Consider the following 56013-nt stretch of genomic DNA (forward strand, 5'->3'; position numbering starts at 1 on the left):
CTGAGGTCCTGACGAAAATTCCCTACTACGTAGAGCAGGCCGGTTACTGCATTGCCCTACACGAGAAGGCCAGCTGTCCAGCCTGCACCGACACAGGATGCCCGAGGCTGGACGAGGCTGCTGATGTCTTGGCCGTCTTCCGCGAGCAACGTCGCACGCGGTATGGGATCAAGCAGAACCCTTGAGCCACGGACATCACGATCTGAGCCGAAGCCGCTCCGGGAACCTGCCTGCGAGTCGGCGTTGTGCCAGCCGGGAAGTCTGCTCAGGTAGCGGCTCCCCGGGGGCGGTCGCGGTCCTTGGAGGGCTGGACCCGCTTCGGCTCACCGGGCATCTTCGGGTGGTCCGGTGGATAGGGCATGTCGCCCTGCCCGGCGGCGGCGTCCCGTTCCGCCCACTCCAGCAGGGGCGTGATGTCCCACGCGGAGTCGTCGATGCCGGCGTGCGGGTCACCCCGCTCGGCCAGCCGAGCCGGGACGGTGCGCAGGTCGAAGTCGTCCGGGTCGACGTCGGGCAGCTCGTCCCACGTCAGCGGGGTGGAGACGGTGGCTCGCGCGTTGGCCCGCAGCGAGTACGCGCACGCGATCGTCCGGTCCCGTGCCATCTGGTTGTAGTCGACGAAGACGCGGGTGCCCCGCTCCTCCTTCCACCAGGCGGTGGTGACCAGCTCCGGCCGGCGCCGCTCCAGCTCCCGGGCCAGCGCGATCGTCGCCCGGCGCACCTCGACGAACGTCCAGCGGGGCTGGATGCGCAGGTAGACGTGAACGCCACGGCCGCCGGAGGTCTTCGGCCAGCCGGCGACGCCCAACTCGTCGAGGATGCCCCGCAGCTCGCCCGCGGCGGTGGCGGCGTCGGCGAAATCCGTGCCGGGCTGCGGGTCGAGGTCGACGCGCAGCTCGTCGGGGCGGTCCGGGTCGGCGGCGCGGACCGGCCACGGATGGAAGACCACCGTGCCCATCTGCGCCGCCCACGCCACGTGGGCCAGGTCGGCCGGGCACAGCTCCGCCGCCGTCCGGCCGCTAGGGAAGCTGATCTCCGCGGTCTGGACCCACGGGGGTACGCCCCGGGTCGGCACCCGCTTCTGGAAGAACATCTCCCCCTCGATGCCCTCGGGGAAGCGTTGCAGGGTCGTGGGCCGCTCGCGAAGGGCGCGCATGATGCCGTCGCCGACCGCCAGGTAGTAGTGGAAGACGTCGGCCTTGGTGAACCCGCGCTGCGGGAACATCACCCGATCCGGACTGCTCAGCCGGACGCGATGCCCGGCGACCTCGATCTCCTCGACTGCGGCCTTCGTGCCACCCATTGCGCGACCATATGCGATGACTCCGACATCCGACGTACCGTTGGCGGGTGAGTCTCGACGACACCGAACTGCCCCGCACCGAGGACGAGTGGCGGGTCCGGCTCAGCCCCGAGGAGTTCCGGGTGCTGCGACAGCACGGCACCGAAGCCCCGTGGACCGGCGAGTACGTGGACACCAAGACGCCCGGCGTCTACCACTGCCGGGCCTGCGGGCTGGAACTCTTCTCCAGCGACACCAAGTTCGACTCGCACTGCGGCTGGCCGAGCTTCGACGACGCCATCCCGGGCCGGGTCAAGGAGATCGAGGACCGCAGCCTGGGCATGGTCCGCACGGAGATCCGCTGCGCCCGGTGCGACAGCCACCTCGGGCACGTGTTCCACGGTGAGGGGTTCACCCCGAAGGACACCCGGCACTGCGTGAACTCGGTCTCCATCCGCCTCGAACCGCGCGAGAGCTGAACGGCCGCCTCCGGGCACCCGCCGTCAGCCGCCCGCCGGCCCCGCCAGCAGCGCGATCTGCGCCGTACGCGACCGGGCGACCCGCTCGGCCAGCTCGCGGACCGGCACGCTGCCGCCGGCCGTGAGATGCGCGTGGGCGAGGTCCGCCGCGGCGCGCTGATGGGCGCTGAGCACCGCGCGGAGTTCACGGTCCACCTCGGCCGGGGACGCGGCGCGCAGGCGGGCGAGGTCGTCGGCGCCGGCGTGCCCGGCGTGGTCGTGCCCGCCTCCGCTCGTGGGCCGGCCAGCGTCCCGGAGCCAGGTACGCATCGTCCGCAGCTCGTCGGACTCGGTCGCCTCGATCGCGTCGAGCAGGGTCCGGAGCTGGGCGTCGGTCAGCCGGCCCTCGACCAGGCGGACGATCTCCAGCGTCCGCTCGGTGTGCGCCACCATCGCGGTGAGGAAGGGGGCGTCGACCCCGGCGAGGCTCGCCGGCGTGCTCGCGGGCGTGCTCCCGGGAGGCGTGGCGGGCGCGGCGGTGCCGGAGCCGCCGGTGCAGCCACCGGCCAGCAGCACGGCGAGCAGGGCGACGAGGTGTGGTCGGCGGGTGCGGCGCGCTCTGGGTACGGGCCGCACCCGTACGGTCAGACCTGGGTCCACAGCGCCGGGGTGTGGGGCGGTTCCCAGCCGGGCAGCGCGGTGTGCGCCTGGCGGCACCGGTACGTGGCTCCGCCGTACGTGACCTGGTCACCGACCTGGTAGGCGCGACCCGCCGTCCACGTGCCGCCCGGGGCGGGGGTGGTCGGCGCGGGGGTCGGGCTCGGCGGCGGGGTGGTCGGCGGTGGCGTGGTCGGCGTGGGTCCGCCCCCGCCACCGATCTGGAGGTCCACGCAGGAGTAGAAGGCGTTGGCGGTGTCGGCGATGTTCCACACCGCGAGGACCTTCTGCCGGCCGGAGTACGCGCCGAGGTTGACCGTGTGCGACACGGTGGCCGGGGGCTGCTGGCCACCTCCGCTGAACACCGCGACGCGGGTGTTCCCGATGAAGTACTCCCAGTTGCTGGTGGCGTGCCGGGCGGTGTTGGTCCAGGTGAACGTGACCGTGCTGCCGACGCTCGTGGCCGGCCAGCCGCGACTGTCGTCGTTGAGGACGGCGAAGTGGGCGATCCCGGCGTGGCAGCTGCGCAGCCCCTTGGGACCTTCGACGCTCTGCGGCTCCCACTTGATCTGGCCACAGTCGGGCACCCGGTTCTGCGCACAGAGTGCCTGCCGGCTCGGCGGGCCGGACACGTATCCGTGCGCCTGGGCCGGCACCGCTACGGCCAGTGAGGACAGGACGGCTCCCGTCGCGACCAACGGGAGGGTGACTCTTCGACGCATGGCGGCATCTCCTTTGCGGACGAAGCTGCTGAGATGCCACCCAAGGTAAGTTAAACCTTGTTAACAGTAAAGACTCCTGTCGATAAAAACATCGATGGAGGTGAACCTGGGGACGCCGCGCCGGAGGGGGTCAGAGCAGCAGCAGGCTGCCGTGCTCGTCGATCCGGTCGGCGGAGTCGTCGTCGAGCCAGACGCCACCGGTGGCGAGGTACCGGAAGCGGTACTCGCCCGGCCCGAGCCGGACCGTGATCGTGCGCGTGCCGTCCCGGCGGGCGACCAGCTCGTGCCGGCCCGGCTCCCACCCGTTGAAGCAGCCCACCACGCTGACCGCCCCGGGCGGGGTGTCACGGGGCAGGCAGAAGGTGACGCGGGTCTGGTTGCCGAAGAGCCTGTTGCGCTTGATCACGGTCTTTCCTCCGGGGGTCGGGTGTTCCATCGGTACCAACGGCCGACACGCCGGGGACGACTCGCCGTGGAACCGGACCAGGTTCGCCGGTTCCGGTTGCCGGAGCGTGTCACATGTTCGACGCTTGCGTTACGTGTCCACAATCGGGGGTTTTGTCATGGCGACCTGTGAGGTCTGCGGGAACGACTACTGGATGGCGTTCGAGGTGCGTACGAGCAGCGGGGCCACGCACACGTTCGACTGCTTCGAGTGCGCCATCCACAAGATGGCGCCGATCTGCGAGCACTGCCAGATCAAGATCGTGGGACACGGGGTGGAGGTGTCCGGGCGCTTCTTCTGCTGCGCCCACTGCGCCCGTGCCGAGGAGGGCGAGCAGGGCGCACAGATCCGCGACGCGGTGGGTGCCCGCCCGGCCTGATCGGCTCTCGTCCCCGCCGCGACCCACGCCACGCCTGCGGATCGGACGATGCGCATCCGGCCGGCCGGCGGACCAGCGGGTGCGTATCAGCCGCTGACCGGCGGAACCACCGTCCGTCACCCCGCCACCGCCGTAAGCGAGTGGTAAGGGTGCCGTGGGACGGGCTGCGGCTAGCATCCCGACATGCCCGACACCAGCACCCGGTCCGTCGCGGTCGCACTGGCTGCCGCACTGGCGCTCGCCGCCTGCACCGGCACCGACGGGAAGACCGGCGCGGCCGGCAGCGCCCCGACCACCGCACCCGGCGGCGCCCCGGCCACCGCCGGCAGCACGCCCAACAGTTCGGGCACCGCACCGGCGGGCGCCACCGGGAGCCCGGCCACCGTGCCGCAGACCCTCGGCTTCACCGCCCGGACCATCGACGGCCGCTCCTTCGCCGGCGCGACCCTCGCCGGCAAACCGGCCGTGCTGTGGTTCTGGGCCGCCTGGTGCACCCGCTGTCGAGGTGTCGCCGACTCGGTCGCCGGCGTGCAGCGGGACAACGCCACCCGGGTCAACCTGATCGGGGTGGCCGGGCTGGGCAGCGGCGAGGAGGCCATGCGCCGCTTCGCCCGGGACACCGGGATCGAGGGCTTCCCGCACCTCGCCGACGACGACGGGGCGGTGTGGCGGCGCTTCGGCGTCACCAGTCAGGAGCACTACGTGCTGCTGGACTCGGCCGGGAAGGTCGTGCACAACGGGCCGCTGTCCCAGGCGGACCTGCGCCGCCGCGTCGCCGAGCTGAGTTAGCGAGCCTGATGGACGCCCCCTACGGTCTCGCGCTCGGCGCCGGCCTGCTCGCCGCCGTCAACCCGTGCGGCTTCGCGATGCTGCCCGCGTACCTGTCGATGCTGGTGCTGGGCGACGGCCCGGCGGACGCCCGCGGGCCGCTCGCGCCGGTGGGCCGGGCGCTGGCCCTGACCGGCGCGATGACCGTCGGCTTCGTCGCGGTCTTCGGCGCGTTCGGGCTGCTCGCCGGCCCCGCCGCCGACGCCGTCGCGAGCCGCCTGCCCTGGGCGTCGGTCGCGATCGGGCTGGCCCTGGTCGCCGCGGGCGGCTGGCTGCTCGCGGGCCGGGCGCTCCCCGCGATCGCGCCACGGCTGGCCGGCGGCCCCAAGGTCCGGCGGAGCTTCGGCTCGATGGTCCTCTTCGGGGCGGCGTACGCGGTCGCCTCGCTCGGCTGCACCGTCGGGCCGTTCCTGGCCGTCGTGGTCGCCGGGTTCCGCGCCGGCAGCCCGCTCGCCGGGGTCGGGCTCTTCGTCGCGTACGCGATCGGCATGGGCCTGGTGGTCGGTGCCGCCGCGCTCGCGGTCGCGCTGGCCCGCGAGTCCCTGGTGCGCCGCGCCCGGCGGGCCGCGCCGCTGCTCGGCCGCCTCGCCGGCCTGCTGCTGGTGCTCACCGGCGGCTACGTGGCCTGGTACGGCTGGTACGAGATCCGGCTCTTCACCGGGCGGGGCGCCGAGGACCCCGTGATCGACGCGGCCGGCCGGGTGCAGACCGCGCTCAGCGGCTGGCTGGGCGGGCTCGGCCCGTGGGTGGTCGGGGCCGCGGCCGTCGCGCTGCTCGCGGTGGCCGCCGGTGCCACCGCGGTACGCCGCCGGCGCGCCGCCGAGCGCCCGGCTCCCGCCGCGGCCGAACCGGTCGACGCCGCCTGAGTGCCGGCCAGCGGCGCACACACCCGGCCGACCGGGAGTCCGTGGGGCCCCGCCGCCTACCATCGCGGGGTGCCACACACCGAACTCCGCTCCGCCTCCTTCGCCGACCTGTCCGCCCGCACCTTCCACGACCTGCTCCGGCTGCGGATCGACGTGTTCGTGGTGGAGCAGGCGTGCCCGTACCCGGAGCTTGACGGCCGCGACGTCGAGCCGGGCACCCGGCACGTCTGGCTGGAGGAGGACGGGGTGCCGCTGGCGTACCTGCGGATCCTGGCCGATCCGGACGGCGTGGCGCGGATCGGCCGGGTCGTGGTGGCCGAGCGGGCGCGCGGCGGCGGGTACGCGGGCCGGCTGATGACGGCGGCCTTGACCGAGGTCGGCGACCGCCCCTGCGCGCTGGAGGCGCAGTCGCACCTGGTCGCCTTCTACGCGCGGCACGGCTTCACAGTCAGCGGCCCTGAGTACGTCGAGGACGGCATCCCGCACACGCCCATGCGCCGGGACGTATTGACGTAATCCGATTGATATGGAAGTCTGCCGGCGGAGCCAACCGCGCGGGTGACGCGGGTGCGGGAGGGGCAACTCCCGAGCCGTCCGGGCGTCGTCGTCGATCCGACCACTCCCCCGGGGGCCCCATGTCCTCTCTTCTCCGATCATCCCGCATCCTGTGGCTGCTCGCCGTCGCGGCGACCGCCACCCTCCTCCTGACCACCGCGCTGGCCAACCCCGTCTCGGCCCACGGTTCCGTGGTGGACCCGGCGTCGCGCAACTACGGCTGCTGGCAACGCTGGGGCAGCGACTTCCAGAATCCCCGGATGGCCACCGAGGACCCGATGTGCTGGCAGGCCTGGCAGGCCAACCCGAACGCCATGTGGAACTGGAACGGCCTGTTCCGGGAAGGCGTCGCCGGCAACCACCAGGGCGCCATCCCGGACGGCCAGCTGTGCAGCGGCGGCCGGACCGAGGGCGGCCGGTACAACGCACTCGACGCGGTCGGCGCGTGGAAGACGTCGCCGGTCTCCAGCAACTTCCGCGTCCGCCTGTACGACCAGGCGAGCCACGGCGCCGACTACATCCGGGTGTACGTGACGAGGCAGGGCTTCAACGCGCTCACCCAACCGCTGGGCTGGGGCAACCTGGAGCTGGTCGGCCAGATCGGCAACACCCCGGCCGCGCAGTGGACGCCGGAGAGCGGCGGCGGCGTGTCGATCCAGGTCCCGGCGAACGCGCCGGGGCGGACCGGCCGGCACATCGTCTACACGATCTGGCAGGCGAGCCACCTCGACCAGTCGTACTACCTGTGCAGCGACGTCGACTTCGGCGGCGGCCCGACCAGCCCGCCCCCGACGACGCCCCCGCCGACCACGCCGCCGCCGACCACGCCGCCGCCGGCTGGCGCGTGCACCGCGACGTACCGGGTGACCAGCCAGTGGTCCGGGGGCTTCCAGGGCGACGTGACGGTGACCGCCGGCGGCTCGGCCGTCCGGGGCTGGAGCGTGAGCTGGACCTTCGCCAACGGCCAGCAGGTCAGCCAGGCCTGGAACGCCACGGTGACCAGGACCGGTAACACGGTCGTCGCCCGCAACGTCGACCACAACGGAAACCTCGGTGCCGGTGCGAGCACCACGTTCGGCTTCATCGGCTCGTGGAGCGGCAGCAACCCGGTACCCGTCGTGGCCTGCACGGCCACCTGAGTCCCGGCCGGGGCCGCGCCCATCTCCCTCCGGGCGTGGCCCCGACCGGCCGCCGTTACGGCAGGCAGGTCACGATGTCGGCGATGGCGCGGCGGCGACCGGTGTAGAAGGGGATCTCCTCGCGGACGTGCAGGCGGGCGCGGGAGCCGCGCAGGTCGCGCATCAAATCCACGATGCGGTGCAGCTCGTCGGCCTCGAAGGCGAGCATCCACTCGTAGTCGCCGAGCGCGAACGACGCCACCGTGTTGGCCCGCACGTCCGGGTAGCCGCGTGCCATCCTGCCGTGCTCGGCCAGCAGTTCGCGCCGCTCGGCGTCCGGCAGCAGGTACCACTCGTACGAGCGGACGAACGGGTACACGCACACGTACCCGCGGGCCTCCTCGTCGGCCAGGAACGCCGGGATGTGGCTCTTGTTGAACTCGGCCGGCCGGTGCAGCGCCATCTGCGACCACACCGGGGTCATCGCGCGGCCCAGCGTGGTCCGGCGGAACCGCTGGTACGCGTCCTGGAGCGCGTCGCTCGACGACGAGTGCCACCAGATCATCAGGTCGGCGTCGGCGCGCAGGCCGGAGACGTCGTACGTGCCCCGGATCGTCACGTCCTTGCCGGCCAGTTCCTCGAAGAGCGCCTCGACCTCGCCGGTGACGTTCTCGCGCAGCGACGGCAGAGGGCTGGTGGCCCGGTACACCGACCACATGGTGTAGCGGATCGTGGCGTTCAGCTCCTTCAGCCGGGCCGCGTTCGTCTGCTCGGTCATGTCCCGGAACCTCCCAGTGCTGTGATGATCTCGTCGGCCGCCGTCGCGCCGGAGCGGACGCAGACCGGGATGCCGACACCGTCGTACGCGGCGCCGGCCAGGGCCAGGGTCGGGTGGCCCGCGCGCAGCGCGGCCCGCGCGGACGCCACCCGGTCGAGGTGGCCCGGCGCGTACTGCGGCAGCGACCCGCCCCACCGCTGCACGTGCGCGGCGACCGGCGCGGGCAGCGGGGTGCCGAGCACCGCCGACAGTTCCCGGTGCACGGTGGCCGCCAGATCCTCGTCGGGGCGCTGGAGCTGCGCCTCGTCCCCGTACCGGCCGACCGACGCGCGAACCAGGGCGAGCCCGTCCGGCCGGCGCAGGTGCCCCCACTTCGTGGTGAAGAACGTCGAGGCCTTGATCAGCAACCCCTCGGTCGCCGGCACCAGGAAACCGGACAGCGCCGGCAGCGCCGGTTCCGGCAGCGCGAGGGTGACCAGCGCGACGCTGGCGTAGTCCAGCCCGCCGACCGCCGCCGCAACCTCCGGTGCGACACCGGCGAGCAGCCGTGCGGCCGGGCGGGCCGGCACGGCCAGCACCACCGCGTCGACGTCCACGTGTTCAACATCGCGGGTCGGGCCGACGGTCAGCCGCCAGCCGGCGCCGGTCGGGATCAACTCACGGACCGCCGCGTCCCGGCGGATCGTCGCCCCGCTGGCCGTCGCGGCGGCCTCGACCAGGGTGCCCAGTCCGCCGGCCAGGGTTCCGAAGACCGGCGCGCCCGGCGCGCGGGGGGCGGCGGCCTGCGCGGCGCGTACCGCGCCGACCAGGGTGTGCTCCACCCGGGCCGCCCGGGCGAGCGCGGGCATGGTGGTGTTCAGCGACAGGTTGTCGGCCCGGCCCGCGTAGACGCCGCCGAGCATCGGGTCGACCAGCCGGTCGACCACCTCGTCGCCGAGCCGGGCGCGGACCAGCGCCCCCACCGCGACGTCGTCGTCCGGCCCGAGGAGCGGGCGGCCGGCGTCCCGGTCGGCGTCCGTTGCCGGCCGCGCGACCGTCGCCACCGCCGCCAGGTCCCCGGGTACGCCGACCAGCGTGCCGCCCGGGATCGGGCGCAGCCCGCCGTCGACGGCGAGCGCGGCCTGCCCGACGGTCGGGTGGACGACGCGGTCGGCCAGCCCGAGCCGGCGGACCAGGGCCACGGCGGCGGACTCCCCGCCGGCCGGGTCCCGCATGAGGAACGACTCCGCCCCGAACTCCACCGCCTGGCCGGCCAGCTCGCCGGTGCGCAGCTTCCCGCCGAGCGCGCCGCTCTGCTCGTACACCGTGATCTCGGTGCCGGCGGGGGCGCGGTCGCGCAACCGGACGGCGGCGGCCAGGCCGGCTATCCCGCCGCCGACCACCGCGACCCGCCACGGCGCCGCCATGCCGGTCAGTCCTGGTCGGCCGGGCGGGCGGACAGCTCGTGGACCAGGGCGACCACCCGGGTCAGCACGTCGGGGTCGGTCTCCGGCAGCACCCCGTGGCCGAGGTTGAACACGTGACCGGGGGCGGCCCGGCCCTGCTCCAGCACGCGCCGGACCTCCGCCTCCACGACCGGCCAGGGGGCGAGCAGCACGCACGGGTCGAGGTTGCCCTGCACGGCCCGCTCGGGGCCGATCCGGCGGGTCGCCTCGTCCAGGGGCGTACGCCAGTCGACGCCGACCACGTCGGCGCCGGCCTCGCCCATGGCGGTCAGCAGCTCGCCGGTGCCCACCCCGAAGTGGATGCGGGGCACGCCCGCGTCGGCCAGGCCGGCGAGGACCGCCTGCGAGTGCGGCAGCACGAAGCGCCGGTAGTCGGCCTCGGACAGCGCTCCCGCCCAGGAGTCGAAGAGCTGCACCGCGGAGACGCCGGCCTCGACCTGGACCCGCAGGAACGCCAGCGTGATCTCGGCGAGCCGGCCGGCCAGGGCGTGCCACAGGTCCGGGTCGCCGTACATGAGGGCCTTGGTCTTCGCGTGGGTACGCGAGGGCCCGCCCTCGACCAGGTAGCTGGCGAGGGTGAACGGCGCGCCGGCGAAGCCGATCAGCGGCGTGCCGCCCAGCTCCTTCACCAGCATCCGCACCGCCTCGTCCACGTAGGAGACGTCGTCGCGGGTGATCGGGCGGATCCGCGCCACGTCGTCGGCGGAGCTGACCGGCTCGGCCACCACCGGCCCGGTTCCGGCGACGATGTCCAGGTCCACGCCGGCGGCGGCGACCGGCACCACGATGTCGCTGAACAGGATCGCCGCGTCGACGCCGTGCCGGCGGACCGGCTGGAGGGTGATCTCGGTGACCAGGTCGGGACGCCGGCAGGACTCCAGCATCGCCACGTTGGCCCGGATCTCGCGGTACTCCGGCAGCGACCGGCCCGCCTGCCGCATGAACCAGACCGGGGTGTGCGGGCCGGGTAGGCGCCGGCACGCCCGGACGAAGGCGGAGTCGGCCGGCCCGCCGGAGCGGGGGTCCTCGTCTCGGGCGGCGGTGCCCGCGGTGTCGGTGCTCATCGCGGCAATCGTGCCACGGCGCCCGCTGCGCCCCGCCGCCACCGCCACCAATTGTGAGCCGCGTCCGCCCGGTGCGAGGAAGGGCCCTTGTCAACGGTTGCGGTAGCGGAAGGGGCCGCTGTCAACACCAGGCCCCGCGGTGGGCGGCGGCCCGGCGTCGACACTGCCGGGGCGCGGCTCGGCCCCGGCGCGCCGCCGGATGGGCGGGCCGGTGGCGGCATACGCTTTCGAGCATGGCCCCCCCGATCGCGCTTCCCGAGACCTTCGCCCGCGCGGTCGCCGGGCTCCGGTCCGCGGCGCCCCGGGCGGAGATCCTGCTCGAGGAGGTGGGGGCACCGCAGCGGCTCGCGCCGTACGCGTTCGCGCTCTCCGCCACCGTGCTGCGTGACGGTGACGAGGTGGCCACCGGCCGGCTGATCCTGCTCCACGACCCGGCGGGGCACGAGGCGTGGCAGGGCACGCTGCGCCTGGTCACGTACGTGACCGCGGAGATGGAGGTCGACCTGGCCGCCGACCCGCTGCTGCCCGGCGTCGGCTGGACGTGGCTGACCGACGCCCTCGACGTGCAGGGCGCCCGGCACCGCGCGATCGGCGGGACGGTGACCCAGACCCTGTCGACCCGGTTCGGCGATCTGGCCGGGCCGCCCGCGGCGGGCGACATCGAGATCCGCGCCTCCTGGACCCCCCTCGACAACAACCTGGCCCCCCACCTGTACGCCTGGTGCACCCTCCTCGCCTCGACGGCCGGCCTCCCCCCACCCGGCGTCACCGCCCTCCCCACCCCCCACCACACCCCCCCGTCCTGACCCCCGTCCCGCCCCCCGCCCCCCGCCCCCGCGATCTTGCACTTTCTGCCCCGACCAATCGCCGCAGAAGGGGCGAAGCGGGGGCCGAAAGTGCATGATCGGCGGGGTGCGGGCGGGACGGGGACACGCTGCGGGGGCGGGTGCGCGCGGTAGGCGGCCGCTGGGCAATAGGGTTGTCAGGTGACCGACGAACCACCCCTGCGCCGTCGGGCCGCCGAAAGTCGTACGGGAGACACGCCGCACCACCCGCCGTCGGCCCTGCCGGAGCCGGACGGCGCGGGGGCCCACCCGACCGTCGGCGGGCCCGTGCCGCCGACCGACGCCGCCGCCTGCCCCGAGGACGTCCCTGCCGGCGGGCCGGTGCCGCTGACCGCCCCGCGCGAGGGCACGCCCCAGCCGGTGACCACGCCGGAGGAACTCGACGAGGTTCTGGCCCGCTTCGCCGTGGGGACCGGCCCGGTGGCCCTGGACGCCGAACGCGCCTCCGGGTACCGCTACAGCCAGCGGGCCTACCTCGTGCAGCTCCGCCGCGCGGGCGCCGGCACGGCGCTGATCGACCCGCTGCCACTGTCCGACCTGACCGCGCTGGACGAGGTCATCGGCGAGGCCGAGTGGGTGCTGCACGCGGCCAGCCAGGATCTGCCCTGCCTGGCGGAGCTGGGGCTGCGTCCCCGGCGGCTCTTCGACACCGAACTCGCCGCCCGGCTGGCCGGCTTCGAGCGGGTCGGCCTCGCCGCGCTCACCGAGCAGCTGCTCGGCTTCAGCCTGGAGAAGCACCACTCGGCGGCGGACTGGTCGAGCCGGCCGCTGCCGGAGTCCTGGCTGACGTACGCCGCGCTGGACGTGGAGCTGCTGGTCGAGCTGCGGGACGCGCTCGACGCCGAGCTGTCCCGGCAGGGCAAGTCCGAGTGGGCGGCCGAGGAGTTCGCCGCGGCGATCCGCAACGGCACCCGCCCGCCCCGGGTCCGCGCGGAGCCGTGGCGCCGCACCTCCGGCATCCACCGGGTACGCGGCGCCCGGGCGCAGGCCCGGGTCCGGTCCCTGTGGTACGCGCGGGACCAGATCGCCGCCCGCCGCGACGCCGCCCCGGGGCGGGTGCTGCCGGACTCGGCGATCGTCGCCGCCGCGGAGCTGGACCCGAAGGACGAGAAGACCCTGCTCACGCTCCCCGGGTTCGGCGGCCGGTCGGTGCGCCGGCTGGCCCGCACGTGGCTGGCCGCGCTCGACGACGCCCGGAAGCTGCCCGACGACGCGCTGCCGGTCGCGCCGGCGGTCGAGGGCCCGCCGCCACCGCACCGGTGGGCCGAGCGGGACCCGGTGGCCGCCGCCCGGCTGGCCCGCTGCCGGGAGGTGGTCGTCCAGGTCGCCGCCGCGCACACGCTCCCGCCGGAGAACCTGATCGCTCCCGACTCGGTGCGCCGTCTGGCCTGGGTCCCACCCGAGGACGTGACCGACGGGACGGTGGCGGAGACCCTCCGCGGCCTCGGCGCCCGCGAGTGGCAGATCCACCTCCTCCTCCCGGCGCTGACGGAAGCCCTGACCGACCCACCGCCCGCCCCCTGACCCGGTTGATCAAGAGGTTTGCGTCCGCGACACGCCGGCGCGCTGACGCAAACCTCTTGGTCAACCTCGTCGGGGACTCCGGTCGGGTGGGGTCGGCCGAGGTGTGGGGTGGGCCACACGGGGGGGTGGTGTCCCCGTTGGTTACTGGCGAGTAGCATCCGAGGGAAACGCCAGTCTGGCTAGGAGGCTCCAAGTGCCCCGTGAAGTTCGGGATGTCGTCTTCGTCGACGGCGTCCGTACCCCGTTCGGCAAGGCGGGTGGCATGTACGCCAACACCCGCGCCGACGACCTGGTGATCCGCTGCATCCGCGAGCTGCTGCGCCGCAACCCGCAGCTGCCGCCGGAGCGGGTCGAGGAGGTCGCCATCGCCGCCACCACGCAGATCGGCGACCAGGGCCTGACCATCGGCCGGACCGCCGCCCTGCTGGCCGGCCTCCCCAAGACCGTCCCCGGCTTCGCCATCGACCGCATGTGCGCCGGCGCGATGACCGCGGTCACCACGGTCGCCAGCGGCATCGCCATGGGCGCGTACGACATCGCCATCGCCGGCGGTGTCGAGCACATGGGCCGCCACCCGATGGGTGAGGGCGTCGACCCGAACCCGCGGATCATCGCCGAGAAGCTGGTCGACCCGTCCGCGCTCGTCATGGGCGCCACGGCGGAGAACCTGCACGACCGGGTCCCGCACATCACCAAGGAGCGCACCGACGCGTTCGCGCTCGCCTCGCAGCAGAAGACCGCCAAGGCGTACGCCAACGGTAAGCTCCAGGACGACCTGGTGCCCGTGGCGATCCGCGACGAGGAGAACGGCTGGGGTCTGGCCACGGTGGACGAGGCTCCCCGGGACACCTCGATGGAGAAGCTCGCCACCCTCAAGACCCCGTTCCGCCCGCACGGCAGGGTCACCGCGGGCAACGCGGCCGGCCTGAACGACGGCGCCACCGCGAGCCTGCTCGCCGCCGAGGAGACCGCGCGCGAGCTGGGCCTGCCGGTCGCCATGCGGCTGGTGTCGTACGGCTTCGTCGGCGTCGAGCCCGAGGTCATGGGCGTCGGCCCGATCCCGTCGACCGAGAAGGCGCTGCGCATCGCCGGCCTGACCATCGACGACATCGGCCTGTTCGAGCTGAACGAGGCGTTCGCCGTCCAGGTGCTCGCCTTCCTCGACCACTTCGGGATCGCCGACGACGACCCGCGGGTCAACCCGTGGGGCGGCGCGATCGCCATCGGTCACCCGCTCGCCTCCTCCGGCGTGCGGCTGATGACCCAGCTCGCCCGGCAGTTCGCCGAGCACCCCGAGGTCCGCTACGGCCTCACCGCCATGTGCATCGGCATCGGCATGGGCGGCACCGTGATCTGGGAGAACCCGCACTGGGAGGGCAACAAGTGAGCGCGCTCGCGGCACCGAACGAGGTCGTCACGAAGGCGCTGCTGCGCCAGGTGAACGTACCGGGGCTGGACCGTCCGGCCGCCCTGATCACCTTGGACAACGGCTTCGACCACACCAAGCCGAACACCTTCGGCCCGGGTGGCCTGACCAGCCTGGACGAGGCGATCACCGCCGCGCTCGCGGCGAACCCGGCGTTCATCGCGGTCACCGGCAAGCCGTACATCTTCTGCGTGGGCGCGGACATCACCGGCCTGCCGCTGCTCGCGAACCGCGAGCAGGCCCTGGAGATCGGCCGGCTCGGCCACCGGGTCTTCGCCCGGCTCAAGGACAGCGAGATCCCGACCTTCGCGTTCGTCAACGGCGCGGCGATGGGCGGCGGTCTGGAGCTGGCCCTGCACTGCCACTACCGGACGCTGTCGGCCGGCGCGGCGGCCCTCGCGCTGCCCGAGGTCTCGCTCGGCCTCATCCCCGGCTGGGGCGGTACGCAGCTGCTGCCGAACCTCATCGGCATCCCGGCGGCGACCCAGGTGATCATCCAGAACCCGCTGATGCAGAACAAGATGCTCAAGCCGAAGCAGGCTGCCGAGATGGGCATCGCCGACGTGCTGCTGGAGCCGGCGGACTTCCTGGAGCGGTCCCTGGAGTGGGCCGCCGGCGTGGTCCGCGGCGACGTCACCGTCACCCGGCCCGAGGTCGACCGCGACATGTGGGGCGGCGTGCTCTACTTCGCCCGGCAGACGCTGGACCAGCGGCTGCACGGCGCGGTCCCGGCCGCGTACAAGGCGCTGGACCTGCTGGAGACGGCGAAGGACGCGGACTTCGCGGCCGGCACCGCCGCCGAGGACGAGGCCCTCGCGGACCTGGTCTTCTCGGAGGAGCTGCGCAGCGGCCTGTACGCATTCGACCTGGTGCAGCGGCGGGCCAAGCGGCCGGCCGGCGCGCCGGACAAGGGCCTCGCCCGTCCGGTCACCAAGGTGGGCATCGTCGGCGCCGGCCTGATGGCCAGCCAGCTCGCCCTGCTCTTCGCCCGCCGCCTCCAGGTGCCGGTCGTCATGACCGACCTGGACCAGGCCCGGGTCGACAAGGGCGTGGCGTACGTGCACCAGCAGATCGAGAAGTCGGTCAGCAAGGGCCGGATGGACAAGGGCACCGCCGCCAAGCTGTACGGCCTGGTGAGCGGCTCGGTCGACAAGTCCGTCTTCGCCGACGCCGACTTCGTGATCGAGGCGGTCTTCGAGGACCTGAACGTCAAGAAGCAGGTCTGGGCCGAGCTGGAGAAGATCGTCAAGCCGGAGGCGGTGCTGGCCACCAACACCAGCTCGCTGTCGGTGACGGCGATGGCGGAGGACCTGGAGCACCCGGAGCGGGTGGTCGGCTTCCACTTCTTCAACCCGGTCGCGATGATGCCGCTGCTGGAGATCGTCCGGGGCGAGAAGACGGACGACGTCACCCTGGCGACCGCGTTCGCGGTCGGCAAGCAGCTGAAGAAGTCGTCGGTGCTGGTCAAGGACGCCCCGGCGTTCGTGGTCAACCGACTGCTCACCCGGTTCCTCGGCACCGTCTTCGCCGCCGTCGACCAGGGCACCCCGCTGGACGTGGCGAACAGCGCGCTGGACCCGCTGGGCCTGCCGATGCGCCCGCTGGCGCTGCTCCAGCTCGTCGGGCCGGCCGTGGCGTACCACGTCGGCGGCACCCTGCACGCGGCGTTCCCGGACCGGTTCGGCGTCAGCGAGAACCTCAAGCGGATCGCCGACTCCGGCCAGCCGATCGTCGTGGACGACGAGGTCAACGCCGAGGTGGCGAAGCTGCTTGTCGTCGGCGACCAGCCGCTGACCGCCGAGCAGGTCCGGCAGAACGCGCTCGACGCGCTGGCCCAGGAGATCCGGCTCATGCTCGACGAGGGCGTGGTCGCCGAGGCGCAGGACATCGACCTGTGCATGATCCTCGGGGCCGGCTGGCCGTTCCACCTGGGCGGCGTCACACCGTACCTGGACCGGACCGGCACCTCCGAGCGGGTCGCCGGCAAGCGGTTCCTGCCGCGCGGCGCGGCGAGCCTGTCCAAGTAGGGCACTCCGCTCCCCCGCGATCGCGGTGGTCGCCACGCCGGCGGCCACCGCGATCGTCGTTCCACGGCGTGGTCCCGGGGCAGCGGAACGGCCCGCCGGCCCGCTACGATCACCCGTTCGCATCTTCGCGCCTGGAGCTGATGTCATGTCCTCACCGCCGGTCGACCCCTGGTCCGGGCAACCGGAGCGCGGCTCGCACCCCGGTTCCCCGCCCCCTGTCCCTCCGCCCCCGGCGCAGTGGGGGCGGCACCCCGGCACCCACGAGCCCCAGCCGGGCGGTTGGCCGCCGGCTTCCGGCGCGACCCCGGCGCAGGGGGCCGGGCCGGCGGGTGCCTGGCCGCCGCCACCGTCGCCGACGGGCTGGGCCGACCCGACCCGACCCGCCGCTCCGCCGGCGGCCGGCTGGCCGAACTCTCCGCAGACCCCGCCCACGCGCTCCTGGCCGGAGGCCACACCGCCGCCCACCGTCGCGTCGGGGTCGGGCCCGACGCCCCCGGGCAGGGGCTGGCAGCCACCGGCGGAAACGTGGCGGCCCGCGGGTGGCGGGAACCCGCCGGCCCCCGCCGGAGGCGGTTGGCCGGGCCCGCAGCCGGGATCGCGGCCGTCCGCACCCGGGGACCAGCCCACGCAGGTGTTCGCCCTGATCCCCCCGGCCGACCACCCGACCAGTGGACCGGGGTACGGCCAGCCAACGTCGGGCGGACCGGGCTACGGCCGACCCTCGTCCGGCGGTCCCTCCTACGGCCAGCCGACCTCCGGCCCGCCGGGGTACGGCCAGCCGGCGGGGAGCAGTCCGTACCTCCAACCGGGCGCGTTTCCGCAGCCCGGCGTCGACGCGCCCGGCGGCGCGCCGTCCCGGCGGTCGAAGCTGCCGCTGGTGCTGTCGCTCGGTCTGGTGGGCCTGCTGGTGCTGTGCCTGGGCGGTGGCGGCCTCGCCTACGTCGCCCTGTCCGGCAGTGACGACCCGGCGCCGGTGCCGTCCTCGGCACCCAGCGGGGACGCCACGCCCCGCGCCGCCACCGAGGAGGGGACTCCGTCGGCCGAGGCCAGCTCCCAACCGCGCATCCGGCTCGTCGCGCCGAAGACCCTCGGCGGCCGGGCGAAGAGCACCGACCCGGAGTTGCGGGCCCTGGCCGACGAGATGGTCCGGGACATGAAGTCGACGGTCCGCAGCGAGAGCGGCGCGGTCGGCGCGTTCTACGGCAGCCCAGAGAAGCAGAACATGGTGATGATCGCCGGCGCCTCGGGTTTCGTCCTCGACCCGAAGCGGGAGCTGGACGACGCCGTCAAGGCGCTCTCGGCGGAGCTGAACGTCCGGCGGATGTCCACCGTGTCCCCCGGCCCGCTCGGCGGGGTGGCGAAGTGCGGCGACGGCAGCGCCTCGGACATCTCGCTCGGTGTCTGCGTCTGGGCCGACCAGGGCAGCGTGGGAATGATCGTGATGTTCTTCTCGTCCGCCAGCAAGGCGAAGTCCGAGTTCACCTCGATCCGGGGGCAGGTCGAGAAGCGCTCCTGACCAGTCGGCTGCGGCGGGTCGGCACCTCGACGAGGACGCCGGCCCGCCGCCGGCGAAATGGATCACCCCGGCGGGCGGCGGGTGCGGACGTGGAGCCCGCGCTGGCTAAGCTCACACGTCGCGTTGTCGAAGACCTGGAGCTGACCCATGTCCCAGCCGCCAGTCAATCCGTATCCTTCCCAGCCGGGCAGCGGCGCCCCGTACGGCTCGCAGCCGGGCGCCTACCCGCCCCCGCAGCAGCCCGGCGGCTACCCGGCATCCCAGCCGGGCAGCCCGTACCCGGCACCCCAGCAGCCCGGTGGATACCCGCCGCCGCAGCCGGCCGGCGGCTTCCCGCCGCCCGCCCCGGGCGCGCCCGGCCAGCCGTACGGCGCGGTGCCGCCGCCTCCGAAGAAGCGGTCGACCGGCAAGATCCTGCTGATCGTGCTCGCGGCCGTGCTGGTGCTCTGCCTGGGCGGGGCCGCGGTCGCCTTCTTCGCCGTCAAGGACGAGGTCAAGGAGACCGTCGACGCCACGAAGATCCGGGTCGTCGAGCCGGAGACGCTCGCCGGCCGGCCGAAGGTCACCGACCCCAACCTGCAGAACATCAGCCAGCAACTCGAGGCCGAGCTGAACAAGTCCCTTCCGGACGCCACCAGCACCGTCGGTGCCTTCTACGGCGACCCGGCCAAGCAGGACCTGGTGATGGTGGCCGCCGCCTCCGGTCTCAACACCGACCCGACGAAGACCCTCGACGAGACGGTCGCCGGAGCCCGGCAGAGCGATGTCGCCGTCGGCGAGATGTCCTCGGTGGACCCGGGACCGCTCGGCGGGGAGGCCAAGTGCGGCGACGCCAAGGCCGCCGACGTCCCGATCGGCGTCTGCGTCTGGAGTGACAAGGGCAGCCTCGGCATGATCATGGTCTACTTCAAGACCGGCGCGGACGTGCAGAAGGAACTGGCCACGATGCGCGGCCAGATCGAGCAGAAGTCCTGACCGTCGACGGACCGACCGGGCCCCGTCCACCCGAGGGTGGACGGGGCCCGGCACGTCAGCGCTCCGGTACCGCCCGGCGGGTCCGGGCGTCAGCCCTGGGCGGCGCGCTCAGCGGCACTGCGTAGGACGCAGAACTCGTTGCCCTCCGGGTCGGCGAGCACGACCCAGCCGGAGCCGTCCGGGCGAGTGTGATCGGCGACGTGTGTCGCGCCGATACCGAGCAGGCGGGCAACCTCCTCGTCGCGGGTCCGGTCGGTCGGCTCCAGGTCGAGATGCAGGCGGTTCTTCACCGTCTTGCCCTCGGGTACGGCCAGGAACAGCACCTCCGGCCCGCCCTCGGGCAGCAGCATCGCCTCCGGGTCGCCGGGGAGGTCGTCCGGCTGCCGGGGGCACTCGAAGACCTGGGCCCAGAAGCCGGCCAGGGCGTACGTGTCGCGGCAGTCGATGCCGATGTTGTGGATCCGTGCGGTCACGGGTGTCTCCTCGATGGGTTGGAGGCGCCCCGCGCGAGAATGTCAGCGATGCGGGCGGCGGGGCGCGGAACAGGTTCTGGTGAACATCGACGCACCCCCTTCCGTCACCGTGCTGACCGCATGATCTTCACATCGCCGCCCGGACGATCGCAACCCCGTGGGGACACGACCCTCAGGTCGGCGTCACAGCGTCGCGTCGGGGTCCGGCCCGACGTCCGCCGCCGGCAGCGTCACCGTCACCTCCAGGCCGCCGCCGGGCTGGGCGATGGCGTTGACCGTGCCGCCGTGCGCGTCGCAGACGGCCCGCACGATGGAGAGACCGAGACCGGAGCCGCGGGCGCCGGTCCGCTCCCGGCCGCCCCGCCGGAACGGCTCGAACAGCCCCGGCACGTCGGCCTGGTCCACCTCGAAGCCCGTGTTGCCCACCACCAGCCAGGACCGCCGGCCGTCCGACCCGGTCCGTACCCAGAGCCGGCCGTGCAGGTGGTTGTAGCGGACCGCGTTCTCGATGAGGTTGCCGGCGAGCCGGTCGAGAAGCCCGGGGTCACCGACCACCGGCGCCGACTCCAGTGACGTCTGCACCCGCAGGCCGATGCGCTCCACCTCCCGGCGTACGGCCGACAGGGCGTTGGCGGTGCCGGCCGCCAGGTCGCACTCCGTGCGCCGGGCGAGGCGGCGGCCGGCCTGCGCCTCGCTGCGGGCCAGCACCAGCAGCGCGTCGACCAGCCCGTTGGCGCGTTCGGAGGCGTCCCGGACCACGGTGGCCATCCGGCGGTACTCGGCCGCGTCCGCCTCGTCGTCGCTGAGCGTGACGTCGATCTCGGTACGCATCACGGCGAGCGGGGTCCGCAGCTCGTGCGAGGCGTTGGCGACGAACCGCCTCTGCGCCTCGAAGGCGGCGGTGATGCGGTCCAGCATCGCGTCGAAGGTCTGCGCCAGCTCCGCCACCTCGTCGTCCGCCCCCGAGTATCCGATGCGCTGGTCGAGGGTGGTCTCGCCGAGCCGCCTGGCGGTGGCGGTCACCTGGTGCAGCGGGCGCAGCGCCCGGCCGGCGACCGCGTACGCGCCGGCCACCCCGACGACGCCGATCGCCAGCAGCGCGGCGAGTCCCTTCGCCAGCAGCTCCCGGCTCGCCGCGTCGACCAGTTGCCGCTGCCACTGCGCGGCGTCCAGGGAGCGGCCGTCGGCCAGCACCACCGTGGTGCCGGGGAGCAGCTCGTCGGTGGGGCGCAGCGCGTCGCGGACCAGCAACCACGCCAGCAGCACCAGGATGGCGCCGGCGCCCACCAGCAGGACGCCGTTGAGCAGCGTGAGCCGCAGTCGCAGGGTGGGCCGCAGTCGCAGGGTGGGCCGCAGCCGCCGGCTGCGCGTCATGACGCCGCCTCGGCGACGCGGTAGCCCGCGCCGACGACGGTCTCGATCAGCGGCGGATCGCCGAGTTTCTTCCGCAGCGTCATCACGGTGACCCGGACGATTGTGGTGAACGGGTCGGTGTTCGCGTCCCAGACGCGTTCCAGCAGCTCCTCGCTGGAGACGACCGCGCCGCGCGCCTTGAGCAGCTCGCAGAGGACGCCGAACTCCTTGTTGGTGAGGTCGACCGGCACGCCGCCCCGGGTGGCCACGCGGCGGGCCGGGTCGAGCACCAGGTCGGCCACCGCCAGCACCGGCGGGGCGGCGGGGGTGGCGCGCCGGCCGAGCGCCTGCACCCGGGCGACCAGCTCGTCGAACGCGAACGGCTTGGGCAGGTAGTCGTCGGCGCCCAGCCGCAGCCCCTCGACGCGGTCCGCGACCGTCCCGCTCGCCGTCAGCATCAGCACCCGGGTCAGCGCACCCGAGGCGGCCAGCTCGGCGCAGATCTGGTCACCGTGCACGCCGGGCAGGTCCCGGTCGAGCACCACCACGTCGTACCGGGTGACGAAGGCCATCTCGTGGCCGCTGTCGCCGTCGTACGCGACGTCCACCGCCATGCCGCGCTTGCGCAACCCCCGCGCGATCGCGTCGGCGAGGTTGCGCTCGTCCTCGACCACCAGTACCCGCATCCCGGCCTCCTCGCGCCCGACCACCCGACAACCTAGTGCCGGCCGCCAAGCCCGGCCCGCGCCGGGCACGGTTGCAGAAAACCTTCGGCGTACGCGATGCTGCCGGCACCGAGTTACCAAGGGGTGCCATGAGCGACAGGGTGGGGCGGGACGTCGCCTACCGCGGCTTCCACTTCCCGGCGGACCAGGGCCTCGGCACCGCCACCGGGCTGCGCGGCACGGACCGCGGCCTGGTGCTCGACGGCGGAGCGGACCGCGTGACGCACCGCCACCCGGACGGCCGGGTCCGGCGGTACGCGGTCGGGAGCTGGACCTCACCGCCGGTGCCGGCCGGGTTCGGGGTCCGCGAGGTGGTGCCGTCGTGGACGGCGGACACCCCCGGCGACGGCTGGCTCCGGGTCGAGCTGCGCGGCTGGCACGACGGCGCCCCGGCCACCCGGTGGTACGTGCTGGCCGAGTGGGCCGCCGACGACAGCGCCGTCCGCCGCACCTCGGTACCCGGACAGCGGGACGGTGCGGCCACCGTGGACACCGACACCCTGGTGCTGTCCACCACGGTGACCGGTTGGCAGGTCCGGGTGACCCTGCTCCGGCCCGAGGACGCGGCGTCCGGCCCGGTCCTGCGGACCGTCGGCGCGGTCGCGACCGGCCCGGTGCCCCGGCTCGAGGACAGCCACCCGGCACCGGCCGGGGCGGACGTCCCCGGCCCGGCCTGGGGCACCGTGCTGGACGTTCCCCGCTACTCCCAGCGCATCCACGCCGGCGCCCACCCCCAGTGGGCCGGCGGCGGCGACTCCTGGTGCAGCCCGACCTGCACGTCGATGGTGCTCGCGTACTGGGGCGCGGAACCAACACCCGAGCGGTACGCCTGGGTGACGCCGCCCGGCCCCCGGCCGGTGGTGGTGCACGCCGCCCGGCACTGCTTCGACCACGCGTACGCGGGCGCCGGGAACTGGCCGTTCAACACCGCGTACGCCGGGGTGCACGGGATGGACGCGTTCGTCACTCGACTCCGGTCACTGACCGAGGCGGAGGAGTTCGTCGCCGCCGGTGTCCCGCTGATCGTCTCGGCCTCGTTCCGCGCCAGCGAGGTGCCCGGGCTGGACTACGACACCGCCGGGCACCTCGTGGTGCTGGTCGGGTTCACCGCCGACGGCGACCCGGTGCTCAACGACCCGTACGCCCCGGACGACGAGGGCGTGCACCGCACCGTCGGCCGCCACGCGTTCGCCCGGGCCTGGCAGGCGGGCAGCGGCGGGGTCGCGTACGTCGTCCGCCCGCCCGAGGTGCCGCTGCCGGTGCCGCCGGCCCAGGCCAACTGGTGAGTCAGCGGCGCAGCCGCCACACGCCGAAGGAGGCGTCGGGCCGCCGGCACAGCACGCCTCCGACCACCGCCTGGCAGTCACCGGACGCCTCGGGCAGCACGTCGAGCATCCGGACGGTGGCCGCCGCCGCGTCGACCTCGGCGACGAGCAGCCCGCCGGCCGGGTGCGGGCGGACGGCGAGCCGCCGGGCCTCACCGGGCTCCCGCTGGACGAGTTCCCACCTGCCCAACTCGCTCCGGACCTGACCGGTGACCGGGTCGAGCACCGCCAGGTCCGCCGGTCCGGTGCCCGTTCCGGGGACCGGAACGACGACCACCGACCCGGGCGCCGCCCACGCCATCTCCCAGCCCGGTCGGGCCCACAACTGACGGCCGGTCGCCGGGTCCAGCGCCCACAGCGTCCCGGGGCGTGTCTGACCGCAGATCACGCCGCCGCAGTCCAGCACGTACGCCGCGTCCGGCACCGTCGCCCGCCACCGACGGTCCAACCGGTCGACCCCGTACGCCGTCATCACGGAAGGCGTACCCGCGATCGTCAAGAGCAGGTCCCCCACCACCTGGGTGGAACGGTACGGCCGCTCGGCGGTGGACCACAGGTCGGCCGCGGCGAGGACCGCGCCGGTGGCGGCGTCCCGCACCTCGACCGGCCCTCGCGGGTCGCTGAGGACCACCCGGTCCATGCCGGCGGGGGTGAACCGGTACCCGACCTCTCCCGCCGGCACGTCGACCGTCCACCGCGGCGTGCCGCAACAGGGGTCGACGGCGCGCAGGACGCCCCGGCCCGCACGGCCGAAGTCCTCCAGCAGCAGGCCGCCGCCGGCCACCTCCAGCGCCGCGCCGGGCTGCTGCCAGCGGTACGCGCCGGTCGCCGTATCCAGCGCGACGGTGACCGTGCCGCGGCCCTCGGGCGGCTCCTCGTACCCGCTGACCAGCAGCAGGTCCCCACGAACGGACAGTCCCCAGAACCGGCCGTCCACCGGCACCGGCGCCCGCCACGCCGGTTCACCGCCGGGCAGCCGGTACGCCGCCACCGACCGCGGCGTCCGCTCCCGGGTGGGCGGATCCAGGACGAGCAGCAGGTTCCCGGCGACGAGCCGGTCGACGCCGAGCCGGGCCGGCACGACGACGGCGACCCGGCCGGGCGGCGGAGTGGCGGCGGCCAGCGTGAGCAGGGCGAGCAGCAGCACGGCGAGGAAGCCCGGCAGTCGGTTGGCGGCGGGCCGGGACCGGCGGGCGGGGGGCTCGGGTTGCTCGGCGTCGCGCAGGTCACCCAGGTCGATCAGGGTCATCCGACACCCCTCCCGGCGGCCGTTCCCGCCGGATCCCGGACGGGCCTGCGGCGATGGAAGCGTATGCGCAGCAGGTCCGTCCAGTCCGTCCGGTCCCGGCACGCCGACACGCGCGACGCGAGGCGACGGGGCGGCGCGAATCACCGCCCCGGCAAACCGGCCAGGGGCGCACGGGCTCGGCAATTCCGGTGGATCCCACCTGTACGATGGCGCGTCGTGGCCGTGCCGGTGGTTGATCCCTCATTGAAGACCGTTACCGAACCCGCCGCGGCGCAGTCGCCGCGACGGGCCAGGTGGCGGCCCGCCCGCGCCGACGTGCTGGCCGTCGGCGTCTACGTCGCGCTCGGCGTGCTGGTCTGCCTCAACTACTGGGTGGACGTGCAGAACCGGGTCTCCTCGCACCTGCCGACCGACCACAGCTGGTTCGAGTGGCTGTTCTCGCACGGGGCGTACTCGGTGCGGCACCTGGAGAACCCCCTCTTCACCAGCCGCCAGAACGCCCCGGACGGGGTCAACATGATGGCGAACACGTCGCTGCTCGGGGTGACCCTGCCGCTGGCGCCGCTGACCATGCTGGTCGGCCCCCAGGTGATGTACGCGCTCTACCTCGGCGCCGCGCTCTCGGCCACCGCCGCCACGTCGTACTGGGTGCTGTCCCGCCACCTGGTGCGGTCGCGGGCGGCGGCGTTCGTCGGTGGCGCGTTCCTCGGCTTCGCGCCCGGCATCGTGCACCACGCCAACGGCCAACCCAACTTCGTCTCCAACTTCCTGCTCCCGCTGATCGTGCTGCGGGTGATGCGGTTGGGCGAGCCGGGCCGCTGGCGGCGCAACGGTGTCGTGCTCGGCCTGCTGGTCGCGTACCAGATCTTCATCAACGAGGAGATGCTGCTGCTGACCGCGCTGGCCTGCCTGGTCGTCGTCGTCGCGTACGCGGTGATGCGGCCCCGGGCCGCGTGGCGGCAGGCCGGCACCTTCGCCGCCGCGCTCGGCACCGGCGGTGGGCTGGCGCTGCTGCTCACCGCGTACCCGATCTGGTTCCAGTTCAACGGCCCGCAGTCCTACCGCGGCCTGCAGGGCGGGGTCTTCCACAACTGGGGCGAGGACCTGAAGGCGTTCGTCACCTTCCCCCGGGACACGATCGCCGGCGACGAGGCCGTGGAGCAGACGATCGGGCTGACCGAGCAGAACACCTGGTTCGGCTGGCCGCTGGTCGTGCTGGCGGCGGTGGCCCTGGTGCTGCTGGTCGCCCGGTCCCTGGTCGTCCGCATCCTGGCCGTGCTGGCGGTGCTCTTCACGGTGGCGTCGCTCGGCCCGAAGATCCGCTTCGACGGTGTCGAGACCGAGACCGACGGCCCGTGGGCGTACATCCCGGACGACGTGCCGCTGGTCGAGATGATGATGCCGACCCGGCTGAGCCTGGTGGTGGTGGCCGCCGTCGGCGTCCTGCTCGCCGTGGCCTGGGAGGCGGTGTCCGGCGCGGGCAACCCGCCGGTGCCCGCCCCCCGCACCGGCGAGGGCACCCCGTCGGCCCGGCGGCGCTGGCTGCGCCCGGTCGGGTACGCGGCCATCGCACTCGCCGTCCTGCCGCTGCTCCCGCGTCCGCTGCCCGCCCAGCCGGTGGAGCCGCCGCCGCACTTCATCAGCGCGGGCGGCTGGCGCCCGTACGTGCCGGAGGGCCGGACGCTGGTGCCGGTGCCGATCCCGAGCAACGTGCACGGCCTGCCCACGCTGCGGTGGAGCGCGCTGACCCAGCAGGCGTTCCCCATCCCCGGCGGCTACTTCATCGGCCCCAACGAGAAGGGCGAGGGCGTCTTCGGCGCGCCGAACCGCCCGACCAGCACGCTCGTCTACACGACGATGGACCGGAACGCCACGCCGAACATCACCGACGAGCACCGCCGGCAGGCGGTCGAGGACCTGCGGTTCTGGCGGGCCTCGGTGGTGGTCCTCGGCGCCCACCCCCGGGAGGCGGTGCTGCGCGACCTGATGACCGCCCTGCTCGGCCCGCCCCAGCGGGTCGACGACGTCTGGCTCTGGGACGTCCGCCCCCTCGTGGCGTGAGCGGCGACGTCAGTCGACCAGCGGGCGGACGTCCCACACCCACGCGCCGTCGACCTCCCGGCCCGGACCGAGCAGCGCGTCGAGCGTCTGCTTGACCGGGTAGCCCAGGTGCAGTCCACCCTGGACGACGACGGCGGCACGCCAGTGCCGCAGGTCCTCGACCGCCTGCCGGCGCTCGACGTCGGTCACGGTCGGCACCTCGCCCGTCTCGGCGACCCGGCGCAGCAGCACCGACGTGGGGCGGTCCGGGGCGCCCCAGCGGGCGGTCGGGTCGTCCGCCGCGGTCGGGCCGATGAAGAACCCGCCCGGGGCGTCGAAAGCCAGGCCGGTGCGCGCCGACCAGAGCATCCCCTGGCTCGCCCCGGCGCCGGTCACCGGCGGCACGGGCACGACGGTCCGACCGGGCGGCACGTACGCCCGCCAGCCGCCGTCGGCGACGAAGGCCGGCACCGGCCAGACCGGCAGGGTCCGGATCGGCGTGGGGACCAGCGGAAGCAGCGCGGCCGCGACCGCGCCGACCCAGAGCAGCCGTACCGGCACGGCCGGCCGGGCGCCCGGCTCCGACCCGGAGCCGGACCCGCCACCGCCGGCCGGCTCCGGACCAGCGCCGGCCGCTCCGGGACCGGCATCGCCGGGGCCGCCGCCGGCCGGCTCCGCGGCGCCGTCCGGCCGTCCGGGTGCGGCGGTGGCCGCGCGGACCCGATCCGTCGCGAGGGCGAGCAGGATGCCGAGGACCGGCACGCAGACCAGGGCCAGGCGGGCGGGCACCGCGAGGTCGAGCAGGGGTACGCCGAGGAGCAGCCGGTACGGCCCGGGCAGCCCGGTCGACTCGCCGTCGAGGCGTACCTCGGCACCGAGCGACAGCAGCGCGAACAGCACGCCGCAGGCGGCGAGGGCCCGGACCAGCGGCCGGCGCCGGAGCCAGACCACGGCGACCACGGCGAGGACGAGCAGGCCCGGCCCGAAGAAGGAGTTCTCCTCGGTCGGGTTGGGGGCGAGCAGCCCGGGCACGTACCCGTCGCCGAGGACCGTCTGCCGCGCCGAGGCGGTGTAGGAGGCCAGGTCGAGCTGGAACGTGTCGGCGTGGAAGGGCATCCCCTGGTAGTGGCCCGGGCCGGCGAACTGGAACCACAGCGGGTACGCCAGCAGCGGCGACGCCACCGCCACGCCCACGCCGAGCCGGCCGAGCAGGGCGGGCACCGCGGCGCGCGCCGCCCCCGGATCCGCGGCGGCGTACGCCAGCACGAACACCCCGGCGGCGAGCGCGAGGAAGAGCAGCACCTCCTCGCCGAGGAACGCCTGGTACGCCACGAGGAGGCCGAGCCACACCCCGGGCCGGACGACGCGGCGGCGATCGGCGGGGAACACCGCCGCCACGATCGCGGGCACCAGGAACTGGGCCGCCATGTGCAGGTGCGCGCCCGCCTGGGCGACCATGCCGGGGGCGAAACCGCAGACCAGGCCGCCCAGTGCCGCGGCCACCCGGGAGTCGACGAACCGGCGGCGCAGCAGCACGTACCAGGCGGTCGCGGTGCCGGCGAGGCAGACCGTCACCGCCACCAGGAACGCCACCTGCGACCCGAGGAGCAGGGTGACCGGGGTCAGTGGCACCCCCAGCCCCAGCACCGAGGTGTTGGCCATCAGGTTGACGCCGTCCGGGGCGTTGAGCGCCGTGGCGTACAGCGGGTTCTCCCCGTCGACCACGGCCCGCGCCGCGCGGGCCAGCATCCACTCGAACAGGATCTGGTCGCCGGCCTGGTGGAACAGCCGGTCCGGCCGGCCCCACTGCCGCGTGGTGAGCAGCGCCGCGAGGGCGACGTAGCCGGCGACCACCAGGACGTCCGGGGTCCACACGGGCAGCCGGGAGCGCCCGACCGGTCGAGTGCCGGCGGGGACCCACGCCGACAGCCGGAAACGTCCGTCCGCTCGGGTGCCGGCCGTCGTCCGGACCGACATCAGGCCGCCGGGTCGGTCAGCGCACGGACGTCCCAGATCCAGACGTCCAGCTCCCGGCGGCCCGGGCCGACCAGTTGCTCGACGGTCTGGCGCAGCGGCTCGGCGTGGTGCTGGTCCACCGGGAGCACCAGGATCGCGGCCCGCCAGTACCGGAGGTCGTCCAGCGAGCGCCGGCGCTGCCGGTCGTCCAGCTTCGGCGTACGCCCGGTGGTGGCGACCTCCTCCAGCAGCGGCCCGATGCCGCTGGGCCGGCCACCGAAGCGGCCCGGGTCGCCGGTGTTGCCGTTGCGCGGGGCCAGGAAGTAGCCACCGGGGATCTTGAAGTCGAGGTTGGTCGAGGCGGCCCAGCGCATGCCGTGGGTGTTGCCCATGTTCGGCACCGGGATCGGCACCAGCGTCTGGTTCGGACCGACGTAGCCGCGCCACCGGTCGGCGGTGATGAAGTCGGGCACGGCCGGTCGCGACGTCACCTGCAGCGGCATGGGCGCGATCGGCAGCAGCGCGAGGACCAGCCCGGCGGCGGTGAGCGTCCGCAGGGTACGCCGTTCCACCGGCAGCGTGCGGGAGCGCTCGACGGCGAACGCGAGCAGCAGCCCGACCACCACGGACGTGATGAGACCGAACCGGGTCGGCACGACCGCGTCCAGCAGCGGCAGCCGGACCAGCCACTCCCAGGGCCCGACGACGATCTCCCGGTCCCACCACGAGACCCGCTCGCCGAGGGACAGCACCGCGAAGAACACCCCGGTCACCGCGAGCGCCCGGACCACCACCTCGTGCCGCAGCCACAGCACGATGCCGACGGCGATGAGGGCCAGGCTCCACCCGAAGAAGGCGTTCTCCTCCGAGTAGTTCGGAGCGAGGTTGACGTTGGCCCGCTGATGGCCACCGAGGGTGGGCGACCCCGGGGCGACGAAGGCGGCGATGTCGTTGCCGTAGTCACGTACGGCGTCACTGAGACCGTGGTACGCCATCGGCCCGGCGAACTGGACGTACAGCGGGTACGCCAGCAGCGACCCGGCCACGACGGTGCAGGTCACGAGCGCCTTCGCCAGGGGACGCCAGGCCGCCGACCACAGCGCCGGACGCTGGGCCACCACCGCGGTCAGGAACACCCCGCAGGCCAGGGCGGTGAAGAGCAGGATCTCCTCGTTGATGAACGCCTGGACGGTCACCAGCAGGGCCAGCAGCGCGCCGTCGCGGTACGGGCGGCGCGAGCGGGTGATGACCAGCACCCGCCACACGATGAACGGCAGCAGGAACTGGCTGATGATGTTGGGGTGCCAGTTGGCGTGCGACAGCATCGCCGGCGAGAAGCCGCAGAACCAGCCGCCGACGGCCGCCGCCAGGCGACTGTGGACGACGTGCCGGGAGAGGACGACGTACCAGGCGGTGGCGGTGCCGGCGAGAGCGAGCGTCACCAGCAGCACGAACGTCACCGCCGGGCCGAAGAGGAGGGTCACCGGCACCATCGGGATGCCCAGGGCGAGGATGGCCGTGTTGGCCATCAGGTTGACGCCGTCCGGGTAGTTGAACTGCTCGGTGAAGAACGGGAACTCGCCGTGCAGCACCACGCGCACCGAGTGGGCCAGGAAGAACTGCACCTGGGCGGGGTCGCTGCTGTAGAGCGCGGCCACCCGGCCGGACGGGTCGGCCCAGATCCGGCTGGTCACCCACAGCGCGGCGAGCAGGAACCCACCGACCACCGTGAGGTGCTGCCGCCGGGGAGTCCACGGCGGCAGCCGGCGGAGCAGGGGGACACCGGAGGCGGGCGGCGGCGCCGGTGCGGTCACCGCTGCGGTACGTCCGTTCACCGTGGCGCCGCCGGCGCCGGCCGCGCCGTCCACGTCGAGGGCGAGCGGATCGGCGCCGGCCGGGGCGGCGGATTCCCGGTCGGATTCGGCGCGGGTGTCGGCAGGCGTCACAGTCGGCGGAGTCTACCCGAGCGGGTAAATCACACCAAAGTCACCGGAGGGTCCCATGTGGGCGGTGAACGGGCCCGGCGCGGCATCTCGTACTATGGCGCTTCGCAGACGACGCCGAGGCGACCGAGGGGGGCGTACAGGTGGCTCCAGCTCGCCGGCCCGGCCGGATGGCCGCCGCCCTGCTGGCCCTGGTGACGGCCGTGACCGCCTGCGGTCCGGTCGCCGGCCGGCAGCCGGGAGACCTGCGGGCGGGGTACGACAGCCGGGACGGCTCGCTCACCGTCTGGCCGGCGCGGGGCGGCCTCGCCGGGGACGCGGAGGTGACGGCGGCCGTGACCGCCGCGGTCCGCGACTGGCGGTCACCCATCGACGACCGGGTGCACCTGCCCTCCTCGGGCATCCTCTGGGCCGGTGAGGTCGACGGGGCGCCGCTGGCCCTGGTCGCCGGGAGCGTGCCCGGCGAGAGCGCCTCCTGGCTGCTCCAGGTCACGACGCGGGACGGGCGGTACGCCGTCACCCACGCCACCGAGTACACCGATCCCGGCTACCTGGTCTACTCCGACGTGCTGCCGGTACGCACCGTCGAGGGGCGGCGCTACCTGGTGTCCGCCCGGGTCCAGCGGCTGCTCGGCCCGGACGGCCGCGCCCTCGCGGTCGCCGACGGCCTGAGCGCCCCGGTCACCGTGCCGGCGTGCGCCGCGGTACCGGTGACCGCCACCCTGCGCGCCACCGAGTCCCTGCCCCGGGGCCGGGCAACCGACCGGCTCCTCGACCTCGGCACCGGCACGGAGGCGCCGCGGTACCCGCTGGTACGCGACGAGACGGGCTCCGGCCGGCGCGCCCTCACCGGGCTGGACACCTGCGCGCTGGCCGGCGAGGACGGGCCGTTCGGCAGCGTCCGGCGGCGGGTCGGTGACCGGGAGTCCCAGGGCTCGGTGCCGGCGTCCTGGCCGATGACGAAGCTGGCCGTCCGCACGGTGGGCGAGGTCGCGGTGGGCGGCGGCCAGCCGGGCGAGGTGCAGCAGCTGACCTGGGAGACGGCCGACGGCACGATGACAGCCGTGGTGTACCGGCCGGCCGGGGGTACGCCGGTGGCGTCACCCGCCGACCGGGCCGCGCCGTTGCAGGCGTACGTGCTGCCGCTGCCCGGTCAGCCGCTGGCCGTGCTGACCTGGCGACCGAACGGGGCGACCTCGCTGTCGATCCCGCCGGGCACACCGCGCCTGGTCGACCGCCCCGGCCTGGCCGTCCTCCCCCTCGGCGAGGACCGCCTGACGGTAAGCCTGGCCACCGCCGACAAGACCCACTACCGCTCCCTGACAGCCCCGAGGTAGCCCCTCCCGCCCCCTCCCCCGCGATCTTGCACTTTCTGCCCTGGCATACCGGGCGAACCCACTCATTCCAAGGGCCGAAACTGCAAGATCGGCGCGGGCGGGTGGGCGGGTGGGCGCCCGCCGTCGGGAGAGCGAGGATCAGTTCTGGGCTGCGGCGTCGTCCGTGGCGATGACCGGCTCGACGGTCTCGACGTCGAGGCGGGAGATCCAGCCGGTGACGTCGCGGGCCACGTTCTGGGCGGTCAGGCCGAGGTCGGCGAGGATCTGCGCGCGGGTGCCGTGCGGGTGCCAGCCGGCCGGCACGCCCAGGTCCTTCAGCGGCACCTGGACGTCGGCGTCCCGCATGGCCTGGGCGAGCGCGTCACCGACGCCGCCGACCCGGACGCCGTCCTCGACGGTGACCACGAGCCGGTGCGCGGCGGCCAGCTCGACCAGTTCGGCCGGGACCGGCCGGACCCAGCGCGGGTCGACCACGGTGACGCCGTAGCCCTGCTCGGCGACCCGGGTGGCGACCTCCATGCCGAGCTGGCCGAAGGAGCCGACCGCGACGAGCAGCACGTCGGTGCGCGCCGACTCGGCGAGCACGTCGACCGGACCGACCCGGCGCAGCGCCGGCAGGTCGGCGACGACGGCGCCGGTCGGGAAGCGGACGATGGTCGGCCCGTCGTCGACGGCGACCGCCTCGCGCAGCTCCTCGCGGAGGGTGGCGGCGTCCCGGGGGGCGGCGATGCGCAGGCCCGGCACCACGCCGAAGACGGACATGTCCCAGATGCCGTAGTGGCTCGGCCCGTCCGGGCCGGTGATCCCGGCGCGGTCGAGCACGAACGTCACCGGCAGCTTGTGCATCGCCACGTCCAGCAGGACCTGGTCGAACGCCCGGTTGAGGAAGGTCGCGTAGACCGCGACCACCGGGTGCAGGCCGCCCATCGCGAGGCCGGCGGCCGAGGTGGCGGCGTGCTGCTCGGCGATGCCCACGTCGTACACCCGGTCGGGGTGCTTGCGGGCGAGCTTGGCGATGCCGGTCGGCTCGGCCATGGCGGCGGTGATGCCGACCACGTCGGGCCGCTCGTCGGCGATCGCCACCAGCTCGTCGGCGAACACGTGGGTCCACTTCACCGACGGCGCGGCGACCAGCTGACCCGTCTCGACATCGAAGGCACCACCCGGGCCGTGCAGGCAGTCGGCCTCGTCCTCCTCGGCCGGGCGGTAGCCGTACCCCTTGCGGGTGACGGCGTGCACGATCACCGGGCCACCGAAGTTCTTCGCGGCGCGCAGCGCGCCCTCGACGGCGGCGACGTCGTGCCCGTCGACCGGGCCCACGTACTTGATGCCGAGGTCCTCGAACATCGCCTGCGGGGCGACCGCGTCCTTGATGCCCTTCTTGACGGCGTGCAGCACCTCGTACATCGGCTTGCCGACCAGCGGGGTCGAGCCGAGGGCCTCCTTGACGGTGTCGAGCACCTTCTCGTAACCGGGGTTGAGCCGCAGTGACGAGAGGTGGTCGGCGAGGCCGCCGATGGTCGGCGAGTACGACCGGCCGTTGTCGTTGACCACGATCACGAGGGGGTTGCCGGCGGTGGCGATGTTGTTCAGCGCCTCCCAGCACATGCCCCCGGTCAGGGCGCCGTCGCCGACCACGGCGACCACCGCGCGCGACTCGCCGCGCAGGGCGTACGCCTTGGCGAGGCCGTCCGCGTACGACAGGGCGGTGGAGGCGTGCGAGTTCTCGATCAGGTCGTGCTCGCTCTCGGCCTGGCTCGGGTAGCCGGAGAGCCCGCCGCGCTGGCGCAGCTTGTCGAAGCCGGCCTGCCGGCCGGTGAGGATCTTGTGCACGTACGCCTGGTGCCCGGTGTCGAACAGGAGCCGGTCCCGGGGGGAGTCGAAGACCCGGTGCAGGGCGAGGGTGATCTCCACCACGCCCAGGTTCGGGCCGATGTGCCCGCCCGTGCGGGAAACCTTGGCGACCAGGAAGTCACGGATCTCGGCGGCGAGGATGCCCAACTGCTCGGTGGACCTCCGCTTGACGTCCTGCGGACCGCTCACGGCGGCCAGCAGCCCGGCGTGGTGGGCCGTGTCCTGTTCAACACTCATGACCGGAGAGTCTATCGGCCGCGCGACACTCCGCAGCCCGGCCCGGATCCTCCCAGGTCGGCGCCGGGCACGGCCACGCCCGGGGTCGCCGCCCTGAGCGCCCGGTCAGGCGCGGACCCGCAGCCGGCGCGGCGGCCGGGCCGGGCCGGCGCCGTACGCCGGGCCGGCGGGCGCCCAGGAGCCCAGCACGGCGGCCCGGGCGGCGCCGGTCACCGACGGCAGGGCGCCGGGCAGCCCGTGCCAGGAGAGCCAGCCCAGGATGGCGAAGGCGTACGCCTCCTTCGCCTGCGCCGGGATGCCCAGTTCGTCGGTGGTCCGCAGCCGCCACCGGCCCGCCCCGAGCGCGGCGATCCGGGCGGTCAGTGTGGGATTGCGCACTCCCCCGCCGGCCGCGACCACCTCGACGACACCGTGCCGGTCGCACTCGTCGGCGACCACCCGCGCGGTCAGCTCGGTGAGCGTCGCGAGCAGGTCGTCGACCGGCACCGGTTCGCCGAGGGCGGCGATCCGGTCGTCCAGGTAGCCGGCGTGGAACAGCTCCTTGCCGGTCGACTTCGGCGGGGACGCCGCGTAGTAGGGCTCGGCGAGCAGCAGGTCCAGCAGGCCGGTGTGCACGCGTCCGGCCGCCGCCACGGCGCCGTCGAGGTCGCACGGCCGGCCGAGGAAGCGGCGGGCGGCCGCGTCGAGCAGCGCGTTGGCGGGCCCCACGTCGTACCCGAGGACGGGCGCGCCCGGAGCGACCACCGTGAGGTTCGCGATGCCGCCCAGGTTGAGGGCCGCGCGCGGGGCACCGCCGGTCTCCTCCGGGTCCGGGGTCGACGTCCGGGCGCGGTCGGGCGGTGCCGTCGGCACCGGCCCGAGCAGCAGGGCGTCGAAGGCCGGCACCAGCGGCGCGCCCTGACCGCCGGCCGCGACGTCCGCCGAGCGCAGGTCGCTGAGCACGGGTACGCCCACCCGGGCGGCCACGCGCGCCGGCGCGCCCAGCTGGAGGGTGCCCCGGACCACGCCGCGCTCGACCCAGTGGAAGACCGTCTGCCCGGGCGACACGACCGCGTCCACGGCACCGCCGGCCAGCTCGACACCGACCGCCGCCGCCTCGGCGAAGACCTCACCGAGCCGGTTGTCCAGCCGGCAGACCGCCTCGATGGTGGTGGCCGCGGGCGGCAGCAGCGCCCCGATCTCGGCCCGCAGCCCGTCGTCGTAGTCGATGCCCCGGTGCCCGAGCGGCGTCAACCAGAGCGTGTCCCCGTCGAGGATGAACTCGGCGGCGACCACGTCCACCCCGTCGTACGACGTCCCCGACATCAACCCGACGATCTTCACCGGGCCAGGCTAGCGGGGGCCCGGCTCCGCGACCGGACCGACTCGGCCGGACGGCAGCAGCAGCCCCACCAGCTCCACGTGCTGCGTCATCGGGAACAGGTCGAAGCCGCGCAGGTCGGCCAGCCGCCAGCCCAGCCCGGCGAAGGTGCGCACGTCCCGGGCGAAGGCGGCCGGGTCGCAGGCCACGTACGCCACGGCTCGCGAACCGGCGTCGGTCACCGCCCGCACCACCCGGGCCCCCGCCCCGGACCGGGGCGGGTCGAGCACCACCAGGTCCACCGGACCGGTGACCCGCCGGCGGGCCAGCACGGCCTCCACCCGGCCCGGCACGATCCCGACCTGGGGCAGGTCGCGCAGGTTCTCCCGGGCGGCGGCGATCCCCGCCCCGGCGGCCTCGACCAGGGTGACCCGCCCGCTCTCGCCGACCCGACCCGCGAGCGCCGCGGCGAACAGGCCGGCGCCGCCGTACAGGTCCCAGGCCGTCTCGCCCGGCAGCGGCGCCAGCTGCGCCAGCACCGCCTCCACCAGGGTGTCGGCCGCCGCCGGGTGGACCTGCCAGAACGACGACGCGGGCAGCGTCCACCGGCGGCCGACGGCGTGCTCGCGGACCCGCTCCGGCCCGCTCACCGGCCGGGGCACCCCGTCGGCGAGGGCGGTCACCGACACGTCCCCGCCGGTCGAGGCGACCGTCTCGACGGCGTCCGCGTCCGGCCACCGGGTGCCGGTGGACGTGAGCACCGGCAGCGTCTGGATCGCCGGGTGGGCGATCAGGCACCGGTCGATCGGCACCACCTCGTGCGAGCGGTGCTTGAGCAGACCGGCGCGGCCGGCGGCGTCGACCGCGTACCGGACCCGGGAGCGCCAGCCCAGCGGACCGCCCGGCAGCGGCGCGATCCGGATGCCCAGCGTGTCCAGCTCCGCGTCGGTCAGCCCGCCGAGTCGGTTGAGCTGCTCGCGGACCACCGCCGCCTTCCAGTCGAGCTGGGCCTGCGGCGCCATGTGCTGGAGGTCGCAGCCGCCGCAGCGGCCGGGCTTCGCGTACCGGCAGGGCGGCTCGACCCGCTCCGGGGCCGCCGTCAGCACCGTCACCGCGTCGGCCCGGACGAACCCGCGGTGCACCTCGGTGACCTCGGCCACCACGCGTTCCCCGGGCAACGCGTGCCGGACGAACACCACCTGGCCGTCGACGCGGGCGACGCAGTGCCCGCCGGGCGCGACCGCCCCGACGGTCAGCTCGACCCGCTCGGCCTCCTCCAGCCCGCGGCCGTCGCCGGTCACCGGCTGCCCCCGCCCGCCGGTTCGTCGCCACCGCCCGAGCGGCCGGAGCTCTCCCCGGGTGGGGCGGAGACCACCGGCGGAACGGTCGGCGGCAGGGTGCCGCGGGGCGCCACCCGGGGCCCGCGGGCCGGGGTACGGCTGAGCGTGGCGTCGAGCCGGTCCAGGTTCTTGTTCGCGGTCGAGGCGAGCTGCCACGGCACGCTGGTCACCATCACCCCCGGCTCGAAGAGCAGCCGCCCCTTGAGCCGCAGTGCGCTCTGGTTGTGCAGCAGGTTCTCCCACCAGCGACCGACGACGTACTCCGGGATGAAGACGGTGACGACGTCGCGGGGCGACTCCCGGCGGACGTCGGCCACGTAGTTGAGGATCGGCCGGGTGATCTCCCGGTACGGCGAGTCGATCACGGTCAGCGGCACCGGCACGTTCCGCCGTTCCCACTCGGCCTGCAACTGCCGGGTGTCCTTGTCGTCGACGTTGACCGTGACGGCGGTCAGGCTGTCCGGCCGGGTGGCCTGCGCGTACGCGATCGCCCGCAGCGTGGGCTGGTGCACCTTGCTGACCAGCACGACGGCGTGGTTGCGGGCGGGCAGCACCGGCCGCCCCTCGTCCGGGACCAGCTCGACCGCGACGCGGTCGTAGTGCCGCCGGATGGAGATCATCACTCCGTAGATCACCGCCATCGCGGCGATGGAGATCCAGGCGCCATGGGTGAACTTGGTAGCCAGCACCAGGATCAGGACGAAGCCCGTCATCAGCGCCCCGAACCCGTTGATGAGCCGGGCACGCCGCATCCGGGAACGCTGCACCCGGTCGCGCTCGGTACGGAGCAACCGGTTCCAGTGCCGCAGCATGCCGGTCTGGGACAGGGTGAACGACACGAACACCCCGACGATGTAGAGCTGGATCAGCCGGGTGACCTCGGCCTCGAACGCCACGATCAAGACCATCGCCATGCCGGCGAGGAAGATGATGCCGTTGGAGAACGCCAGCCGGTCGCCGCGCGTGTGCAGCTGGCGGGGCAGATAGCGGTCCTGGGCAAGGATCGAACCGAGCACCGGGAAGCCGTTGTAGGCGGTGTTCGCGGCCAGCACCAGAATCAGCGCGGTGACCGTGAGCACGAAGTAGAAGCCGACCGGAAAGTGGTCGAAGATCGTTGCCGCGAGCTGGGCGGTCACGGTCGGCTGGATGTAGCCCGGAGCCACCCCCACGATCTGCTCGGCGGGACTCTCCACGTACTGCAGGCCGGTCATCCGGGCCAGCGCGATGATGCTCAGCATCATGGCCGCCGAGATCACGCCCAGCAGGAGGAGCGTGGTCGCGGCGTTCCGGCTCTTCGGCGCCTTGAAGGCCGGCACCCCGTTGGAGATCGCCTCGACGCCGGTCAACGCGGCCGAACCCGATGAGAAGGCCCGGACCAGCAGGAAGACCATCGCGAATCCGGCCAGCGACTCCTCGGCCCGGATCGTGTAGTCCGCGCTTTCCGCCCGGAGCTCCTCGCCGAGCACCACGATGCGGAAGAGCCCCCATCCGACCAACGCGAAGATGCCGACGATGAACGCGTACGTCGGGATGGCGAACAGCACTCCGGACTCCCGCACCCCGCGGAGGTTCATCGCGGTGAGCAGCAACACGGTGCCGATCGCGAAGGCCAACTTGTGCTCGCCCACGAACGGGATGGCGGAGCCGAGGTTCTCCATGCCGGCGGACACCGACACCGCCACGGTCAGCACGTAGTCGACGAGCAGCGCACTGGCGACCACAAGCCCGAAGCGGCGGCCCAGGTTGACCGTGGCGACCTCGTAGTCGCCTCCGCCGGAGGGGTAGGCGTGCACGTTCTGCCGGTAGCTGGCGACCACGGTGACGAGGACCAGCACCACGCAGATGGCGATCCACGGCGCGTAGCTGTAGAAGGCGGCCCCGGCGATGGAGAGCGTCAGCAGGATCTCCGCCGGCGCGTACGCCACGCTGGAGAGCGGGTCGGAGGCGAAGACGGGCAGGGCGATGCGCTTTGGCAGGAGGGTGTGCTGGAGCCGGTCGGACCGGAACGGTCGACCGACGAGCAGCCGCTTCAGCAACGAGGTGGGTCTGGCCACAACCGCCAAGAGTACGACCACGCGGATCGCCACGTGGGGGTGGCCGACCACGGACAGGTCAACCGACGGAGTACCGTCGGTCCGCGCCCGCGCCGGGAACGTGGCAGGCTCGCAGACGACCGCTCACCGGTCGGAGCGGGTGCGGACTCTGAGGAGGAACGCGGTGCATGTGGTGATCATGGGCTGTGGGCGGGTCGGCTCGACCCTCGCGCACAGCCTGGAGGCCCGCGGGCACTCGGTGGCGGTCATCGACCAGGACGCCGACGCCTTCCGTCGGCTCGGCCCCGACTTCGCCGGGATCACGGTGACCGGCGCCGGCTTCGACGGCGACGTGCTGCGGCAGGCCGGCATCGAACGGGCGGACGCGTTCGCGGCCGTCTCGAGCGGCGACAACTCCAACATCATCTCGGCCCGGCTGGCCCGGGAGACCTTCGGAGTCACCCGGGTGGCCGCCCGCATCTACGACCAGCGCCGGGCGCAGGTCTACGAACGTCTCGGCATCCCGACCGTGGCCACGGTGCGCTGGACGGCCGACCGGATGCTGCGGCACCTGGTGCCCGAGGGCAACGTGGAGCTCTTCCGCGACGCGACGAGCACCGTGTCGATCGTCGAGGTGCCGCTCCACAAGGACTGGATCGGCCGGCCCGTGCGCGGGCTGGAGGAGGCGACGGGCGCCCGGGTGGCGTACCTCATCCGGTTCGGCATCGGCACGCTGCCCACGCCGTCCACCGTCGTGCAGGAGGGTGACCAGGTCTTCATGCTGGTCACCGACGACATCGTGAACACCGTCACGTCGGTGGCGGCGCGTCCGCCGGAAGGGGGGCAGTGACCATGCGGGTCGCCATCGCGGGCGCTGGCAACGTGGGCCGCTCCATCGCCCAGGAGCTGATCGACAACGGCCACCAGGTCATGCTGATCGAGCGCCAGCCCAAGATGCTCCGGCCCGACCGGGTTCCGGACGCCGAGTGGGTGCTGGCCGACGCGTGCGAGCTCGCCAGCCTGGAGGAGGCCAACGTCGCCGGCTGCGACGTGGTCGTCGCGGCCACCGGCGACGACAAGGTCAACCTGGTGGTCTCGCTGCTGGCCAAGACCGAGTTCGCGGTCCCCCGGGTGGTCGCCCGGGTCAACCGGGCCGAGAACGAGTGGCTCTTCACCGAGCAGTGGGGCGTGGACGTCGCGGTCAGCAAGCCGCGCGTCATGGCCGCCCTGGTCGAGGAGGCGGTCACGGTGGGCGACCTGGTCCGGCTGATGACCTTCCGGCAGGGCGAGGCGAACCTCGTGGAGATCACGTTGCCGCCGACCGCCCCGTACGTCGGCCAGCCGCTGCGGGACGTGCCGCTGCCGCGCGACTCCGCGCTGGTGGCGATCCTGCGGGGCAAGCGCGTGCTGGTGCCCAGCCCGGACGATCCGATCGAGGCGGGCGACGAGCTGATCTTCGTGTGCACGGCCGAGGTGGAGGACGCCGTCCGCGCGGTGGTGCTGGGTCCGGACAGCGTCGAGCGGACCCGCGAGTCCCGCTGACCGCCGGGCCCGCCCGGCCGGCCCGTCAGGGCACGGCCGGGCCGGCCGTCAGGCCGTCGGTGCCGGGGACGACTCGCGGGTCACCCGTCGGACCGTCCAGACGGTGATCAGCAGCAGCAGCACGTACGGCGGGTAACCCAGCACCAGCCGTGCCACGCCGAGCGCGGTGTCCTGCTGGGCAAGGTAGAGGGCGGCCTGCACGCCGACCTTGGCCAGCCAGACCACGCCCCACAGCACGGTCAGCCCGGTGAACGTGCGCACCAGGCGCGGGTCCTGCCGCCAGTCGGAGCGGCCCTTGGCCACCAGCACCGACCAGATCCAGCCCACCAGGGGCTGCCGGATCGCCGCCGAGACCAGCAGCGCCACGCCGTAGCCGATGCCGTAGAGGATGCCGGGAAGGTAGAAGTCCCGCTCGTCGCCCGTCCGCCAGGCGATCGCGGCGCCGATGGCGATGCCGAACAGCCCGTTGACCGCGTGCCGGATCGGCCGCCGCTGTGCCAGCCGCAGGGCGGCGATGGCCACCGCCACCGCCACCGAGGCGATCACCGCGGGACGCAGGTCGCCGACGATGTTGGCCACCACGAAGACCACCACGGGAATGCTGGACTCCAGCAGGCCCCGCCAGCCGCCCAACTGGTCGGCCATCTGCTCGGCGATGGTCGGCAGCGGCTCCTCTTCGTCCGGCCCCGTGCCCGGCTGCGCCACCGGCTGCTGTCCCGTCGTCACTTTGGCGGCTCCAGCTCGTAGTACGGGTTGTAGATGACCTTGCGGTCGTCCCGCACGGCCACCCGGCCGCGCGCGGTCAGGTGCCGCCCGGGCTCGATGCCGGAGATGTGCCGCCGGCCCAGCCACACCAGGGTCACCACGTCGCTGCCGTCGTAGAGGTCCGCCTCCAGCGTCGGCAGGTTCGTCCGGGGGGTGTAGACCACCGTGCGGAGCCGGCCGGACACCGAGACCACCTGGCCCCGGCTGCACTGCCGGGCCGGCACACCGCCGTGCTCGGCGCTCTCCTGGCGCAGTTCCTGCGCCTCGATCTCCGCCTCGCTCGCGGTGAGCCGTCGCAGCATGCGCCGCAGCGAACCCCGCCGCTCGTCGGTCGACATGACCTCCGCGTCACCCTTCCCACGCTGGCCCGGCCCGAGGGCCGGTAGTGGACCCGGCCCCGACGCCGGGACCGCTCCGCCAGCGTACGCCGACGTGGCCGGCCCCGGCGCGGGCGGTGGACGTCGGTCCGGGCCTCCGGCGCGCCCGCGTGGTGACCTCGGGAGGCCCTATGCCTCCCGGGGCGCCTCGCCCGCGGCGGCCGTGGCGGCGCCGGCCGAGTCGGCCTGCTCGGCGACCTCGCGGGGCAGCCGCAGGGGCAGCGGCTCGCGGACCGGCTTCGCCTCCTGGCCCCGGTCGACCACCAGGCCCTCCAGGCAGGTGGCCAGCGGACCGGCCGCGGCCGGGTTGGTGGCCGCCTCGCCCTGGTAGACGCCGCGAACCATCCAGCGCGGCCCGTCGACGCCGACGAAGCGCAGGTCGGTGAGGCCGTCCGGGGTGCGAACCCGGGCCCGCAGCTCGGTGCCGTACTCGCCCTGGACCTCCTGGGCGGCGGCGCCGTCGTTGAAGAGGGACTGGCGGATCTCCTCGCGCACCTCGTCCCAGATGCCCTCGCTGCGCGGGGCGGCGAAGACGCCGAGCTGGAGCGCGTTCTGCCCGTGGACGAGCACGACCTGCTGGATCACACCCTGCTGGTCGGCCTGCACCCGCACCTCGACGTCGGGCACGGCGGGGATCTGCAGGCTGCCCAGGTCGAGCCGCTGCACCCCGGCCGGGGCCTCGCTGACGTCGTACGGGCCGCGCGCCGGCGGTTCCGGGATCACCGGCGCCTCAAGCACGTTGGCCTCGCGGACCTCGGTCCGCTCGTCACGCGTGTGCCGCCCGGCACCGGCCCGCTTTCGGGAGAAGATCACTGCGCACACCCTCCGCTGTTCGCACTCACCCTGCCACCTCTTCCGTCCGTCCGCCCGCCCGTTGGCGGACCGGCCGTCGGTCGTACCGCGTCACGGCGCCTCGGCCGCCGGTCGCCGGTCGTCCGTACCCGGTGCCGCGGGCGCCGGCACCAGGCCGGCGTGACCGCCGGTGGAGCCGTGCCCGCCGCTCCCCCGCCGGGACACGGGAAGCTCCGCCACCGGCTGGAACTCCGCCCGCGCCACCCGCTGCACGACGAGCTGCGCGATGCGGTCGCCGCGGAGGATCCGGGCCGGCGTGTCCCGATCATGGTTGATCAGGTTGACCAGGATCTCACCCCGGTAGCCGGCGTCGACCGTACCGGGCGCGTTGAGCACGGTCACGCCGAGCCTGGCCGCCAGCCCCGAACGGGGGTGGACCAGGCCCACGTACCCCTCCGGCAGCGCGATGGCCACGCCGGTCGGCACCAGGGCGCGCCCGCCCGGTGGCAGCTCGACGTCCGTGGCGGCCACCAGGTCCGCCCCGGCGTCGCCGGGATGGGCGTACGCCGGGAGCGGCAGCCCGGGGTCGAGCTGACGTACGGGCACGGGTACGACCTCGGTCACGGTTCCCCTCTTCCGTCCGGTTCCTGGGATGACCCTGCCATCCTGCCCGGTCGCCGGCCCGTCGTGCGCCGTACCCTTCACGACGTGAGCGTGTCCCCGTCCCCGTCGTACGCCGAACGGCTGAGCCTGCCCTGGTGGCTCTGGGTGGGCGGGCTGGCCGTGGCCGGCCTGTTCGCCGCCGAGATCTGGATGGGTGCCCCCGGCGTCCGGGCCTGGCTGCCGTTCGTCGTGCTGCTGCCCGCCGCCGTGGCCGGCATGGCCTGGCTGGGCCGGATCCGGGTGGCCGTCCGCGAGGGCGAGCTGCGGGTCGACGACGCCCGCCTGCCGGCGCGCTTCGTCGCCGACGTGGTGCCGCTGGACGCCGCCGGCCGGCGCGAGGTGCTCGGTGTCGGCGCGGACCCGCTGGCGTTCGTGGTGCAGCGGCCGTGGATCGCCGGTGCGGTGCAGGTGGTCCTGGACGACCCGGCCGACCCCACCCCGTTCTGGGTGGTGAGCACGCGCCGGCCGGTCGAGCTGGCCGAGGTGCTCCTCGCGGCCCGGGACGCCGAGCGCACCAGCCCCACCGGGCGCTGAGCCGGCTCAGGGAGTCTTCGGCAGCGCCGGTGGCGGGCCGGACAGGCTGCTGGCACGGCGCCGGAGGTCGGCGCGGAGTTCGTCGGCCATCGTCCTGGTCGCCCGCCGGTTGAGGTAGCTCGCCACGGCGGCGCCGGTGAGGAACGGGCCGAGCGTGGTGAGGTTGCGGCCGAGACGCTTGAGCAGCGTGTCGCGCAGCTCCCGGCGGGCCGCGGTGCTCAGCACCGCGCTCACCCCGACACCGGGCATCATCGGGTTGATCCCCCGCTTCGTGGCCCACGCCTGCACGAGCGCCACCGCCCGCTGCGTCCCGCCCGACGGCAGCGGCACGCGGTACACCTCGTGCAGCTCGCCGGTCAGCTTGAGCTCGATCGCCACCACCGCGACCGTCTCGGCGGCCAGCAGGGCCGGAGCCGAGAGCAGGGTCGGCGGGGCGGCCCACTCGACGGTCGCGACGCCGCCGCCGGCGGCGCCGACGCCCGCGGTGGCCCGGGCCGCGTTGCGGATCAGGCGTTCGGCCAGCGCCTCGTCGTCCAGGTCCGGGAAGTGCCGGCGCAGGGTGGCCCGGTCCCGGACCGGCACGCGCGGAGCGATCTCGGCGACCGTGTCGACCATCCAGCGCACGGCGGCCTTCGGTTTGAACAGGTCACCGAGGTTGCGCGGGCGGGCCTGCCCGACCAGCCGGCCGAGCAGCTGGCGGCGACGCGCCGGAGCGATGTCGTCGGCCGTCAGCGCGGCGACGGTGGCGCCGAGCTCGTCGCCGTCACCCGCCGGCCGGCCGGCGGCGCGCGCCGGATCCGCGCCGGACGCGACGTCCCGCTCGTTCCGCTCGGTCATGGCAGCGAACCTCCCGGATGGACACACCGCCGACCTGGCGGCCGTCCCTCACGAGTCAATCAGCTCCACCGGGCCGCCGCACGGCGACCGGAACGAGCGGCGGCCCCGGAATCGGGAGCCGCCGCCGGTGATGTCGCGAGGGCGGTCAGACGCACTCGCGGCAGATCAGCTCGCCGTTGCGCTCGACCGCCAGCTGGCTGCGGTGGTGCACGAGGAAGCAACGCGCACAGCGGAACTCGTCCTGCTGCATCGGCAGTACCTTGACCGTGAGCTCCTCGTCGGCCAGGTCGGCGCCGGGCAGCTCGAAGCTCTCCGCCACCTCGGCCTCGTCGACGTCCACGGCGCCCGACTGTGAGTCGACGCGCCGGGCCTTCAGCTCTTCCAGGCTGTCCTCGCCGAGGTCGACCTCGTCGCGACGCGGGGCGTCGTAGTCGGTGGCCATCGGTTTCACTCTCCCATGTCGATGTTGTCGCTTCCGGTTGTAACGCCGGACGACGTTGTTTCGGTTCCGCTGGCCGGCCACCACTTGTGTCGGTCACCCGACCCGGACGTGCCGGGCCGGTGCCGCCAGAGGAACTCCCCCGGCGAGCGCGGTACCTTACCCCCCCTTTGGGCGTGGCATGTATACCGCCCTCGTGGCAGAGATGTACGCCCCCGCACGGCAAGTTGTTCCCAATGTGACTCAGGCGACACGAAGATAGGGGTAGTAGTACCCGGTTCCCGGTCGGCGCGCCGGCATGTCCGCCTGTTTCCACGCGACGGCCGGACAACCGTTAACCTCAGCGGCGTACTCGACGGCCGGCCCGGCGGCCCGACCCGCCGGCGGCCGCCGCCACCCACACTGCCCGGGAGCGCCCTGATGAGCTTTGCGCGAGTGCGAGCACTCGTTGTCGTCGGTCTGCTGGGGGTGCTGGCGCTGGTCTTCGTGGTCGTCGCACTGGTGCGGGACACACAGAGCGAGGCGGGGATCGGCGGCGGCTGCCCGGAGGGCTGGCCGATGGCGGACGTGACGCTGCGCGAGCCCAAGGACGTGAAGATCAACGTGCTGAACGGCACGGACCAGATCGGCCTCGCGAACAAGGTCGCCAACGACTTCCGCAACCGGAAGTTCCAGATCAAGAAGACCGGCGACGAGAAGAAGCAGATCGAGGACATCGCGGTCCTGCGGTACGGCCCGAAGGGCGTCGGCTCGGCGCACCTGCTGCGGGCGTACTTCCTGGACAACGCCGAGGCCGAGTACGACCCCAAGCGCACCGACGACACCGTGGACGTGGTGCTCGGCAGCGCCTTCCAGCAGCTCGCCACCACGACCGAGGTCAACCAGTCCCTCGGCGACCTCGGCTCGCCGGTGGCGCCACCGGGCTCCTGCCCGACGCAGCAGGACTGAGCCCCGGCCGCGTCGCCGCCGACCGCCCTGGTCCGGCGGCTCCGCGGCCGGCACTCCGGCAGCGGGCGGCACCGGCGGGCCGTCGCCGGGCCGGCCGTCAGGGCCCGCCGGAGGCGTCGAGGTCGGCCAGCCGGTCGTGCAGAGGCCCGAAGAGCGCCGGTGGCGCGGCGACGACCATGTCCGGTCCGGCCGCCGCGCCGCCCAGCCCGGCGACCCGCAGCCCCGCCTCCGTGGCCACCAGCCCTCCGGCCGCCAGATCCCAGGCGGCGAGCCCCTTCTCGTAGTACGCGTCGACCCGCCCCTCGGCGGCGAAGCACAGGTCGATGGCGGCCGCACCGAGGCGGCGGATGTCGCGGACGTGCGGGATCAGCTCCGCCACCACCCGGGCCTGGTGGGCGCGGCGCTTCGGGTCGTAGCCGAAGCCGGTGGCGACCAGGGTCTGGCCGAGGTCCGTCTCGGTGGAGCAGCGCAGCCGGCGGCCGTCGCGCCAGGCGCCGCCGCCGGCCGTCGCCGTCCACTCCTCGCCCGTGCTGATGTTGCGCACCACGCCGGCGACCACCACCCCGTCGACCTCGGCGGCGAGCGACACGGCGCTGTGCCGGAGTCCGTACAGGTAGTTGACGGTGCCGTCGATCGGGTCGACGATCCACCGCACGCCGTCGGGCCCGGCGGGGCCGGTCCCCGCCTCGCCGTACTCCTCGCCCAGGACCGCGTCGCCGGGCCGCAGCCGGCGCAGCGCGTCGAGCACCTGCCGCTCCACCGCCCGGTCGGCGGCGGTCACCACGTCGGTGACGGTGCTCTTGGTCGCGGCGACCGAGACGCCCTCGGCCCGCATCCGGTACGCCGTCGTGGCGGCGTCGCGCGCCACCTCGATCGCGATGTCCAGCAGTTCCCGCGGCTCGGGCGCCGAGCGGACCATCCTTCGTCCCCTTCCCGCACGATCGGGGTGGTCCCGACCAGGCGCGGGTATCATCCTTACAAAGTCCACATCTGCGCCGAATCGGCGGTCCCGCCGCCGGTACACCGTGCGCCGCCGGATGATCGCCGTGGACGGCGTTACAATTCACCCTGCCCACGCGCCACGGACCGCCAGCGACCGGCCGGCCCGGGACACGGGGGTCCCTCAACGACATCGCCCGGCACAAGCGCTCCGCCTCGCGCCGGACGACCCGGCCGTGCTCGCTCTTCGCCTCCGGAAGGTCATTCGTGACAGAACCCCGCCAGACCGGCGCCGACGTTCGCTCGCTCACCGACACCCTGATCGCACACGCGCAGAGCGCCGGCGGTCAGCTCACGTCGGCCCAGCTCGCGCGCACCGTCGAGTCCGCCGAGGTGACTCCGGCCCAGGCCAAGAAGATCCTGCGGGCGCTCTCCGAGGCGGGAGTGACCGTCGTGGTCGACGGCTCGGCCACCACCGCGCCCCGCCGCCGGGTGGCGGCCGCGCGCTCGGCCACCCCGGCGTCCCGCGCGACGACCGCCAAGACCACGAAGAAGGCCGCCGCTCCGGCCCCGAAGCAGGCGCCCGCCGCCGACGAGGCCCCGGCCCCGGCGCCGCGGAAGGCCACCGCCCGCAAGGCCGCCGGCACCACCGCCGAGGTGGCCGCCAAGGCGGCGGCGCCGGCCAAGAAGACCACCCGGGCCACCAAGGCGACGGTGGCCGCGGCCGACCCGGCGAAGGCCACCAAGGCCGCCGGCAAGGCCAAGGGCGAGCCCGACGCCGAGGGCGAGATCGATCCGGAGGAGCTGGCCGCCGAGATCGAGGACGTGGTCGTCGACGAGCCGGCCGAGCTGACCCAGGCCGCCGAGACCGACGCCGCCAACTCGGCCAACGACAACGACTTCGAGTGGGACGACGAGGAGTCCGAGGCGCTCAAGCAGGCGCGCCGCGACGCCGAGCTGACCGCGTCCGCCGACTCCGTCCGGGCGTACCTGAAGCAGATCGGCAAGGTCCCGCTGCTCAACGCGGAGCAGGAGGTCGAGCTCGCCAAGCGGATCGAGGCCGGCCTCTACGCGGCCGAGCGGCTGCGCGCCGCCGACGAGGGCGAGGAGAAGCTCAACCGCGAGATGCAGCGCGACCTGCTGTGGATCTCGCGGGACGGTGAGCGCGCGAAGAACCACCTCCTCGAGGCCAACCTGCGCCTGGTGGTGTCGCTCGCCAAGCGGTACACGGGCCGCGGCATGGCCTTCCTCGACCTGATCCAGGAGGGCAACCTCGGCCTGATCCGCGCGGTCGAGAAGTTCGACTACACCAAGGGCTACAAGTTCTCCACCTACGCCACCTGGTGGATCCGCCAGGCCATCACCCGCGCCATGGCCGACCAGGCCCGCACCATCCGCATCCCGGTGCACATGGTCGAGGTGATCAACAAGCTCGGCCGGATACAGCGCGAGCTTCTCCAGGACCTGGGCCGCGAGCCCACTCCGGAGGAGCTGGCGAAGGAGATGGACATCACACCGGAGAAGGTGCTGGAGATCCAGCAGTACGCCCGGGAGCCCATCTCGCTGGACCAGACGATCGGTGACGAGGGCGACAGTCAGCTCGGCGACTTCATCGAGGACTCGGAGGCCGTGGTCGCGGTCGACGCCGTCTCGTTCTCGCTCCTGCAGGACCAGCTCCAGCAGGTGCTGCAGACGTTGTCCGAGCGTGAGGCGGGCGTGGTGCGCCTGCGCTTCGGCCTGACCGACGGCCAGCCGCGGACGCTGGACGAGATCGGCCAGGTCTACGGGGTGACCCGGGAGCGCATCCGGCAGATCGAGTCCAAGACGATGTCGAAGCTGCGCCACCCGTCGCGTTCGCAGGTCCTCCGGGATTACCTGGACTGACCGGCGTCGTCAACTGAACGTGTCGTTTTGAACACTTGGCGTGCAACGCCACATGGTGATCGTTCGGTTGCACGAATGTGATCGTTGGCGTGGCACCCTTGGTGCATGGCACGCTGTCGGAGCCATGTGTGACCTCGGTCCCCCGCGGGCACACAGGGAAGGCGAGGCCCGACAAGGGTGTTGCACGATAGGTGAGGAACGACCGAAGAGAGTGTTCATCGGTGACGACCAGAGGAGGAAGGCGATGACCCCGACCCTCACGCCGCCGCCCGAGACGGTGAGCCCCCCGGCCGCCGATGAACGGTGCGACCGCTGCAATGCTGCCGGCAAGCTCCGCATCACCCTCGCCGGTGGTGGCGAGCTGGTGTTCTGTGGGCACCACGCGAACAAGTACGCGGAGGATCTCGTGAAGATCACCGTGCGGTTCGCGGCGGACCCGGAGTTCAGCTGGCGTGGCGCCGATCTGATGGCGAACTGAGTCCGCAATCCGACATAAGGCCGGCCGGGCCCCTGGAGGGGCCCGGCCGGCCTTTTCGTGTCCCGACCCCGCGCCCCGCGCGGCGCGATCGCGCTCGAACCGGGAGGTGGTGGCCTCCGGCGAACCGGAGGCCACGTGATCTTGATCGCTGGGGGCGCAAACCAGACGATCGGGATCCGCGGCGCACCCCCGGGCGCGGGACGCGCCGGGGCCAACCGGATCACAGGGTCTGGACGGTCGCGATGCGTTCCTCGAGCTGCTCGATCGTCGCCTGGGCGCTGGGCGGGCCGCCGCAGAGGCGGCGCAGCTCGGCATGGATCTTGCCGTGCGGCTGCCCGGTGCGGTGGTGCCGGGCCGCCACGAGGGCGTTCAGCTGGCGGCGTAGGGCGACCCGCCGCTGTGCCGCGCTCATCGGTGCGGGCGGGGCGGCGGAGGCCGCAGCGGGCGACTCAGCGGGCCGCTCGGCCGCCCGGCGCCGCCGGGCGGCGAGTTGCTCGGCCTGCCGCTTGGACAGCAGCATGGCCACCTGGTCGGCGGTGAGCAGGCCGGGCAGGCCCAGGTACTCCTCCTCCTCCGGCGTGCCGGCCTGGGCCGCGGTGCCGAACGACGCGCCGTCGAAGATCACCTGGTCCAGCTCGGCGGTCGCGGAGAGCGCCGCGAACCTCTTCTCCAGCTCGCCGCTGGCCTGGTCGTCGCGCTGGGCACGCTCCAGCAGGTCGTCGTCGAAGCCCTCCCGGTCCTTCGGCTTGCCGAGCACGTGGTCCCGTTCGGCCTCCATCTCGCTGGCGAGCCCCAGCAGGTGCGGCACGCTGGGCAGGAACACCGACGCGGTCTCCCCCGGCCGGCGGGCCCGGACGAACCGGCCGATGGCCTGGGCGAAGTAGAGCGCGGTGCTGGCGCTGGTCGCGTACACACCGACCGCGAGGCGGGGGATGTCGACGCCCTCGGAGACCATCCGGACCGCCACCAGCCACCGCTGGTCGGACGCCGCGAACGTCGCGATACGGGCCGAAGCGCCCACGTCGTCGGAGAGCACCACGGCGGCCTTCTCACCGGTCACCTGCTCGAGGAGCTTCGCGTACGACCGGGCAGCCTGCTGGTCGCTGGCGATGACCAGGCCGCCCGCGTCCGGCATGCCGGCGTTGCGCAGCACGGTCAGCCGGGCGTCGGCGGCCCGGAGCACCTGCGGCATCCAGTCCCCGGCGGGGTCGAGCGCGGTGCGCCAGGCCTGCGCGATCAGGTCCTGCGTCATCGGCTCACCGAGCCGGGCGGCCAGTTCCTCGCCCGCGTTCGTGCGCCAGCGGGTCTCGCCGGAGTACGCGAGGAAGAGCACCGGCCGGACGACGCCGTCGCGCAGCGCGTCGGCGTAGCCGTACACCGCGTCGGCGCGGGAGCGCAGCAGACCGTCCCCGCCCCGCTCGTAGGTGACGAACGGGATCGGGTTGTCGTCGGAGCGGAACGGGGTGCCGGTCAGCATCAACCGCCGCTCGGCGCCCTCGAAGGCGGCCTTCACGCCGTCACCCCAGGTCCGCGAGTCCCCGGCGTGGTGGATCTCGTCGAGGATGACCAGGGTGCGGCGCGTCATCGTGCGCCGCCGGTGCACCTGCGGTGCCATGCCGACCTGGGCGTACGTGACCACGGCACCGTGGAAGTCGGCGGACGAGTGCAGGTCGGCGTTGCGGAAGGCGGCGTCGAGCTGGATGCCGACCCGGGCCGCCGCCTGCGCCCACTGGGTCTTGAGGTGCTCGGTGGGGGCGACCACGGTGACCGCGTCGACGGTGCCGTCCGCGAGCAGCTCGGCGGCGATCCGAAGGGCGAACGTGGTCTTCCCGGCGCCCGGGGTGGCGACGGCCGTGAAGTCGGGGTCACGGCGACGCAGGTACTCCACCAGGGCCTTGCGCTGCCAGGCGCGCAGGGCCGGGAACGTCTCGAGCGCCGGCGTCCGGGCTGCCACAGAAGCTCCTCTCCGACCGCCTGAGGGTGGGCACCGGCCGAGGGCCACGGGTGCCGCCGCCCATGAAAACGCCTCCGCGCAGTTGGTGCCGCGAAGGCCGACTCAGCATAACGGCGGGAGCCCGCACGCCCCACTCGACACAACAAGAGTCACACCGCCCCCAGGCAGCTCACGCCCGGGAGGTGGGCCGGCGGGTCAGCCCGGGGTTCCGGTGCGGGGTGGGCGGAGGGTGGCGATCGGGGCGGACCAGCGACGGCGCAGGGAGACCAGGCGGATCAGGAAGACGAGGACCGCGGCCCCGGTGAGCCCGAGCGTGTCGGCGCGGCCGAGCCAGTGCAGCACCACGACGAGGACGGCGCCGATGAGCGCGGCGACCGCGTAGATCTCGCGGCGCAGCACCACGGGGATCTCGGCGGTGAGCAGGTCCCGGCCGAGGCCGCCGCCGATCGCGGTGAGCATGCCGATGACGCAGGCGCCCACCGCGGGCACGTGCGCGTCGAGCGCCTTCAGGGTGCCCGTGACGGTGAACAGGGCGAGGCCGGCCGCGTCCAGCACCAGGACGGTGGTGCGCAGCTTGGCGAGCTGGGGGTGCAACCAGAAGACGGCGGCGGCGGTGACGGCGGCGGTGGCCGCGTACCGCCAGTCGGCGAAGGCCAGGGGCGGGACCTCGTCGATCACCAGGTCCCGGAAGATCCCGCCGCCGAGGGCGGCCACGAAGCCGACGAAGACGACACCGAAGAGATCCAGCCGCTTGGCGACCGCCGCCGAGGCACCGGAGGCCGCGAACACCGCGACCCCGGTGAGGTCGGCCAGCAGGAGGGCCGTGGAGGTGGTCACGGGCGCAGGTTACGCGGGCGGCACCGCCGCCCGCCCCGGTTCACTGAGCGAACGAGTCGTAGATCTCCTTGCACTTCGGGCACACCGGCGAGCCGGGCTTGGCCGCCTTCGTGACCGGGAACGTCTCGCCGCAGAGCGCCACGACGAAGGTGCCCATCACGGCACTCTCGGCGATCTTCTCCTTGCGCACGTAGTGGAACATCTCGGGACCGGTGTCGGCGTCCTTCAACTCGGGACGCTCGAGAACCTGTGTGCTCACTTCCACACCTCCAACCGCCAAGTCTGGCAGGTCACCCGGGGCCCGGTCCACTTCATGCCGTACCGGCCCAGGTCGTACCGTGGAACGTCGTGACCGACTTTCACATCCGACGCGGTGCCGAGGTCGCCGACGCCCTGCGCGCCGGCCGCCCGGTGGTGGCCCTGGAGAGCACGATCGTCTCGCACGGCCTGCCCCGACCCGACAACCTGCGGGTGGCCCGCGAGATCGAACAGGCCGTCCGGGACGCCGGAGCGGTGCCGGCCACCATCGGCATGGTCGGCGGCCAGCTCGTGGTCGGCCTCGACGACGCGGAGCTGACCCGGCTCGCCACCGTCGACGGCGTGGCGAAGCTCTCCGTACGCGATCTCGCCGTGGCGGCCGCGACCGGCGCGGACGGCGCCACGACCGTGGCCGCCACCAGCGCGGTGGCCGCGGCGGCCGGTATCCGGGTCTTCGCCACCGGTGGCCTCGGCGGGGTGCACCGGGAGGCCGCCCACACCTTCGACGAGTCCGCCGACCTGACCACCCTCGCCCGGACGCCGATCGCCGTCGTGTGCGCGGGAGTGAAGTCGATCCTCGACGTGGGCGCCACCCTGGAGCGCCTGGAGACCCTGGGCGTGGGTGTGGTCGGCTACCGCACCCGCCGCTTCCCCGGCTTCTACCTGACCGACGGCGGGTTCGACCTCGACTGGTCGGTGGACTCCCCGGAGCAGGTGGCGGACGTGCTCGCCGCGCGCGAACAGCACGGCCTGCACGCCGGCGGGTTGATCGTGGCCAACCCGCTGCCCGCCGAGGAGCAGTTGGACCCGGCGCTGCACGACCGGACCCTCGCCGACGGGTTGGCGCTGCTGGAGCGCGAGGGCGTGACCGGCAAGGCCGTGACGCCCTTCCTGCTGGCGCACTTCCACTCGGCCACCGAGGGCGCCAGCCTCGCGGTCAACGTCCGGATCATCCTGCGCAACGCCGACCTCGCCGCCCGGATCGCCGTCGCGGCGTCCCGCCAGGCATGACGGCACCCCGGATCATCGTCGTCGGCGACCTGATCACCGACGTGGTGGCGGTGCTGTCCGGGCCACCGGTCACCGGGTCGGACACCTCGGCGGCGATCCGGTTCACCGGCGGTGGTCAGGCGGCGAACACGGCCGCCTGGCTGGGGGCTCTGGGCGTACCCGTGACGCTGGTGGGCGCGGTCGGCGACGACGGGCCGGGCCGGGACCGGGTGGCCGAGCTGGAGCGCGGCGGCGTCGACTGCGCCGTCACCCGCGTGCCGGACGCCCCCACCGGGACGGTCATCGTGCTCGCCACGGCGGAGGACCGCACGATGGTCACCGAGCGGGGGGCGAACCTGCGGCTGACCCCGGACGACGTGGAGGCGGCGCTGGACGCGGCGCCGGACGCCGCCCACCTGCACCTGTCCGGCTACACCCTTCTCGACGCGGGGTCGCGCCCGGCCGGGCTCCGCGCGTTCGCCGCGGCCCGCGAGCGGGGCCTCACGGTCAGCGTCGACGCGGCCTCCGCGGCCCCGCTGCGGCGGGTGGGCGCGGCGGCCTTCCTGACCTGGGTACGCGGCGTCGACCTGCTGCTGGTCAACGCGGAGGAGGCGACGGTGCTGGCCGGTGGCCTGGACCCGGCGGCGCAGGGGCGGGTGCTCTCCGCGTCGGCGCGACGGGTGGTGGTGAAGCGCGGCGCGGCGGGTGCGGTGTGGGTGGACCGGGACGCCACGATCGCGGTGGCGCCGGCCCGCCGGATGGCGGTGGTCGACCCGACGGGAGCGGGTGACGCCTTCGCCGCCGGCCTGCTGTCGGCCTGGCTGGCCGGTGCGCCGCCGGAGGCGGCGCTGCACCGGGCCGGGGACCTGGGCGCGTCGGCGGTCGGCCAGGTGGGTGCCCGACCACCGGCCTGACGGGGCCGCCGACCCGGCGGTCGACGTGCTGTCGAGCTGCCCGCACCGATGGGGGCACGTCCGGCCGTCGCCACGACGACCGCCCAGCGGGCGGCTCGACAGCGCGGAGACCGGGTCGAGCGACCGGTCAGGGCTCGGCGTCGATGATCTTGTGGGGCCGCTCCTCGGCGGTCAGGCTCATCGGCGGCGTCTCGTCCTGCCGCCGCGGCTGGAACCGGCCGGCCAGGCGGTGCTGCTCCTTGGGCGGCCGGTCGTTGGCGAGCAGCACGGCGAGCCAGGGAATGAGGATCATGCCCAGGGCGACCAGCGGGAGCCACAGCCAGAGCAGCGGGGCCTGTGCGCCGACCAGGATCGCACCGGCGATCACGCACGCGACCCGGATGCCCATCATCAGCACGTACCGCTTCTGCCGACTGTTGAGCTGGTCATCCTGACTGCGCGAGGCGTCGGTGATCAGGATCGGCTCGTACGCCTGACGCTTCACCGCGGACCTCCTCGAGGGGATTACGCCCCATCCTGTCACCTCACCTGCGTGATCAGCGAGAATCGACGCATACCGGGCCGTGTTACGTCCGTGGTACGCTCGCGCCGTGGGCAGCAGGTTCAGCTTCACCGACGAGGCGCTGGCCAACCTGAGGGTCTACGACGTCGCGCCGGGGGAAGTCTGGGAGGCGCTGCACAGCAGCCGGCGGGTCATCCGCCACCTGGGCGACGACGTGATGGTCGTCTACGCCTCCGCCCGTCGGGGGCGCCGGCTGGCCGTGCTGCTCGCCGAGGCCGACGGCACCGACAACGACTGGGACATCCTCTCCGCCCGCGAGCTGACCGACGTGGAGGCCAAGCGTTACGACGAGGCCGTGCGGAGAGAGCGCCGATGAGGAGGCGGTCAGCATGAACCGTGACGAGGCGATCAAGCGGTTCCACGGCGGCGACGCTCTCGCCGACCTGATCGACGAGAGCCAGCCCGCGGAGCTGCCCACCCCGGACACCGACGGCCCGATGGTGAGCCGGTCGGTCCGGCTGCCGCTGGAGACGTACGAGCGGGTGCGCGCCGCCGCCGACGCGCGGGGCATCGGGGTGACCACGCTCATGCGGCAGTGGATCGAGGCCGGCCTGGCCGACCTGGACGACTCGGCGACGGTCTCGCTCGCCGACGTGCGGCGCGCGCTCGCCGCCCTCTCCCGTCCCACCGCCGCCTGACCGGCGCGGACCGAGGCGCACCCCCGCCCTCGGCGCCGGCCGGCCCCCGCCGCTCGGCCCCGCCCAAGGCGCCGAGCCGGCGGCCCGGCCGTCAGGCTGGAAGGTTGCCGCCGCCGGACATCCGCCGCCCCAGCGGAGAGGCCGACGGCTCCAGGGGTCGACCCCGGCTGCGCAGCCCGTCGGCGACCGCCACCCCGGCGAGCACCACGGCGACCATGACCTGCGCCAGCATCGCCGGCCCCAGGGTGAGCGCCGGGGCGGCCAGCGCCAGGACCACCACCGCGACGATCCGCGGCCGGGAGACCCGGCCGAAGATCTCGTACTCGAAGCGGGCCCGGGCGAGCAGGAAGAGCACCGGCCCGCCGACGACGAAGAGCAGCCACACCGGCAGCGGCGGCGTGAACGGGTGGACGATCACCACCTCGTAGCCGACGCCGGTGGCCAGCACCGCCGCGACGATGAGCAGGTGGGTCAGGGTGGCGGAGGCGCCCAGCGGGCCGGGCTCGCGGGCCACGCGCAGCGCCTCGGCGAGCAGGTGGCCCGCCCGGTGGAAGTAGATCCGCCAGAGCAGGGCCGTGGTGACGAAGGCGAGCACGAAGGCGCCGGCCGTCTCCGCCGAGAACTGGCGACCGCTGTACGTGATGCCGATCACCAGGACCGTCTCGCCCAGCGCGATGAGGAAGATCTGCTGGTAGCGCTCCGCGAGGTGCTCACCCTCGATCCGCCACCCGGACGGGCGGGCGGGGCCGAGCCGTGGCACCGGCCACCCCAGCGTCAGGCCGAGGTAGTCAACGACCAGGGCCAGCCCCCACAGCGGCAGGCGCCACTCGTCCGGACCGAGCGCGCCGGCCAGCCACGGCACCGCGCCCACCGCCGCCCAGGCCGCGAGCCGCAGGGGCACGTTCCGACGCGAGTGCCCGCGCAGCGCGGCGGCGATGACCAGCGGCCGACCGATCATGATCGCGAGGTACGCGGCCACGAACGGCACCGCCCGCTCCTCGAAGGCACGGGGCAGCGCCACGGCCATGACTAGGCTGCCGAACATGGTGCCGACCACGACCGCCTGGATGATCGTCTGCTCCGGCTCGTACCGGCTGGTCACCCAGGCGGTGATGGCCCAGACCAACCAGAGCGCCAGGAAGAGCACCAGGGTCCGCACGAGATCGCTGTGCACCCTGGTTCCCGACACGTCCTCGATCAGCCGCTGGGACACCCGGGTCAGCGCGAAGACGAAGACCAGGTCGAAGAAGAGCTCCAGGAAGGTGGCCCGCGGCGAGCTGACGGTGGGGCGGAGCAACGCCGCGCCCGGTTCCCTGCCCGCTCTGGCCATCGTGGCTTCAACGAGCCGGGCCGGAAGCCCGTTGCGTCAGGCCCCGGCGGCCTTCGCCTTCGCGGCCGCCTTCATCTGCTGCTTGTACTCCCGGACCCGGCGCAGCGACTCCGCGTCGGTCACGTCGGCGACGGACCGGTACGCGTCGGTCTCCCCGTAGCCGCCGGCGGCCTCGCGCCACCCCTCCGGCGTGACCCCGAACCGCTTGCCGAGCAGGGCGACGAAGATCTGCGCCTTCTGCTTGCCGAACCCCGGCA

General features: G+C 74.1%; 55 protein-coding genes and 1 pseudogene (1 of these 56 only partly in view). 26 read left to right on the top strand and 30 right to left on the bottom strand.

Features of this window, described 5'->3' with window-relative positions:
* Positions 1–185 (top strand): hypothetical protein (locus HCJ94_RS29535; protein ID WP_205800782.1); only part of this gene is annotated, 185 nt, incomplete at its 5' end.
* Positions 186–265: 80 nt separating this feature from the next.
* On the opposite strand, the gene ligD is transcribed toward HCJ94_RS29535, so the two are convergent.
* Complete coding sequence (ligD, locus tag HCJ94_RS06175; protein ID WP_168000001.1) at positions 266–1303, bottom strand: non-homologous end-joining DNA ligase; 1038 nt, start codon at positions 1301–1303, stop codon at positions 266–268.
* Between the two features lie 47 nt (positions 1304–1350).
* Between ligD and msrB the strand changes: the two genes are divergently transcribed.
* A complete protein-coding gene (msrB, locus tag HCJ94_RS06180; protein ID WP_168000002.1) occupies positions 1351–1761 on the top strand; it encodes a peptide-methionine (R)-S-oxide reductase MsrB in 411 nt (136 codons plus the stop codon).
* 24 nt (positions 1762–1785) lie between these two features.
* On the opposite strand, the gene HCJ94_RS06185 is transcribed toward msrB, so the two are convergent.
* The 3 genes from HCJ94_RS06185 to HCJ94_RS06195 form a co-directional block, all read right to left on the bottom strand.
* Positions 1786–2400, bottom strand: coding sequence for a DUF305 domain-containing protein (locus tag HCJ94_RS06185; protein WP_168000003.1), 615 nt, complete (start codon positions 2398–2400; stop codon positions 1786–1788).
* On the bottom strand, positions 2385–3119 hold the full coding sequence (locus HCJ94_RS06190) for a lytic polysaccharide monooxygenase (protein WP_168000004.1): 735 nt from the start codon (positions 3117–3119) through the stop codon (positions 2385–2387). Before HCJ94_RS06190 ends, HCJ94_RS06185 begins: the two co-directional genes overlap by 16 nt.
* 130 nt (positions 3120–3249) lie before the next feature.
* Entirely contained in the window at positions 3250–3525 is a 276-nt protein-coding gene (locus HCJ94_RS06195; protein WP_168000005.1) for an isoamylase early set domain-containing protein, read from the bottom strand.
* Positions 3526–3682: 157 nt separating this feature from the next.
* On the opposite strand from HCJ94_RS06195, the gene HCJ94_RS06200 reads away from it, so the two are divergent.
* From HCJ94_RS06200 to HCJ94_RS06220, 5 genes are all read left to right on the top strand, one after another.
* Complete coding sequence (locus HCJ94_RS06200) at positions 3683–3943, top strand: metallothionein (RefSeq protein WP_168000006.1); 261 nt, start codon at positions 3683–3685, stop codon at positions 3941–3943.
* A gap of 183 nt (positions 3944–4126) precedes the next feature.
* On the top strand, positions 4127–4732 hold the full coding sequence (locus HCJ94_RS06205; RefSeq protein WP_168000007.1) for a redoxin domain-containing protein: 606 nt from the start codon (positions 4127–4129) through the stop codon (positions 4730–4732).
* A 5-nt stretch (positions 4733–4737) separates the two neighbouring features.
* A complete protein-coding gene (locus HCJ94_RS06210) occupies positions 4738–5637 on the top strand; it encodes a cytochrome c biogenesis CcdA family protein (RefSeq protein WP_168000201.1) in 900 nt (299 codons plus the stop codon).
* Positions 5638–5706: 69 nt separating this feature from the next.
* A complete protein-coding gene (locus HCJ94_RS06215) occupies positions 5707–6153 on the top strand; it encodes a GNAT family N-acetyltransferase (RefSeq protein ID WP_168000008.1) in 447 nt (148 codons plus the stop codon).
* A 119-nt stretch (positions 6154–6272) separates the two neighbouring features.
* Complete coding sequence (locus HCJ94_RS06220; RefSeq protein ID WP_168000009.1) at positions 6273–7331, top strand: lytic polysaccharide monooxygenase auxiliary activity family 9 protein; 1059 nt, start codon at positions 6273–6275, stop codon at positions 7329–7331.
* 55 nt (positions 7332–7386) lie between these two features.
* Here the strand turns inward: HCJ94_RS06220 and hemQ are convergent, their stop codons facing one another.
* The 3 genes from hemQ to hemE are packed head-to-tail and all read right to left on the bottom strand — an operon-like array spanning position 7387 to position 10597.
* Positions 7387–8088, bottom strand: coding sequence for a hydrogen peroxide-dependent heme synthase (hemQ, locus tag HCJ94_RS06225; protein WP_168000010.1), 702 nt, complete (start codon positions 8086–8088; stop codon positions 7387–7389).
* Positions 8085–9494, bottom strand: a complete 1410-nt coding sequence (hemG, locus tag HCJ94_RS06230; protein WP_168000011.1) for a protoporphyrinogen oxidase — start codon at positions 9492–9494, stop codon at positions 8085–8087. Before hemG ends, hemQ begins: the two co-directional genes overlap by 4 nt.
* 5 nt (positions 9495–9499) lie before the next feature.
* Positions 9500–10597 carry a uroporphyrinogen decarboxylase gene (hemE, locus tag HCJ94_RS06235; protein ID WP_168000012.1) on the bottom strand — a complete coding sequence of 366 codons (1098 nt, stop codon included), beginning with the start codon at positions 10595–10597 and terminating at the stop codon, positions 9500–9502.
* A 233-nt stretch (positions 10598–10830) separates the two neighbouring features.
* Between hemE and HCJ94_RS06240 the strand changes: the two genes are divergently transcribed.
* From HCJ94_RS06240 to HCJ94_RS06265, 6 genes are all read left to right on the top strand, one after another.
* The gene (locus HCJ94_RS06240) at positions 10831–11403 is read left to right on the top strand and encodes a DUF3000 domain-containing protein (RefSeq protein WP_168000013.1); all 573 of its coding nucleotides are present in this window, start codon (positions 10831–10833) and stop codon (positions 11401–11403) included.
* A gap of 180 nt (positions 11404–11583) precedes the next feature.
* Positions 11584–12966, top strand: a complete 1383-nt coding sequence (locus HCJ94_RS06245; RefSeq protein ID WP_168000014.1) for an HRDC domain-containing protein — start codon at positions 11584–11586, stop codon at positions 12964–12966.
* A 193-nt stretch (positions 12967–13159) separates the two neighbouring features.
* On the top strand, positions 13160–14353 hold the full coding sequence (locus HCJ94_RS06250; protein ID WP_168000015.1) for a thiolase family protein: 1194 nt from the start codon (positions 13160–13162) through the stop codon (positions 14351–14353).
* On the top strand, positions 14350–16419 hold the full coding sequence (locus HCJ94_RS06255) for a 3-hydroxyacyl-CoA dehydrogenase NAD-binding domain-containing protein (protein ID WP_168000016.1): 2070 nt from the start codon (positions 14350–14352) through the stop codon (positions 16417–16419). The genes HCJ94_RS06250 and HCJ94_RS06255 overlap by 4 nt, the downstream gene beginning before the upstream one ends.
* Before the next feature lie 631 nt (positions 16420–17050).
* Positions 17051–17935, top strand: a complete 885-nt coding sequence (locus HCJ94_RS06260) for a hypothetical protein (protein WP_168000017.1) — start codon at positions 17051–17053, stop codon at positions 17933–17935.
* Positions 17936–18082: 147 nt separating this feature from the next.
* Positions 18083–18910 carry a flagellar basal body-associated FliL family protein gene (locus tag HCJ94_RS06265; RefSeq protein WP_168000018.1) on the top strand — a complete coding sequence of 276 codons (828 nt, stop codon included), beginning with the start codon at positions 18083–18085 and terminating at the stop codon, positions 18908–18910.
* 89 nt (positions 18911–18999) lie between these two features.
* On the opposite strand, the gene HCJ94_RS06270 is transcribed toward HCJ94_RS06265, so the two are convergent.
* The 3 genes from HCJ94_RS06270 to HCJ94_RS06280 all read right to left on the bottom strand — a co-directional run bounded on the left by HCJ94_RS06270 (position 19000) and on the right by HCJ94_RS06280 (position 21422).
* Positions 19000–19383, bottom strand: a complete 384-nt coding sequence (locus HCJ94_RS06270) for a VOC family protein (protein WP_168000019.1) — start codon at positions 19381–19383, stop codon at positions 19000–19002.
* A 183-nt stretch (positions 19384–19566) separates the two neighbouring features.
* Positions 19567–20757, bottom strand: coding sequence for a sensor histidine kinase (locus tag HCJ94_RS06275; RefSeq protein ID WP_168000020.1), 1191 nt, complete (start codon positions 20755–20757; stop codon positions 19567–19569).
* Positions 20754–21422 (bottom strand): response regulator transcription factor, encoded by a 669-nt coding sequence (locus tag HCJ94_RS06280; protein ID WP_168000021.1) that lies wholly within the window; start codon positions 21420–21422, stop codon positions 20754–20756. The genes HCJ94_RS06275 and HCJ94_RS06280 overlap by 4 nt, the downstream gene beginning before the upstream one ends.
* A gap of 128 nt (positions 21423–21550) precedes the next feature.
* On the opposite strand from HCJ94_RS06280, the gene HCJ94_RS06285 reads away from it, so the two are divergent.
* Positions 21551–22747 carry a C39 family peptidase gene (locus HCJ94_RS06285; RefSeq protein ID WP_168000022.1) on the top strand — a complete coding sequence of 399 codons (1197 nt, stop codon included), beginning with the start codon at positions 21551–21553 and terminating at the stop codon, positions 22745–22747.
* A gap of 1 nt (position 22748) precedes the next feature.
* On the opposite strand, the gene HCJ94_RS06290 is transcribed toward HCJ94_RS06285, so the two are convergent.
* On the bottom strand, positions 22749–24035 hold the full coding sequence (locus tag HCJ94_RS06290; protein ID WP_168000023.1) for an outer membrane protein assembly factor BamB family protein: 1287 nt from the start codon (positions 24033–24035) through the stop codon (positions 22749–22751).
* A 222-nt stretch (positions 24036–24257) separates the two neighbouring features.
* On the opposite strand from HCJ94_RS06290, the gene HCJ94_RS06295 reads away from it, so the two are divergent.
* On the top strand, positions 24258–26096 hold the full coding sequence (locus HCJ94_RS06295) for a DUF6311 domain-containing protein (protein WP_373684206.1): 1839 nt from the start codon (positions 24258–24260) through the stop codon (positions 26094–26096).
* 9 nt (positions 26097–26105) lie between these two features.
* Here the strand turns inward: HCJ94_RS06295 and HCJ94_RS06300 are convergent, their stop codons facing one another.
* Entirely contained in the window at positions 26106–28052 is a 1947-nt protein-coding gene (locus HCJ94_RS06300) for a DUF6311 domain-containing protein (RefSeq protein WP_373684194.1), read from the bottom strand.
* Positions 28052–29977, bottom strand: coding sequence for a DUF6311 domain-containing protein (locus HCJ94_RS06305; protein ID WP_168000025.1), 1926 nt, complete (start codon positions 29975–29977; stop codon positions 28052–28054). Before HCJ94_RS06305 ends, HCJ94_RS06300 begins: the two co-directional genes overlap by 1 nt.
* A gap of 140 nt (positions 29978–30117) precedes the next feature.
* On the opposite strand from HCJ94_RS06305, the gene HCJ94_RS06310 reads away from it, so the two are divergent.
* Positions 30118–31311, top strand: a complete 1194-nt coding sequence (locus HCJ94_RS06310) for a hypothetical protein (protein WP_168000026.1) — start codon at positions 30118–30120, stop codon at positions 31309–31311.
* A gap of 138 nt (positions 31312–31449) precedes the next feature.
* On the opposite strand, the gene dxs is transcribed toward HCJ94_RS06310, so the two are convergent.
* The 4 genes and pseudogenes from dxs to HCJ94_RS06330 form a co-directional block, all read right to left on the bottom strand.
* Positions 31450–33402, bottom strand: a complete 1953-nt coding sequence (dxs, locus tag HCJ94_RS06315) for a 1-deoxy-D-xylulose-5-phosphate synthase (protein WP_168000027.1) — start codon at positions 33400–33402, stop codon at positions 31450–31452.
* A gap of 105 nt (positions 33403–33507) precedes the next feature.
* On the bottom strand, positions 33508–34725 hold the full coding sequence (locus HCJ94_RS06320) for an anhydro-N-acetylmuramic acid kinase (protein WP_168000028.1): 1218 nt from the start codon (positions 34723–34725) through the stop codon (positions 33508–33510).
* Positions 34722–36003, bottom strand: a pseudogene (locus tag HCJ94_RS06325) (class I SAM-dependent RNA methyltransferase). Before HCJ94_RS06325 ends, HCJ94_RS06320 begins: the two are co-directional and overlap by 4 nt.
* Positions 36000–38096, bottom strand: a complete 2097-nt coding sequence (locus tag HCJ94_RS06330) for an APC family permease (protein ID WP_168000030.1) — start codon at positions 38094–38096, stop codon at positions 36000–36002. The pseudogene HCJ94_RS06325 and the gene HCJ94_RS06330 overlap by 4 nt, the downstream one beginning before the upstream one ends.
* Positions 38097–38259: 163 nt before the next feature.
* Between HCJ94_RS06330 and HCJ94_RS06335 the strand changes: the two genes are divergently transcribed.
* Both HCJ94_RS06335 and HCJ94_RS06340 read left to right on the top strand, forming a co-directional pair.
* Complete coding sequence (locus HCJ94_RS06335) at positions 38260–38925, top strand: potassium channel family protein (RefSeq protein ID WP_168000031.1); 666 nt, start codon at positions 38260–38262, stop codon at positions 38923–38925.
* 2 nt (positions 38926–38927) lie between these two features.
* The gene (locus HCJ94_RS06340; protein ID WP_205800812.1) at positions 38928–39617 is read left to right on the top strand and encodes a potassium channel family protein; all 690 of its coding nucleotides are present in this window, start codon (positions 38928–38930) and stop codon (positions 39615–39617) included.
* A 48-nt stretch (positions 39618–39665) separates the two neighbouring features.
* Here the strand turns inward: HCJ94_RS06340 and HCJ94_RS06345 are convergent, their stop codons facing one another.
* The 4 genes from HCJ94_RS06345 to dut all read right to left on the bottom strand — a co-directional run bounded on the left by HCJ94_RS06345 (position 39666) and on the right by dut (position 42175).
* On the bottom strand, positions 39666–40343 hold the full coding sequence (locus HCJ94_RS06345; protein WP_168000033.1) for a DUF3159 domain-containing protein: 678 nt from the start codon (positions 40341–40343) through the stop codon (positions 39666–39668).
* Positions 40340–40720 carry an OB-fold nucleic acid binding domain-containing protein gene (locus HCJ94_RS06350; protein WP_168000034.1) on the bottom strand — a complete coding sequence of 127 codons (381 nt, stop codon included), beginning with the start codon at positions 40718–40720 and terminating at the stop codon, positions 40340–40342. The genes HCJ94_RS06345 and HCJ94_RS06350 overlap by 4 nt, the downstream gene beginning before the upstream one ends.
* Positions 40721–40888: 168 nt before the next feature.
* A complete protein-coding gene (locus HCJ94_RS06355; protein WP_168000035.1) occupies positions 40889–41572 on the bottom strand; it encodes a DUF3710 domain-containing protein in 684 nt (227 codons plus the stop codon).
* A 90-nt stretch (positions 41573–41662) separates the two neighbouring features.
* On the bottom strand, positions 41663–42175 hold the full coding sequence (gene dut, locus HCJ94_RS06360) for a dUTP diphosphatase (RefSeq protein ID WP_168000036.1): 513 nt from the start codon (positions 42173–42175) through the stop codon (positions 41663–41665).
* A gap of 84 nt (positions 42176–42259) precedes the next feature.
* Between dut and HCJ94_RS06365 the strand changes: the two genes are divergently transcribed.
* Positions 42260–42748 carry a DUF3093 domain-containing protein gene (locus HCJ94_RS06365; RefSeq protein WP_309227166.1) on the top strand — a complete coding sequence of 163 codons (489 nt, stop codon included), beginning with the start codon at positions 42260–42262 and terminating at the stop codon, positions 42746–42748.
* 6 nt (positions 42749–42754) lie between these two features.
* Here the strand turns inward: HCJ94_RS06365 and HCJ94_RS06370 are convergent, their stop codons facing one another.
* Together HCJ94_RS06370 and HCJ94_RS06375 are read right to left on the bottom strand one after the other, a co-directional pair.
* Positions 42755–43585, bottom strand: a complete 831-nt coding sequence (locus HCJ94_RS06370) for a hypothetical protein (protein ID WP_168000038.1) — start codon at positions 43583–43585, stop codon at positions 42755–42757.
* A 145-nt stretch (positions 43586–43730) separates the two neighbouring features.
* Positions 43731–44027 carry a DUF4193 domain-containing protein gene (locus tag HCJ94_RS06375; protein ID WP_007075406.1) on the bottom strand — a complete coding sequence of 99 codons (297 nt, stop codon included), beginning with the start codon at positions 44025–44027 and terminating at the stop codon, positions 43731–43733.
* A 432-nt stretch (positions 44028–44459) separates the two neighbouring features.
* Here HCJ94_RS06375 and HCJ94_RS06380 point away from each other — a divergent pair, with 432 nt between their 5' ends.
* A complete protein-coding gene (locus HCJ94_RS06380; protein ID WP_309227175.1) occupies positions 44460–44972 on the top strand; it encodes a LytR C-terminal domain-containing protein in 513 nt (170 codons plus the stop codon).
* A gap of 97 nt (positions 44973–45069) precedes the next feature.
* Here HCJ94_RS06380 and HCJ94_RS06385 read toward each other — a convergent pair whose 3' ends face one another.
* Positions 45070–45891 carry an inositol monophosphatase family protein gene (locus HCJ94_RS06385; protein WP_168000040.1) on the bottom strand — a complete coding sequence of 274 codons (822 nt, stop codon included), beginning with the start codon at positions 45889–45891 and terminating at the stop codon, positions 45070–45072.
* Positions 45892–46178: 287 nt separating this feature from the next.
* On the opposite strand from HCJ94_RS06385, the gene HCJ94_RS06390 reads away from it, so the two are divergent.
* The gene (locus tag HCJ94_RS06390; RefSeq protein ID WP_168000041.1) at positions 46179–47795 is read left to right on the top strand and encodes an RNA polymerase sigma factor; all 1617 of its coding nucleotides are present in this window, start codon (positions 46179–46181) and stop codon (positions 47793–47795) included.
* 244 nt (positions 47796–48039) lie between these two features.
* Positions 48040–48273 (top strand): DUF7455 domain-containing protein, encoded by a 234-nt coding sequence (locus HCJ94_RS06395; RefSeq protein ID WP_168000042.1) that lies wholly within the window; start codon positions 48040–48042, stop codon positions 48271–48273.
* A 220-nt stretch (positions 48274–48493) separates the two neighbouring features.
* Here HCJ94_RS06395 and HCJ94_RS06400 read toward each other — a convergent pair whose 3' ends face one another.
* The 3 genes from HCJ94_RS06400 to HCJ94_RS06410 form a co-directional block, all read right to left on the bottom strand.
* Positions 48494–50227 carry a DEAD/DEAH box helicase gene (locus tag HCJ94_RS06400; protein WP_168000043.1) on the bottom strand — a complete coding sequence of 578 codons (1734 nt, stop codon included), beginning with the start codon at positions 50225–50227 and terminating at the stop codon, positions 48494–48496.
* Between the two features lie 195 nt (positions 50228–50422).
* Complete coding sequence (locus HCJ94_RS06405) at positions 50423–51064, bottom strand: trimeric intracellular cation channel family protein (protein ID WP_168000044.1); 642 nt, start codon at positions 51062–51064, stop codon at positions 50423–50425.
* Positions 51065–51104: 40 nt separating this feature from the next.
* A complete protein-coding gene (locus HCJ94_RS06410) occupies positions 51105–51329 on the bottom strand; it encodes a DUF3039 domain-containing protein (RefSeq protein ID WP_309227167.1) in 225 nt (74 codons plus the stop codon).
* Between the two features lie 83 nt (positions 51330–51412).
* On the opposite strand from HCJ94_RS06410, the gene HCJ94_RS06415 reads away from it, so the two are divergent.
* The gene (locus HCJ94_RS06415; RefSeq protein WP_168000046.1) at positions 51413–52333 is read left to right on the top strand and encodes a pseudouridine-5'-phosphate glycosidase; all 921 of its coding nucleotides are present in this window, start codon (positions 51413–51415) and stop codon (positions 52331–52333) included.
* Positions 52330–53226, top strand: a complete 897-nt coding sequence (locus HCJ94_RS06420; RefSeq protein WP_168000047.1) for a carbohydrate kinase family protein — start codon at positions 52330–52332, stop codon at positions 53224–53226. The genes HCJ94_RS06415 and HCJ94_RS06420 overlap by 4 nt, the downstream gene beginning before the upstream one ends.
* A 127-nt stretch (positions 53227–53353) precedes the next feature.
* Here the strand turns inward: HCJ94_RS06420 and HCJ94_RS06425 are convergent, their stop codons facing one another.
* Positions 53354–53710 carry a DUF3099 domain-containing protein gene (locus HCJ94_RS06425; protein WP_168000048.1) on the bottom strand — a complete coding sequence of 119 codons (357 nt, stop codon included), beginning with the start codon at positions 53708–53710 and terminating at the stop codon, positions 53354–53356.
* A gap of 106 nt (positions 53711–53816) precedes the next feature.
* Here HCJ94_RS06425 and HCJ94_RS06430 point away from each other — a divergent pair, with 106 nt between their 5' ends.
* The gene (locus HCJ94_RS06430; RefSeq protein WP_309227168.1) at positions 53817–54104 is read left to right on the top strand and encodes a hypothetical protein; all 288 of its coding nucleotides are present in this window, start codon (positions 53817–53819) and stop codon (positions 54102–54104) included.
* A gap of 13 nt (positions 54105–54117) precedes the next feature.
* Positions 54118–54426: a YlcI/YnfO family protein gene (locus HCJ94_RS06435; RefSeq protein WP_168000050.1), complete on the top strand. Its 309-nt coding sequence runs from the start codon at positions 54118–54120 to the stop codon at positions 54424–54426.
* Between the two features lie 91 nt (positions 54427–54517).
* Here the strand turns inward: HCJ94_RS06435 and HCJ94_RS06440 are convergent, their stop codons facing one another.
* Positions 54518–55756, bottom strand: a complete 1239-nt coding sequence (locus tag HCJ94_RS06440; RefSeq protein WP_168000051.1) for a low temperature requirement protein A — start codon at positions 55754–55756, stop codon at positions 54518–54520.
* A gap of 36 nt (positions 55757–55792) precedes the next feature.
* Positions 55793–56013, bottom strand: partial view of an HhH-GPD-type base excision DNA repair protein gene (locus HCJ94_RS06445; protein ID WP_168000052.1) — the 3' portion only. 361 nt of this gene lie beyond the right edge of the window; 221 of the gene's 582 nt are visible here — the last part of the coding sequence; its start codon lies beyond the right edge, outside the window; its stop codon occupies positions 55793–55795.

The organism is Micromonospora thermarum (assembly GCF_012034245.1).
GTDB classification, from domain to species: Bacteria; Actinomycetota; Actinomycetes; order Mycobacteriales; family Micromonosporaceae; genus Micromonospora; species Micromonospora thermarum.

What these genes read in the sequence shown, in the direction of transcription:
- hemQ (WP_168000010.1), bottom strand. Translation starts at nt 8,088, where the DNA reads ATGACCGAGCAGACGAACGCGGCCCGGCTGAAGGAGCTGAACGCCACG.
- HCJ94_RS06435 (WP_168000050.1), top strand. Translation starts at nt 54,118, where the DNA reads ATGAACCGTGACGAGGCGATCAAGCGGTTCCACGGCGGCGACGCTCTC.
- hemG (WP_168000011.1), bottom strand. Translation starts at nt 9,494, where the DNA reads ATGGCGGCGCCGTGGCGGGTCGCGGTGGTCGGCGGCGGGATAGCCGGC.
- HCJ94_RS06205 (WP_168000007.1), top strand. Translation starts at nt 4,127, where the DNA reads ATGCCCGACACCAGCACCCGGTCCGTCGCGGTCGCACTGGCTGCCGCA.
- HCJ94_RS06340 (WP_205800812.1), top strand. Translation starts at nt 38,928, where the DNA reads ATGCGGGTCGCCATCGCGGGCGCTGGCAACGTGGGCCGCTCCATCGCC.
- HCJ94_RS06385 (WP_168000040.1), bottom strand. Translation starts at nt 45,891, where the DNA reads ATGGTCCGCTCGGCGCCCGAGCCGCGGGAACTGCTGGACATCGCGATC.
- HCJ94_RS06200 (WP_168000006.1), top strand. Translation starts at nt 3,683, where the DNA reads ATGGCGACCTGTGAGGTCTGCGGGAACGACTACTGGATGGCGTTCGAG.
- HCJ94_RS06300 (WP_373684194.1), bottom strand. Translation starts at nt 28,052, where the DNA reads ATGTCGGTCCGGACGACGGCCGGCACCCGAGCGGACGGACGTTTCCGG.
- HCJ94_RS06190 (WP_168000004.1), bottom strand. Translation starts at nt 3,119, where the DNA reads ATGCGTCGAAGAGTCACCCTCCCGTTGGTCGCGACGGGAGCCGTCCTG.
- HCJ94_RS06350 (WP_168000034.1), bottom strand. Translation starts at nt 40,720, where the DNA reads ATGTCGACCGACGAGCGGCGGGGTTCGCTGCGGCGCATGCTGCGACGG.
- HCJ94_RS06265 (WP_168000018.1), top strand. Translation starts at nt 18,083, where the DNA reads ATGTCCCAGCCGCCAGTCAATCCGTATCCTTCCCAGCCGGGCAGCGGC.
- HCJ94_RS06370 (WP_168000038.1), bottom strand. Translation starts at nt 43,585, where the DNA reads ATGACCGAGCGGAACGAGCGGGACGTCGCGTCCGGCGCGGATCCGGCG.
- HCJ94_RS06280 (WP_168000021.1), bottom strand. Translation starts at nt 21,422, where the DNA reads ATGCGGGTACTGGTGGTCGAGGACGAGCGCAACCTCGCCGACGCGATC.
- dxs (WP_168000027.1), bottom strand. Translation starts at nt 33,402, where the DNA reads ATGAGTGTTGAACAGGACACGGCCCACCACGCCGGGCTGCTGGCCGCC.
- HCJ94_RS06240 (WP_168000013.1), top strand. Translation starts at nt 10,831, where the DNA reads ATGGCCCCCCCGATCGCGCTTCCCGAGACCTTCGCCCGCGCGGTCGCC.
- hemE (WP_168000012.1), bottom strand. Translation starts at nt 10,597, where the DNA reads ATGAGCACCGACACCGCGGGCACCGCCGCCCGAGACGAGGACCCCCGC.
- HCJ94_RS06290 (WP_168000023.1), bottom strand. Translation starts at nt 24,035, where the DNA reads ATGACCCTGATCGACCTGGGTGACCTGCGCGACGCCGAGCAACCCGAG.
- HCJ94_RS06275 (WP_168000020.1), bottom strand. Translation starts at nt 20,757, where the DNA reads ATGACGCGCAGCCGGCGGCTGCGGCCCACCCTGCGACTGCGGCCCACC.
- ligD (WP_168000001.1), bottom strand. Translation starts at nt 1,303, where the DNA reads ATGGGTGGCACGAAGGCCGCAGTCGAGGAGATCGAGGTCGCCGGGCAT.
- HCJ94_RS06420 (WP_168000047.1), top strand. Translation starts at nt 52,330, where the DNA reads ATGACGGCACCCCGGATCATCGTCGTCGGCGACCTGATCACCGACGTG.
- HCJ94_RS06375 (WP_007075406.1), bottom strand. Translation starts at nt 44,027, where the DNA reads ATGGCCACCGACTACGACGCCCCGCGTCGCGACGAGGTCGACCTCGGC.
- HCJ94_RS06440 (WP_168000051.1), bottom strand. Translation starts at nt 55,756, where the DNA reads ATGGCCAGAGCGGGCAGGGAACCGGGCGCGGCGTTGCTCCGCCCCACC.
- HCJ94_RS06285 (WP_168000022.1), top strand. Translation starts at nt 21,551, where the DNA reads ATGAGCGACAGGGTGGGGCGGGACGTCGCCTACCGCGGCTTCCACTTC.
- HCJ94_RS06395 (WP_168000042.1), top strand. Translation starts at nt 48,040, where the DNA reads ATGACCCCGACCCTCACGCCGCCGCCCGAGACGGTGAGCCCCCCGGCC.
- HCJ94_RS06220 (WP_168000009.1), top strand. Translation starts at nt 6,273, where the DNA reads ATGTCCTCTCTTCTCCGATCATCCCGCATCCTGTGGCTGCTCGCCGTC.